This is a genomic window from Clostridium sp. AM29-11AC (genome assembly GCF_003480545.1).
Classification (GTDB): domain Bacteria; phylum Bacillota; class Clostridia; order Lachnospirales; family Lachnospiraceae; genus Otoolea; species Otoolea saccharolyticum_A.
Genome location: NZ_QUJI01000005.1, coordinates 1 through 57,671 on the forward strand (window position 1 = coordinate 1; position 57,671 = coordinate 57,671).

The 57,671-nt window shown below is 51.9% G+C and carries 50 protein-coding genes, 1 pseudogene, 1 riboswitch and 2 other annotated features (1 of these 54 running past the window's edge); of the genes and pseudogenes, 14 read left to right on the plus strand and 37 right to left on the minus strand.

The genetic code is table 11. The annotated features are described in order from the left end of the window. Positions 1-65: 65 nt before the first annotated feature. From DW757_RS05215 to DW757_RS05235, 5 genes and pseudogenes are all read left to right on the plus strand, one after another. A pseudogene (locus tag DW757_RS05215) lies at positions 66-356 on the plus strand (ISAs1 family transposase); the annotation flags it as partial. A 118-nt stretch (positions 357-474) separates the two neighbouring features. Next, positions 475-579, plus strand: a riboswitch (TPP riboswitch). Between the two features lie 81 nt (positions 580-660). Continuing rightward, the gene (locus DW757_RS05220) at positions 661-1,422 is read left to right on the plus strand and encodes an ABC transporter permease (RefSeq protein WP_008398826.1); all 762 of its coding nucleotides are present in this window, start codon (positions 661-663) and stop codon (positions 1,420-1,422) included. Positions 1,423-1,522: 100 nt separating this feature from the next. Next, positions 1,523-2,617, plus strand: a complete 1,095-nt coding sequence (locus DW757_RS05225; RefSeq protein ID WP_118751175.1) for an ABC transporter substrate-binding protein — start codon at positions 1,523-1,525, stop codon at positions 2,615-2,617. Between the two features lie 86 nt (positions 2,618-2,703). Further along, positions 2,704-3,456, plus strand: a complete 753-nt coding sequence (locus DW757_RS05230; protein ID WP_118751176.1) for an ABC transporter ATP-binding protein — start codon at positions 2,704-2,706, stop codon at positions 3,454-3,456. Then, the gene (locus DW757_RS05235; RefSeq protein ID WP_118751177.1) at positions 3,443-4,297 is read left to right on the plus strand and encodes a TatD family hydrolase; all 855 of its coding nucleotides are present in this window, start codon (positions 3,443-3,445) and stop codon (positions 4,295-4,297) included. The genes DW757_RS05230 and DW757_RS05235 overlap by 14 nt, the downstream gene beginning before the upstream one ends. On the opposite strand, the gene DW757_RS05240 is transcribed toward DW757_RS05235, so the two are convergent. The 9 genes from DW757_RS05240 to DW757_RS05290 all read right to left on the minus strand — a co-directional run bounded on the left by DW757_RS05240 (position 4,294) and on the right by DW757_RS05290 (position 18,068). Further along, entirely contained in the window at positions 4,294-5,637 is a 1,344-nt protein-coding gene (locus DW757_RS05240; protein ID WP_008398818.1) for a triacylglycerol lipase, read from the minus strand. The genes DW757_RS05235 and DW757_RS05240 overlap by 4 nt on opposite strands. Before the next feature lie 83 nt (positions 5,638-5,720). Further along, the gene (locus DW757_RS05245) at positions 5,721-6,545 is read right to left on the minus strand and encodes a L,D-transpeptidase family protein (RefSeq protein ID WP_118751278.1); all 825 of its coding nucleotides are present in this window, start codon (positions 6,543-6,545) and stop codon (positions 5,721-5,723) included. Positions 6,546-6,673: 128 nt separating this feature from the next. Further along, positions 6,674-7,393: a hypothetical protein gene (locus tag DW757_RS05250; RefSeq protein ID WP_118751178.1), complete on the minus strand. Its 720-nt coding sequence runs from the start codon at positions 7,391-7,393 to the stop codon at positions 6,674-6,676. Between the two features lie 186 nt (positions 7,394-7,579). Beyond that, positions 7,580-8,743, minus strand: coding sequence for a DUF2812 domain-containing protein (locus DW757_RS05255; protein WP_118751179.1), 1,164 nt, complete (start codon positions 8,741-8,743; stop codon positions 7,580-7,582). 712 nt (positions 8,744-9,455) lie between these two features. Continuing rightward, the gene (gene leuS / locus DW757_RS05265; RefSeq protein ID WP_118751180.1) at positions 9,456-11,867 is read right to left on the minus strand and encodes a leucine--tRNA ligase; all 2,412 of its coding nucleotides are present in this window, start codon (positions 11,865-11,867) and stop codon (positions 9,456-9,458) included. A gap of 145 nt (positions 11,868-12,012) precedes the next feature. Next, positions 12,013-12,315: a binding site (T-box leader), on the minus strand. Positions 12,316-12,371: 56 nt separating this feature from the next. Further along, positions 12,372-13,319, minus strand: coding sequence for a DUF4037 domain-containing protein (locus tag DW757_RS05275; protein ID WP_118751182.1), 948 nt, complete (start codon positions 13,317-13,319; stop codon positions 12,372-12,374). 119 nt (positions 13,320-13,438) lie between these two features. Further along, positions 13,439-14,326 (minus strand): hypothetical protein, encoded by an 888-nt coding sequence (locus DW757_RS05280; RefSeq protein ID WP_118751183.1) that lies wholly within the window; start codon positions 14,324-14,326, stop codon positions 13,439-13,441. 120 nt (positions 14,327-14,446) lie between these two features. Further along, positions 14,447-15,856, minus strand: coding sequence for an RNA polymerase factor sigma-54 (rpoN, locus tag DW757_RS05285; protein ID WP_227910197.1), 1,410 nt, complete (start codon positions 15,854-15,856; stop codon positions 14,447-14,449). Between the two features lie 115 nt (positions 15,857-15,971). Then, a complete protein-coding gene (locus tag DW757_RS05290) occupies positions 15,972-18,068 on the minus strand; it encodes an elongation factor G (protein WP_008398807.1) in 2,097 nt (698 codons plus the stop codon). Positions 18,069-18,499: 431 nt separating this feature from the next. Here DW757_RS05290 and DW757_RS05295 point away from each other — a divergent pair, with 431 nt between their 5' ends. From DW757_RS05295 to DW757_RS05320, 6 genes are all read left to right on the plus strand, one after another. Continuing rightward, the gene (locus DW757_RS05295; RefSeq protein WP_118751184.1) at positions 18,500-19,597 is read left to right on the plus strand and encodes a prephenate dehydrogenase; all 1,098 of its coding nucleotides are present in this window, start codon (positions 18,500-18,502) and stop codon (positions 19,595-19,597) included. A gap of 35 nt (positions 19,598-19,632) precedes the next feature. Continuing rightward, the gene (gene aroA / locus DW757_RS05300; RefSeq protein ID WP_118751185.1) at positions 19,633-20,916 is read left to right on the plus strand and encodes a 3-phosphoshikimate 1-carboxyvinyltransferase; all 1,284 of its coding nucleotides are present in this window, start codon (positions 19,633-19,635) and stop codon (positions 20,914-20,916) included. 92 nt (positions 20,917-21,008) lie between these two features. Further along, the gene (locus DW757_RS05305) at positions 21,009-21,752 is read left to right on the plus strand and encodes a hypothetical protein (protein WP_118751186.1); all 744 of its coding nucleotides are present in this window, start codon (positions 21,009-21,011) and stop codon (positions 21,750-21,752) included. 37 nt (positions 21,753-21,789) lie between these two features. After that, positions 21,790-22,035, plus strand: a binding site (T-box leader). Positions 22,036-22,277: 242 nt separating this feature from the next. Continuing rightward, positions 22,278-23,384, plus strand: a complete 1,107-nt coding sequence (locus DW757_RS05310; RefSeq protein WP_118751187.1) for an ABC transporter substrate-binding protein — start codon at positions 22,278-22,280, stop codon at positions 23,382-23,384. 19 nt (positions 23,385-23,403) lie between these two features. Beyond that, positions 23,404-24,294 (plus strand): ABC transporter, encoded by an 891-nt coding sequence (locus DW757_RS05315; protein ID WP_008398797.1) that lies wholly within the window; start codon positions 23,404-23,406, stop codon positions 24,292-24,294. Beyond that, entirely contained in the window at positions 24,295-25,068 is a 774-nt protein-coding gene (locus DW757_RS05320) for an ATP-binding cassette domain-containing protein (RefSeq protein WP_118751188.1), read from the plus strand. Between the two features lie 214 nt (positions 25,069-25,282). Here DW757_RS05320 and DW757_RS05325 read toward each other — a convergent pair whose 3' ends face one another. From DW757_RS05325 to DW757_RS05330, 3 genes are all read right to left on the minus strand, one after another. Continuing rightward, the gene (locus DW757_RS05325; protein WP_118751189.1) at positions 25,283-26,239 is read right to left on the minus strand and encodes a 4Fe-4S binding protein; all 957 of its coding nucleotides are present in this window, start codon (positions 26,237-26,239) and stop codon (positions 25,283-25,285) included. 118 nt (positions 26,240-26,357) lie between these two features. Next, on the minus strand, positions 26,358-26,504 hold the full coding sequence (locus DW757_RS17325) for a CD1871A family CXXC motif-containing protein (RefSeq protein ID WP_008398792.1): 147 nt from the start codon (positions 26,502-26,504) through the stop codon (positions 26,358-26,360). After that, positions 26,504-27,136: a TlpA disulfide reductase family protein gene (locus DW757_RS05330; RefSeq protein WP_015574827.1), complete on the minus strand. Its 633-nt coding sequence runs from the start codon at positions 27,134-27,136 to the stop codon at positions 26,504-26,506. Before DW757_RS05330 ends, DW757_RS17325 begins: the two co-directional genes overlap by 1 nt. Positions 27,137-27,314: 178 nt before the next feature. On the opposite strand from DW757_RS05330, the gene DW757_RS05335 reads away from it, so the two are divergent. After that, complete coding sequence (locus tag DW757_RS05335; RefSeq protein WP_118751191.1) at positions 27,315-27,524, plus strand: hypothetical protein; 210 nt, start codon at positions 27,315-27,317, stop codon at positions 27,522-27,524. Then, a complete protein-coding gene (locus tag DW757_RS05340) occupies positions 27,521-27,952 on the plus strand; it encodes a hypothetical protein (RefSeq protein WP_118751192.1) in 432 nt (143 codons plus the stop codon). The genes DW757_RS05335 and DW757_RS05340 overlap by 4 nt, the downstream gene beginning before the upstream one ends. 145 nt (positions 27,953-28,097) lie before the next feature. On the opposite strand, the gene DW757_RS05345 is transcribed toward DW757_RS05340, so the two are convergent. The 23 genes from DW757_RS05345 to DW757_RS05455 form a co-directional block, all read right to left on the minus strand. After that, positions 28,098-28,829 carry a Sir2 family NAD-dependent protein deacetylase gene (locus DW757_RS05345; RefSeq protein ID WP_118751193.1) on the minus strand — a complete coding sequence of 244 codons (732 nt, stop codon included), beginning with the start codon at positions 28,827-28,829 and terminating at the stop codon, positions 28,098-28,100. A 209-nt stretch (positions 28,830-29,038) separates the two neighbouring features. Next, positions 29,039-29,842 carry an SDR family oxidoreductase gene (locus tag DW757_RS05350; protein ID WP_015574824.1) on the minus strand — a complete coding sequence of 268 codons (804 nt, stop codon included), beginning with the start codon at positions 29,840-29,842 and terminating at the stop codon, positions 29,039-29,041. A 58-nt stretch (positions 29,843-29,900) separates the two neighbouring features. Beyond that, positions 29,901-31,733, minus strand: coding sequence for an ABC transporter ATP-binding protein (locus DW757_RS05355; RefSeq protein ID WP_243033401.1), 1,833 nt, complete (start codon positions 31,731-31,733; stop codon positions 29,901-29,903). A 108-nt stretch (positions 31,734-31,841) separates the two neighbouring features. Continuing rightward, entirely contained in the window at positions 31,842-32,642 is an 801-nt protein-coding gene (locus DW757_RS05360) for an ABC transporter permease (protein WP_118751195.1), read from the minus strand. 38 nt (positions 32,643-32,680) lie between these two features. Next, a complete protein-coding gene (locus tag DW757_RS05365) occupies positions 32,681-33,625 on the minus strand; it encodes an ABC transporter permease (protein WP_008398781.1) in 945 nt (314 codons plus the stop codon). Between the two features lie 123 nt (positions 33,626-33,748). After that, entirely contained in the window at positions 33,749-35,323 is a 1,575-nt protein-coding gene (locus DW757_RS05370; RefSeq protein ID WP_008398779.1) for an ABC transporter substrate-binding protein, read from the minus strand. A 75-nt stretch (positions 35,324-35,398) separates the two neighbouring features. Continuing rightward, a complete protein-coding gene (locus tag DW757_RS05375; RefSeq protein ID WP_347559965.1) occupies positions 35,399-36,271 on the minus strand; it encodes a radical SAM protein in 873 nt (290 codons plus the stop codon). Between the two features lie 51 nt (positions 36,272-36,322). Continuing rightward, positions 36,323-37,189, minus strand: coding sequence for a glycerophosphodiester phosphodiesterase family protein (locus DW757_RS05380; RefSeq protein ID WP_015574820.1), 867 nt, complete (start codon positions 37,187-37,189; stop codon positions 36,323-36,325). A gap of 59 nt (positions 37,190-37,248) precedes the next feature. Continuing rightward, on the minus strand, positions 37,249-37,704 hold the full coding sequence (locus DW757_RS05385; protein ID WP_087382907.1) for a MarR family winged helix-turn-helix transcriptional regulator: 456 nt from the start codon (positions 37,702-37,704) through the stop codon (positions 37,249-37,251). Between the two features lie 111 nt (positions 37,705-37,815). Further along, the gene (gene rd, locus DW757_RS05390; RefSeq protein ID WP_015543983.1) at positions 37,816-37,977 is read right to left on the minus strand and encodes a rubredoxin; all 162 of its coding nucleotides are present in this window, start codon (positions 37,975-37,977) and stop codon (positions 37,816-37,818) included. Between the two features lie 293 nt (positions 37,978-38,270). Further along, the gene (locus DW757_RS05395) at positions 38,271-41,405 is read right to left on the minus strand and encodes an SNF2 helicase associated domain-containing protein (protein ID WP_118751196.1); all 3,135 of its coding nucleotides are present in this window, start codon (positions 41,403-41,405) and stop codon (positions 38,271-38,273) included. A gap of 60 nt (positions 41,406-41,465) precedes the next feature. Continuing rightward, positions 41,466-43,235 carry an arginine--tRNA ligase gene (gene argS / locus DW757_RS05400; RefSeq protein WP_044931682.1) on the minus strand — a complete coding sequence of 590 codons (1,770 nt, stop codon included), beginning with the start codon at positions 43,233-43,235 and terminating at the stop codon, positions 41,466-41,468. Between the two features lie 212 nt (positions 43,236-43,447). Next, positions 43,448-44,194: a peptidoglycan recognition family protein gene (locus DW757_RS05405; protein WP_182433256.1), complete on the minus strand. Its 747-nt coding sequence runs from the start codon at positions 44,192-44,194 to the stop codon at positions 43,448-43,450. A gap of 349 nt (positions 44,195-44,543) precedes the next feature. Next, on the minus strand, positions 44,544-45,101 hold the full coding sequence (efp, locus tag DW757_RS05410; RefSeq protein WP_008398767.1) for an elongation factor P: 558 nt from the start codon (positions 45,099-45,101) through the stop codon (positions 44,544-44,546). 167 nt (positions 45,102-45,268) lie between these two features. Beyond that, positions 45,269-46,777 carry a shikimate dehydrogenase gene (aroE, locus tag DW757_RS05415; RefSeq protein WP_118751197.1) on the minus strand — a complete coding sequence of 503 codons (1,509 nt, stop codon included), beginning with the start codon at positions 46,775-46,777 and terminating at the stop codon, positions 45,269-45,271. A gap of 76 nt (positions 46,778-46,853) precedes the next feature. Beyond that, positions 46,854-47,369, minus strand: a complete 516-nt coding sequence (locus DW757_RS05420; RefSeq protein ID WP_044931678.1) for a YqeG family HAD IIIA-type phosphatase — start codon at positions 47,367-47,369, stop codon at positions 46,854-46,856. A 45-nt stretch (positions 47,370-47,414) separates the two neighbouring features. Then, positions 47,415-47,870: a transcriptional regulator NrdR gene (nrdR, locus tag DW757_RS05425; protein WP_021965822.1), complete on the minus strand. Its 456-nt coding sequence runs from the start codon at positions 47,868-47,870 to the stop codon at positions 47,415-47,417. Between the two features lie 68 nt (positions 47,871-47,938). Further along, positions 47,939-48,187, minus strand: a complete 249-nt coding sequence (locus tag DW757_RS05430) for a YlmC/YmxH family sporulation protein (protein WP_021965823.1) — start codon at positions 48,185-48,187, stop codon at positions 47,939-47,941. 64 nt (positions 48,188-48,251) lie between these two features. Further along, positions 48,252-49,280 carry an FAD-binding protein gene (locus tag DW757_RS05435; RefSeq protein ID WP_118751198.1) on the minus strand — a complete coding sequence of 343 codons (1,029 nt, stop codon included), beginning with the start codon at positions 49,278-49,280 and terminating at the stop codon, positions 48,252-48,254. A 311-nt stretch (positions 49,281-49,591) separates the two neighbouring features. Further along, positions 49,592-50,995 (minus strand): dipeptidase PepV, encoded by a 1,404-nt coding sequence (gene pepV, locus DW757_RS05440; RefSeq protein ID WP_118751199.1) that lies wholly within the window; start codon positions 50,993-50,995, stop codon positions 49,592-49,594. Between the two features lie 94 nt (positions 50,996-51,089). Further along, positions 51,090-51,536: a GatB/YqeY domain-containing protein gene (locus tag DW757_RS05445; RefSeq protein WP_008398759.1), complete on the minus strand. Its 447-nt coding sequence runs from the start codon at positions 51,534-51,536 to the stop codon at positions 51,090-51,092. 122 nt (positions 51,537-51,658) lie between these two features. Continuing rightward, positions 51,659-53,260 carry a peptide chain release factor 3 gene (locus tag DW757_RS05450; protein WP_118751200.1) on the minus strand — a complete coding sequence of 534 codons (1,602 nt, stop codon included), beginning with the start codon at positions 53,258-53,260 and terminating at the stop codon, positions 51,659-51,661. A 245-nt stretch (positions 53,261-53,505) separates the two neighbouring features. Then, complete coding sequence (locus tag DW757_RS05455) at positions 53,506-54,438, minus strand: alpha/beta hydrolase (protein WP_118751201.1); 933 nt, start codon at positions 54,436-54,438, stop codon at positions 53,506-53,508. Between the two features lie 548 nt (positions 54,439-54,986). Between DW757_RS05455 and sigG the strand changes: the two genes are divergently transcribed. After that, positions 54,987-55,763 (plus strand): RNA polymerase sporulation sigma factor SigG, encoded by a 777-nt coding sequence (sigG, locus tag DW757_RS05460; RefSeq protein WP_015574814.1) that lies wholly within the window; start codon positions 54,987-54,989, stop codon positions 55,761-55,763. 98 nt (positions 55,764-55,861) lie between these two features. On the opposite strand, the gene sigE is transcribed toward sigG, so the two are convergent. Together sigE and DW757_RS05470 are read right to left on the minus strand one after the other, a co-directional pair. Further along, on the minus strand, positions 55,862-56,602 hold the full coding sequence (gene sigE / locus DW757_RS05465) for an RNA polymerase sporulation sigma factor SigE (protein ID WP_008398753.1): 741 nt from the start codon (positions 56,600-56,602) through the stop codon (positions 55,862-55,864). Continuing rightward, positions 56,592-57,671: the 3' portion of a sigma-E processing peptidase SpoIIGA gene (locus DW757_RS05470; RefSeq protein ID WP_118751202.1), read on the minus strand. It continues 99 nt past the right edge of the window; 1,080 of the gene's 1,179 nt are visible here — the last part of the coding sequence; its start codon lies off the right edge, out of view; the stop codon is at positions 56,592-56,594. Before DW757_RS05470 ends, sigE begins: the two co-directional genes overlap by 11 nt.

Below are 57,671 nucleotides of genomic sequence, written 5' to 3' on the forward strand. Positions count from 1 at the left end.
TAGCATACAGACCTTGGAGAGGGTCTATAAACACTACTACTATATAATACGAGGAAAAAAAGGAGTATCGCTATTACATCAGCAGCCTGAAAGAAGATGAGGAGTTATTCAGCCGGGCGGTGAGAGGACACTGGAGCGTGGAAAGTATGCATTGGCATTTGGATGTGACCTTTAAAGAGGATGCGAATACAACGTTGGATAAGCAGGCGGCAGAAAATCTGAATATCATACGGAAATGGTGTATAAGCATCCTGAAAATGGTAGAGATCTTTCGCCCCAATCTGTCCATGAAAAAGAAACGATTTGTGATCAGCATGAATCCGGAAGAGTTTTTGGAACAGGTTTTGAGTTTTTAAAAAGCTGATTTTTGAAAATGAGGAAGGAAAAAGATTCATGCGTACGTCGTGGCACTTTTCCCCTTCATTCTTTACAAACCTGCCAGGTTATGCTAAAATCAGAATGTTTTGAATGAATGCCATAAAAACAGGGAGCTTGTAGACAGGCTGAGAGGAAATTGTGAATTTCGACCTATAACCTGATGTGGATAATGCCAACGTAGGGAAATACGAACGATTCTGAAGCCCTGCCGTTATCCGGCCGGGCTTTTTTCTTTCCCTCCTTGTCTCCCTTTCCCTGCTTTGCTGAAAGGAGCTCTTTCATATGAAATATGCAAAACGCGCCGCGCCTGTTCTCGCGCTGGCCGCAGTTCTCATCCTCTGGGAGCTTGCCGTGGATCTTTTTAAAATCCCTCTCTATGTGCTCCCCTCCCCTGCAAAGGTGGTTCTGGCGCTGGCAGCGGATCGCTCGGTCCTTTTTAGCCACGGTCTTGTAACCGTCTCTGAGGCCCTGCTCGGAATGGGAATCTCTCTGGTACTTGCTGTGCTGCTGGGCATTCTCATGGACGCTTTCGCTCCGGTGCGCCGGTGTGTCTACCCAATCTTGGTGGTGACGCAGACGGTTCCCATGATTGTGCTTTCGCCCATCCTCATTATCTATCTCGGTTTCGGCCTGGCGCCAAAAATCCTGACCGTTGTGCTGATGTGCTTCTTTCCTGTGGCTGTCAGCTTCACCGACGGGATGGCTCAGCTGGATCCGGAGTACATGTACCTTGTCCGCTCCTTCGGAGCAGGAAAGTGGGAGGCCTACCGTCTGGTAAAAATCCCTGCCGCCATTCCTTCTCTCCTGTCCGGCCTGAAGGTAGCCGCCACGTACAGCATCAGCGGAGCTGTGGTCGGCGAGTGGATCGGAGCGCAGAAGGGTCTTGGCTACTATCTGCTGCGTGTTAAAAACGGCTACATGCTGGACAAGGTCTTTGCCTGCGTCCTGGTCATCGTTTTTCTCAGCCTGTGTATGAATCTGGCTATCTGGCTTATCCAGAAAACGGCTGCCCCTTACATGGGACAGAAGGGAACTGAAAAATAGGGAAAATAAAAAGTATCCGGCTGCCGGACTTTTTTGACAGTCTAAGCGCCCTGTCCCATATTTTTAATAAATACTTACTGAATGAAGGAGAATGAACATTATGAAAAAGAAACAGCTGACAGCTCTCACTCTGGCGGCCCTCATGGCCGCATCTCTCACTGCCTGCTCCGGCGCAGGCTCCGCTTCTGAAGGCGAATCCAAAGGTGACGGCACGGAATCCTCCCTGCAGGCTCCATCATCAGAGCAGACAGGCGCCCCCTCAGAAAGCGGCAGCACCTCAGAAGCTCTCGAGGATGTCACCGTCATCCTCGACTATGTGGCCAATACCAACCATACCGGAATGTACGTAGCTCTGGATCAGGGCTATTATGCAGAGGAAGGTCTGAATGTAACCATCGCAGAGCCCACAGAGGGCGCCACAGCCACTCTTGTGGCAGTGGGCAAGGGAGATTTCGGCATCAGCTACCAGGAGGATGTGACCATCGCCCTGACCTCAGAGGAGCCTCTGCCCATAAAGGCGATTGCCGCCATTATCCAGCACAATACCTCCGGCTTTGTCACCTCAGCCGACAAGAATATCACCTCACCAAAGGACTTTGAGGGAAAGACCTACGCAGGCTGGGGCGGCCCCGGAGAGTCTGCTGTGCTGGAGGCTGTGATGACACAGGCCGGTGCAGATTTCTCCAAGCTCAATATGGTTATCTCCGACGGCTCCGGCTTTGCCGCCTTAAAGGATCAGGTGGATATTATGTGGTTCTTTGAGGGATGGGATAATATCACCTGCAAGCTCAACGACTTCCCAATCAACTACATGCCTGTAAGAGAACTGGACGACCGGCTCGACTACTATACTCCGGTTATCATCGCCAACACAGACACCCTCTCCAAGCGTCCGGAGATGGTCCGCAAATTCCTGCGCGCCACAGAGAGAGGATACCTCTACGCTATCGAGCATCCTCAGGAGAGCGCCGAGATCCTTCACAAGTATGCCCCCGATTACTCTCTGGAAATGCTGACCATGTCCCAGGAATTCCTCTCCGGAAAATACATGGAGGACACAGAGGTGTGGGGAAGCATGTCCGATGAAACCTGGGACAACTACACAGACTTTATGATGGAATACGGCGTCATCGACGAGGCAATCCCTGCCGCCGACTGCTATACCAACGAATTTCTCCCCGGTGAGGCAGAATAAACTCTGACCCTGCCTGCTTTCCGGCAGGGCAGGCCGGTTCACCGGTCACCGATGCAGTCAGCTCTGCGCTGAGAAAGGATAAATAGATGAAGTTAGAAATCTCTGACCTGGCTTTTTCCTATGAGGACAGACCTCTGTTTTCCTCCCTCTCCCTCTCCGTGAAGGAGGGAGAGTTTGTGAGCATCCTGGGCCCCTCCGGCTGCGGAAAGTCCACGATTTTAAAGCTCCTCACCGGAGTTCTTAAGAAGGAGTCCGGCTCTGTCCTGGTAGACGGAAAGGAATTGTCAGGAGCCGGCGGACATTTCGCCTACATGCCGCAGAATGATCTCCTCTTTCCCTGGAAAAATATTCTCGACAACGTATGTCTCTACGGCAGAATTCACGGCTCGATGGACAAGGCGAGAAAGGAGGCTCTGGACAATTTCCCGGCCTTCGGCCTTTCCGGTTATGAATATAAATATCCCGGTTCTCTCTCCGGCGGAATGCGGCAGAGGGCGGCTTTTTTGAGAACCGCTCTCTGTGAAGCGGACATCCTCCTGCTGGACGAGCCCTTCGGCGCCCTGGACGTCATCACCAGAGGAGAAATGCAGGACTGGCTTCTGACTATGAGAGAACGGCTGAACCGAACCGTCCTCCTGGTCACCCACGACATGGACGAGGCCATCTACCTGTCCGACAGAATTCTCATACTGAACGGCTCTCCCGCCCGCATTACCTGCGAGATCTCCGTTGAAGAGAAAAACAGGAGCCGTTCCTGGCTCTATGAGCAGGGCAGCCTTCGCCAGACCATCTACCGGGAAATCATAAAGACAGGAGGGAAAGAAAATGAGACTGTTTGACGCCCATGCCCATTTGGGAGATGAGGAGGAGCTTCTCTCCAGAAAGCGGGAGAATATTTCCTCCCTCGTCTGCGCAGGAACACCTGAGGAAGCTGAGCGCCTCATGCTTCTGTGCGAACATTCTCCATTCTCCCCAATTCTTCTGCCCGCCCTGGGCCTTCATCCATGGCAGGCAGGAAATGTCTCCTTCAGGGACATGGAGCCCTGGCTTCTCAAGGCCCCCGTCATCGGTGAAATCGGCATGGACAGCGTCTGGTGCGACGTTCCTCTTTCCAAGCAGGAGAAGGTTTTCTGCGCCCAGCTGGAGCTGGCCAGCGCTCTGAAAAAACCTGTGGTTCTCCACACCAAGGGTCAGGAAAAAAAGATCGCGGGTCTTATCAGAAACTATGAAAATACCTATCTCGTCCACTGGTATTCCGGGGAGGAGGGGCTCTCAGAATTTCTGGAGCTTGACTGCTACTTTACCGTCGGCCCCGATGTCTTTTATAATCCTTCTGTGCAGAGGGCTGCCAGGCTCGCACCTGAAAACCGCCTTCTTGTGGAGACAGACGGATGTTCGGCAGTCAAATGGGCCTACGAAAACTTCTGCCGGAGCCGTTCCGTCTCAGAGCGCTCCCGGGGGGAGGTGCACTCAGAGATCCTCCCTCTTCCTGACTGGCGGGATATACGCGGGGTTCTGGAGCACAGTATCCGCAAGACGGCTCTCCTGAGAGCAGAGACTGAGGGAGGATGCATGAAGGAGCCGGGCCCGGGCAGGGACTTTCCTGAGCCCCCGGCAGAACGGCTGGCCGGCATCATGGAGCAGAACTTTCTGCGGTTCTTATCAAAAGAGAGAGGCTAACAGCCTCTCTCTTTCAGATCATGGACCAGCTCCACATAGAATTCTCTCACGTCGAAATCAGGGATATTCTCCCGGTTCAGATCGATCATGTCTCCGTGGGAGATCCCTCTCTTTCCTCTGGCTGTCAGAAAGCGGAAGCGTTCTCCCCACGGAAAGGAGCTCTCCGCCACCAGCCCGTCATTGGGCCCGTCAAAATACCGGACCAGGGCATGGGAGAAATTGAGGGGAAATCTTCCTCCAGAGGCACGGTTCAGCTTCGAGCCCACGCTCTGGTAAAAGACTCCGGGACAGTCGGGTACCTTCTGATTGAAGTCTCTTAAGGCGGAGGCTGTCAGATCAGTGACTGCTGCCAGAAAGTCCGGCTTATCGTCTCCCAGCTTTCTGAGGGCTCTGTTGTACCCGGCCGCGACCTTATCCTTCACCGGCTTTGGAATTTCATTCAGGAGATAATCTGCAAACACACAGCCTCTGTGAGGCGTATTGATCGTGGTGAGGGATGCCGCATACTGATCCATACCGAGAACGCTCAGGGCATAGCGGCAGTCCAGGCCGCCCTTCGAGTGGGCAATGAGATTGAACTTTTCACATCCTGTCTCCCGGGAAAGCTCCCGGATTCTTTCTAAAAGCTCCCTGCCGCTGTCAGCCACCGATGCAGCTGACTGGTGATTTCCGTAATAGATGACAGCCCCGTTTTCTTCCAGCTCTTTCGGAATCCTGCCCCAGTAGTTAAAGTATTTGTAATCCCGGAAAAATACGCCGTGCACCATGAGAATCGGATATCTGGTGGCGCAGAGCCTCTCCTCCTTCCTCTCCCTGTTTCTGAGTATCCTCATACTCTCAAAATCCGTTTCCTCCCTCACGATCCGAATCAGGCGAATCAGAACCAGCAGGTTTACAACGGGAATCCATCCGCACAGGGCGCCTATGACCCTCCATTTGGCTCCAAGCTGAAAGGAAGAAAGATAGATTCTCACCATTCCATTCCAGAATACGGCTGCCTCTGCCAGAAATGCGGTAAGTATCTGCCAGAAAAACAGCCAGAAGGACTCGTCAAACATCCGCTTTGCCCCGTACAGAGTAAAGAGGACGCTGGCTGTGGCGGATATTAAAAACAATGTCAGCAGCTCACAGCCGTTCCCGCAGCGTCTGAGCCTGGACGTTGGCAGACTCCTGTTGGCAAAAGAGGGAAGAAGATTGGCCAGAAGAAAGACTGCTGCCGCCGTTGTTCTCCACAGCCCTCCCATCTCCGGCCAGAGTACTCCTGCCAGAACGGTGTTGGCTGTCAGGAAGATGCCTGCTGAGTAGAAAGCGCGGACTCCGTACTTTGTAAGCTGTTTCATGTCCCCTCCTTTTTATCTGCCTTTTCCTTATCCGTCTTTTCCTTATCTGCCTTTTCCTGTTCCCCCCGGCCAGACAGCTTCCTTTACTTCTGTCCCTCTGCCATGTACGGACCAAGAGCTTCCCTGTCCTGTACAATCAGGATCTTTGCATCCTTACCGGCAGTTGTGAGGATCGTTTTTACAAGCTCCTCCGGGATACCGATACAGCCCGCTGTGTAGGTGTCATCCTTCACTTTCGGGCAGTGGAGGAAGATGGCAGAGCCCCGTCCGGGAACACAGTCTGCATTGTAGTTTAAAACCAGCGCGTAGTTATAGCACGGCCCCTGATTTTTTAAGACCTCCGCCGAGCGCCAGTCTGCCTGAACCGCACCGGCATTTACATACTGATTGTAATATCTGCTTCCCACATCATCCACAAAGCAGTCCCCGTCCTGTACCTGCCGGTAGGGAATCCGGCTTCCCGGATCCTCCTTCAGTCCAAAAGCCATGGTAAAAGAGTAGAGGCCTGACGGTGTTTTCTTGTCTCCTTCCACCTTGTCTGCCGTGATTCCGGCCCGCCCGCAGGTTCCGCGCGTTCCGAACACCTCTGAAAGCCGGCCGTCTTCTCCCCTCTCATAGTACCAGAGCGTGAGGCTGCTCTGATCTGCTCCGTCTCCCACTGCCAGAATCAGATGATCTGTCTGCTCTGCCGCAGTCAGCTGATTTACGTCAAACCCTTCCGGCAGATACTCAGCCAGAGCCGTCTCTCCTGTTTTGGTCTGTTTTTCCTCTCCCCGCCCCTCTGCCCTGCTCTCAAGAGCCGGGCCTGAAGCAGCTGCCTGTCCTGCAAAGGCCGTCATATGCCCTGTTCCCGCCGCTGCGAGAACAGCTGCGGCAAGCACAAGACCTGCACATCCTCTTCTTCTCATGTTCTGTCTGCTCCTCTCCTGTTTTATCTGTTCCTCCCACATCGGTATGGCGCATTTGCATCTCTCCCGGCCTGCCCCGCCTGCCGTCCCAGGCCTTTCCCTGTCAGAGGCTGTTTTCTCCTTCGCCGTCACAGGGGACAGGTTCTGCCGTCTTTTCCTTTTTCAGCCCTGTTTCCCTGCCCCGGGCCCGCTTCTCTCAGCTCTTCCTTCTGCAGCTCTTCTCTCTCCAGCTCTTCCCTGGCGCTTCTCCTGACCATCCAGTCTGCGATGGCAAACATCAGGGCAATGCACTTGCAGGAAACATACTCATTTCCATAGTTGATGTCCCGCCCGTGAAGAATTCCGTTTCTGTAGGGAATATAGATCGGCTCCGTATTCGTCTTCAGACGGTTCTGGTTAAACTGGAACTTTAGTTTGGAAAGCCCCTCGGTGCAGCCCACCAGACAGTCCCAGGGATCCACCGTGGTAGCCGCTGTGAAGAACCCTTTTTTTCTTGTGTAGTCATTGACCGCCCCATCAATAATGATTAAAGACAGGGGAACGCTGGCATAGTATCTCCCCTCCGCATGATCCTCAAAGCACTGCCTGATCATGCCCTCGCGCATGGCAAAGGAGGGAGAGGCATTCAAAATATGCTCCACCTGCTTCGGAGCTTCTGTCTTATAGTACTCTATCAGGACGCGCTGGGCAGCCTCGATTCCCTCTTCCTCAAAGGTCTGGTTTACCCTGTGAACCAGCTCTTCGCTGATAGTGTCATAGGCACACCAGCCATAGTCGGCGAACCGCTGATTAAAAACAGGCCCCTCTTTAATCAGGCTCCCGCAGCAGCCGCAAGTTTCTTCCGTCATCACATCTCTCCTCCTCATATCCCGGGCAGGGAGAAGGCGGTGCCAAAGGCACCGTCTCCTGCGCCGTCTGGTTCTATGATAACACAGCAGGGTGGGTTTGTGAACTCCCCGGTGCAGAAGTATCTCTCCGCATCCTGATAGCCTGCATCAGCCCTTTTATCCCTTTTTTTCTCAATTCGTTTCCCCTCATGGCTTTTCTTTATTCATGAGATGCAGTAAGGCCTCCGCCTTTTCGGGGAGTCTGAGCCTTCCCTGATATTCCATAAACAGCACCTTCGTACCTTCTCTGGCAATCAGAAGCTGCATTTCTTCCTGTGCTCCCCATAAAAATGTATTAAATCCCTCCACCTGAAGTCTGGAAAATCCCTGTTCCATCTGCCTCTTCGCCTGCTCCTCAAGCTCTCTCTCCATCCCTTCTGCAAAATCTTCCATTCTGGAATTATAAAAATGCACCCTCAGCTTCGCTGTATAGGCTTTTCCCCCTTTCGGTTCAATTTCTGCAGTCTGCCTTACCTCGTACTGCTCTCGCATGAAGGGATTGTGGTAGTAAATAACATCCCCATCACAGTACTTTGCCTCTTCAGGTATCCCAGCTTCTTCCAGAAGCTCCAAAGCCACAAACGTATCTCCATAGCCTAATTCCTGGGCCACGGGGCCTCCCTGTCCGCAGGAACTAAACAGGCACACAGCAGCCAGAAGCACAAGCAATGTGAATATATATTTAGACCACCGAGGGAATTTTTTCGTTCTCACCTGCTCCTCGTCAGGACCCAGGCACACCCCTTTTTCCAGTAACCTCCTCATATTTTTTGTATAGCGCCAGTTCTCCACGACCCTCACGATCAGAAAAACTGCCAAAGGCATGATCCCTATAAGAGCGATCATCTCCGGCTCTGCCAAAGTCAGAAACGGACTTTTCACAATACCTGCAAGAAAATCTCTTATATTAAACAAAAAGGCCCCAATGCACAGCACTGTTGCCACCGCCGCCGTCATCAACCGCTTTTCCTGCCATTTCAGAGCCATCTCCTGCAGCTTAGAGTTCGTGTAAAACTCTGCAGTATCAGGATCATCTGCCCGCAAAATGTGATACAGCGTCCGGTGAGTCGTTACATACCGCCAACCGTTTTTCAGGTACTCCTTCTGCCGTGCTTCATCGCATTCTCCCCTCTTTCCATCCATAGGCGCCAGACGGTATAGGACCCTAGCAGGCTCCCTCTTTTCAAAATACCACCAGCTTCCCACCGTCTCCGTAAGAAAAAAACCTTTAAGAGCCATTTGTTCCAGCCATAATTCCACATCAAAAATCTTGTGTTCATTGACTGGAAGCTTTGCCAGCTTTTCCTTCATTGTTCCCGTCCCTCCCTCATCCCCCGGACTTCCAGAGCAGAAGCGTATAAAACATTGGTTCTGCAGGAATGAATCTATGTTTCTATTTGATCATTTCTTTCATTGTTTTTATTGCATCATAGTTCAATTTATTAAATGATTTCTTAAACTGTTGTGGGAAACAGCTTCATTAAGTATAGTTTACATTAATAACTTTCATATGGCAACAATTTGCAGAAGCATTATAAACTTACAGCTGTTATATGGCAGCCGGGTGATACAGGCAGGTGATATTAACATTTGAAAAAATATTTCAGCCCCCTGAAAACCAATGAACATTGCTTGTTTCAGAACTGAGATTGTGATAGGAATACATTTTTTAATTATCCTGCAAGCAAATTACACATATCTGATAAATCCATTGCAAAGGCAGACTTGCTTTTTCTGCCAGCAGGCCCCTTTATGTTCAATGCTCTTTTCAAAATAAGCATAATCAAATACATTTGTTATATTCTAAAAAATGGCGCAGACAATGTCTCCATTATCTACGCCATTTCTCATTTTACCTCGAAATAGTTACTCCTTTTTCTTTTGCAGTATTCCAGGATATCTTACCTTCGAAAAAAGTCTGTAAACCTTGGTTTTAAGCAAACTTTTCAATATTTCAAAGCTCTCTTTTATGGAACACCAGCAATCCCATAAGCAAGTATTCTGTTGTAAAAATTTTACTCAATTACTTTACTACAATGTTGATAATCTTGCCCGGCACATAGATCTCTTTTACGATGGTGCCTGTCAGTTTATCCTTCACTGCCTCTTTTCCTGCTGCGAGAGCGGACTCCTTGTCGGCGTCAGCCGGAAGTGTCACAAGACCTCTTGTCTTTCCGTTAATCTGAACGGCGATCTGGATCTCGTCATCCTTCATGGCCTCCTCATCGCACTCCGGCCATGTACTGTGGAATACGCTGTCTGTTCCGCCGAGCTCTCTCCACAGCTCCTCGCCCAGGTGAGGAGCAAACGGTGCAAGGAGAACTACGAAGGTCTTTAAGGTCTCTTTGTCAATTCCTCCCTCTTTCTTGGAAAGCTCGATCAGCTTGTTATTGTACTCCATGAAGCCGGAAATAACTGTATTTAAGCTGAACTGCTCAAAGCGCTGCTCAATATCGTAAACCAGCTTATGGCGCAGCTTCACCATTTCCTTTGTCTCCTTGATGTCCTTGTCCTTGCTGCTCATAACCAGGTTGTAGAAACGGTTTAAGAAGCGGGAAACGCCCTCAATTCCGCGATCGTCCCACTCTGCATCTAACTCCGGCGGTCCTACGAACAGCTCGTAGAGGCGCAGGGAGTCACAGCCGTAGTCGCGCACCAGATCGTCCGGGGAAACCACGTTGCCCTTGGACTTGCTCATCTTAATTCCGTTCTTTCCTGTGATCATTCCCTGGTTGAACAGCTTCTTGAACGGCTCGTCAAAGTCGATCACGCCGATATCGTACAGGAACTTGGTGTAGAAACGGGAATACAGCAGGTGAAGCACAGCGTGCTCCACGCCTCCGATGTACATATCTACCGGAAGATATTTGTCGGCCTTCTCTCTGGAAACCAGCTCCTTGTCATTTTTGCTGTCCACATAGCGCAGGAAGTACCAGGAGGAGCCTGCCCACTGAGGCATGGTGTTTGTCTCTCTCTTGGCCGGCGCGCCGCAGCACGGACAGCTGGTGTTGACCCACTCGTCAATGGCTGCAAGAGGTGACTCTCCCGTTCCTGTCGGCTGGTAGCTGTCCACCTCCGGCAGCGTCAGCGGAAGCTGATCCTCCGGAACAGGCACGTTTCCGCAGTTCGGGCAGTGGATAATCGGGATCGGCTCTCCCCAGTATCTCTGGCGGGAGAATACCCAGTCGCGCAGCTTGTAGTTGACGGTCTTTCTTCCGATACCCATTTTTTCAATCATCAGAGGAGCTTCCTTCTTTAATACGGAGGACTCCATTCCGTTCCACTCGCCGGAGTTGATCATGGTTCCGCTTGCCTCGGTGTAGGCCTCGGTCATGTTCTCAATCTCTTTTCCGTCCTTTGCGATAACCTGGATAACCGGAATATTGAATTTCCTTGCAAACTCAAAGTCTCTGTCATCGTGGGCCGGCACGCACATAATGGCTCCCGTTCCGTAGTCTGCCAGTACATAGTCAGACAGCCAGATCGGAACCTTTGCCCCGTTTAACGGGTTGATGGCGTAGGAACCGGTGAACACGCCTGTCTTTTCCTTATCCTGGAGACGGTCCACATTGGACTTCATGGAAGAATCGAAAATGTACTTCTCGACAGCCTCCCTGGTTTCATCTGTAACCAGGCTCTTTGCCAGCGCATGCTCCGGTGCCAGCACCATGAAGGTGGCTCCGTGGAGCGTATCAGGTCTTGTGGTATAGACGGTGATCTTTTCCTCTCTGCCCTCAACCGGGAAGTCCACCTCAGCGCCGTAGGATTTTCCAATCCACTCGCTCTGCATCTTTTTAACCTTCTCCGGCCAGTCTAACTTGTCCAGATCATTTAACAGTCTCTCTGCATAATCTGTGATCTTTAACATCCACTGGCGCAGGTTCTTCTTGGTGACAGGAGTTCCGCAGCGCTCGCAGCAGCCGTTTACAACCTCCTCATTGGCAAGGCCTGTCTTACAGGAAGGACACCAGTTGATGGGGAACTCCTTCTCATAGGCGAGGCCCTTCTTAAACATCTGCACAAAAATCCACTGAGTCCACTTGTAAAAGCTCGGATCCGTGGTGTTGACCTCCATATCCCAGTCATAGATTGCGGCAATCTCATTGATCTGGCGCTTAATATTCTTTACATTCTCTGCCGTGGATTTTGCCGGGTGAACGCCCATCTTAATGGCATAGTTCTCTGCCGGAAGGCCGAATGCGTCCCATCCCATGGGATGAATCACATACTTGCCCCGCAGAAGCTGGTAACGGCTCCACACATCAGAGATTACATATCCTCTCCAGTGTCCTACGTGCAGTCCGCTGCCTGACGGATATGGGAACATATCCAGGCAGTAATATTTCTCTTTCTTCCCGTCATTTACATTAATCGGGTTCTTTGCCCAGTTTTCCCGCCATTTTTTCTCAATGGCGGTATGGTTGTACTGTGCCATCTGAATTTTCCTCCTTTTGTTTTATGTGCAGAACCTGACCGGTCAGAGCCTCGGCAGCCATTCCTGCCATCTTTTTCTTTCATGGAAATACAAATATCCATTTCCTGTGAAATACAAAAAGCCCTGCCTCTCTCTGCTGGTTCTGCATAGAGACGCAAGGCTTGATCCTCTCGCGCGGTACCACTCTATTTCATGCTGTCTGCATGCTCTTACGGGGGAATCTGCCTGTCTGCTGTCCTGAGCCATCCGGTCAAGGGGCAAACTGAAACGGCATTTTCTCCTCACCGCGTAACGGGCGGCTCCCGGCTCTGCCTACACAGGGAACAGACAAACTCCCCTTCAACAGGCTACTCCAAGGCGAGTTCAGCTCCCTTTGCCAACTGCCTCGCACCCTCCGGCAGCTCTCTGATGATTCCAGAAGCCTACTACTCCTCTTCACGGTATTTTTGCTGTTTCTAAATGTAGCACACTTGCCCCGTCCTGTCAAGGCTTTGGACGCCCCGTCTATCCCTCCATCACATGCATATTTCTGAGCTGTCCGTCCCGTATCCGCTCCATCACACAGAAGGCATGGGGCTCCAGATAGTCCCAGTCTCCGTCCGTCAGCCCCTGGCGCTTCAGCTCTCCGATTATCTGCCCGCACACCGCCTCTATGCCATTTCGCACCTTTTTTTCCTCTGTCCCCTCCCCGGTCTGGGACAAAAGCAGTGCCGAAAGCTCCTCCCCAAGCTCAGGAAGGAGCGGCAGCTCCCGAAGCTTTCTGAAGGCCCATTTATAATAGGGCATGTAGCTGTTGTTCAGAAGAAACACCATGGAAACCGCCTGCCTGACAAATTCATCGAGGGCCAGACTCGCTGCAGCCGGTTCCCCGTGCTTCAGGCAGCGGCTGTAATTATACTGCCCTGACTGAGCCATCAGAGCAGCCCTCGCCGCAATCTTTTTCAGCCTGACATCCTCCGGATACCCCTTTAAAAGCTGATTTCTCACCTCCGTAAATGCTCCTAACGGATCGCTGAATACCTCCCCGTTTACCGCGCAGGCCAGGGAATACTCCGGTACAGTCATCCAGTGGGAAAGCTCTCCAGGCGCTCCCGGCGCTCCTGTAAATGTCTCATAGAACTGGCCAATGGTCATAACGCCTGTCCGGCCGTCCCCGAACAGACTCGTTTGGATTCTTCTCACTCCCAGAAATTCCTCCGGCAGACGTCTGTAGGCCCTCATCAGCCTAAATCCCGTCCTCTCAGCGTCTTCCTCTGTTAGCCACAGACAAAATCCAGGTCCAAAGTCGTGATCCCTTGACACCTCATCGTCATATCCGAAGCATTCCGATCCCTGCCCGACCAGACCGGCCGCTATTCTCTCTTCATATTCCGGGAATTCCTTTCTAACCATCTCCCGTCCGAATTCTTCGTAAAACCGCCTGGACAGCTCCAGTCCCCGCATTTTCTCCATCCTTAAGCCCTCTCTCCTCTGTCCTTAGTCCCTTTACCGGTTCTTTCAGTCCGTTTTTTCGCCTGCCTCTCCGTTCTCCTGCGTCCGGCTGCATAGTCTCCTGCGTCCGGCCGGCCTCTTTATTCTTCCTCTTTACCAGTCGTGCCCTCTGTCTGTCCTGCCCTTCGGTTTGCCCTGTAAATCTGCTCTGCCCGCTTTTCAAGCTCCCTCTGGATTCTGAAATACCCGAATTCCCCGAACGTCCCTGCACACTTCCTGCAGTTAAATGCATAATAGCCGTCCCATTTCACGCTTCTTTTCTCAAACTGCTCCCACGCCCGTTCCAGACACTGGCTTTTCTTTTTCTCCCACAGCTCCATCTCCTCCTGGCTGCAGCTTCCCGTTTCACTCTCAGCTGCCTCCCAGTCCCGGTACAGGCACGCCAGATTTACCCAGGTGACCGCAAGCTCCATCTCCGAGTGCTGTAACAGACCGGCCAGCTCTCCGGCCCTCATAAACAGTCTCTCTGCCCGGTCAAATTCTTTCAGCTGTGTATAAGCAAGGGCCATATTGTTGCAGAGGCCTGCAAACCGGTAGTCATCCTCCCTCAGATGCTTCTGGTACACCTGCTTTGCCGCCTCGTAGAGAGGCAGGGAGACGGCGCACCGCCCAAAGGCCTTGAAGGTCGTAGCCGCATTGAGCCAGGTCGTTCCTGCGGTCACGGTATCTTCCATCTTGTGGATCTTAATAAGCTCGATTCCCCTCTCTGCCGCCTCAAGCCCTGTCCTCTCCTCCCCGGTACTCCTTGTAAGTCCCATCAGCTCATTGGCTACTGTAAGCTGTCCGCCCCAGTCTCCTGCCTTCTCAGCCTCTGACATCCAGTATTTCAAATGCTCCATCGCCCGTTCCGGCTCGTCCTGTTCCAGCATCCGATCCAGCTTCTCAATAACCTCCTGCACCGGAATCCGCCGGCATGTATCCTGATTTTTCATCTCTGTACTCTCCATCTGATTTTCCTGGTCAGCCATCTGCCAGACTCCCCCCGTTTCACCCCTTACCAGTCTTGTTTCCAAAGCCTGACAAAAAGAAGAGGAACCTTTGGTTTAGAAGCCGCAAAAGGTTCCTCTTTTTCATAGAGACAGGGTTTTCTACAGAAACACCTTTCTTCCCCCGGCGTCCGGTATCCCAAGCTCCTCTCTGTACTTGGCTACCGTCCGCCTGGATATGGTAAACCCTCTCTCCTCCAGCTTTTCCGCCAGAATTCTGTCGCTGAAAGGCTTCTTTTTATTTTCCTCCCGGATGATCTCAGTCAGGGCATTTTTCACCTCCTGGACAGATACGGCTCTTCCTCCTCTTCCCTTCTCCTCCGAAATTCCTCTGGAGAAGAAGTAATTCATCGGATAGATGCCCCAGGAGCACTGGAGATACTTCTGGCGCACAGCGCGGCTGACCGTGGATTCATGGATTCCGATCATCTCAGCCACCTCGCTCTGCTTCAGCGGCTTCAGATGGGAGGGACCTTTCTCAAAAAACTCACTCTGAAGCATCAGGATGGTTTTCGTCACATTCATAATCGTCCGGCCCCTCTGCTCCATACAGGTGCGTATCCACTCCGCCTGCCTGAGCTTTTCCCTCAGGTAATCATGAACCTGAGAGGAATCTGACTGAACTGCCATTTTCCTGTAGTAGTCGTTGATCTCTATAGTCGGGTAGGTGCTCTCATTGAGCAGGATCTCGAAGCGATCGGCAAATTTCACTACTGTCACATCGGGAATCAGATAGGAAAGCTGTTCCCGGGACGCAAAGTGGCTTCCGGGCCTCGGATTCAGATTCCTGATTGCCTGGCAGATCTCCGCTGTCTCCTCCACGGAAAGATGCACCTTCTTTGCAATCACCGGAATCTTGTTTGCAGCCAGAAGCTCCAGGTGCTCTCTCACAATCTCCTCAGCTGCCGGAGAGTCCATCCGGTTTCTTTTCAGCTGCAAGAGAAGACACTCGCTCAGATCTTTTGCGAAAACCCCTGCCGGTTCCAGTGTCTGAAGCTGTGAGAGAATCTCCTCCACCCGCTCCTTCGGCTCATGAAACCGCTCTGCCACTGAGTCCAGCGGTTCATCCAGGTATCCCCTGTCGTCCAGACTCTCCATCAGATAGGTGATGATCTCCTCATCTTTCCCAGACAGCTCCTTCAGACTGATCTGCGACCAGAGGTAGTCCTGCAGGGATTCCCCGTCCTCCTGCCGGAACTTCCAGTCATCATTTCCCTCCTCGTCATCTCTGGACTCGTGCATATATGTATCGCGGTTCCTGTCGTTCAATGATTCCAGCCACTGATACTTTGCCATCCGCTCATCCTCCGGAGACGGCTGGCTCAGATCCACGACGGGATTTTCCAGAAAAATTTCCCCCAGCTTTTCGCATAACTCCTGCACTCCCATCTGAAGGATTTCATTTGACAGGATCATTTTCTGTGATAATGCCTGCGTCTGCTCTGCCTTGATAAATAGTTCTGTCCTCACGTTTTTCTTCCCTTCTTCTGCACTGATTCCTGTAAATGGCACCAAAAATCTCCACTGTCCGAACAGCCGCAAAGAGGGACTGTCTTTCCAAATATAAAAGACAGTCCCTGACAGCTATTTCATTGTATTCAATTTTACCATAACTTTATAGAAAAGATCAATCTTTTTCAGCTTCTGCTGCTCTCGCCTCAACCTCTCTCTTCTGTACATCTCCCGGAGCCTGCTCATAGCGGCTGAACTCATAAGAGTAAACTCCGATGCCGCCTGTCATGGAGCGCAGATCTGTGTTGTATCCGTAAAGCTCAGACATCGGAACATCTGCCTCGATAATCTGTTTGCCGTGGTGATCCGAATTCATGCCCAGCACGCGTCCCCTTCTGCGGTTCAGATCTCCCATTACATCGCCGGTAAACTTATCCGGCACTGTCACCTTAAGGGAGGCAATCGGCTCAAGAAGCACTGGATTTGCATCCATAAAGCCCTTCTTAAAGGCCATAGTAGCCGCCATCTTGAAGGCAAGCTCAGAAGAGTCTACGGGATGGTAAGAGCCGTCTACCAGAGTTGCCTTTAAGCCCACAACCGGATATCCGGCCAGAGGTCCCTTGAGAACGCATTCCTGAATTCCCTTCTCGACAGCCGGGAAGTAATTCTTCGGAACAGCGCCGCCGAACACTCTCTCCTCAAATACATATGGTTTTTCCAGATCGCCGGACGGCTCAAATTCCATCTTTACATCACCGTACTGGCCGTGACCGCCTGACTGCTTCTTATATTTGCCCTGAACCTCCACCTTCTTTCTCAGAGTTTCGCGGAAGGCAAATTTCGGTTTGCTGAGCACCACGTCAACCTTATAGCGGTTTAACAGCTTGCTCACAACCACCTCCAGCTGCTGATCGCCGATTCCATAGAGGAGGGACTGGCGGTTCTCCACATCATTAACCGTGCGAAGGGTCAGATCCTCTTCCATTAACTTGGAGAGGGCACTGGAAATCTTGTCCTCGTCTCCTTTCGTCTTGGCAGCATATGCCATGTAGGTATACGGTGTGGAAATCTTCGGTTTGTGGTATACAATGGGGGCGGTGCGGACTGCCATGGTATCTCCCGTCTGGGTTACAGTGAGCTTTGCCACAGCCCCGATATCTCCGGCCTTCAGCTCGGGAACCTCGATGGCATCCTTTCCTCTCAGCACATACACCTTCTGAACTTTCTCCTCCGCGTCCTTATTGACATTGTAGATTACGGAATCGGGTTTTAAGGTTCCTGTACAGATTTTCATCAGAGAATACTTTCCGATGAACGGATCCACCACTGTCTTGAACACCTTGGCTGACAGGGAAACATCGTCGTTATACTTTGCTGTAAAGCGCTCGCCGTTGGAGACATCCACGCCGACGCACTCAAATTTATCCGGTGACGGGAAGTATTTGTCTATAGCCTGCAGCAGATGGGAAAAGCCCTGAGCATTTACGCCTGAGCCCATCAGTACCGGGACAATGTTACCCTCGATGACATGCTCCCTGAGGGCGGTGGAAATCTCATCCTGGGTAAACTCCTCACCGGAGAAGTAGCGTTCCATATACTCCTCGCTGGTTTCCGCAACTGCCTCGATCAGGGCGTCTCTTACGATTCCCAGGTTTTTCTTCGTATACTCCGGAATCTCGCACTCCTCATAATCGCTCAGGTTGGTGAATCGGCGGCCGCCCATCTTCACTACGTTTACGAAGCCCACAAATTTCTCATTCTCACGGATCGGAACCTGGAACGGTGCAATCTTTCTTCCGAACCGTTTTTCCAGCTTCAGGATAAGCTCTCGGAAGCTGGCCTGATCATCATCCATATTTGTCACAAAGATCAGTCTCGGAAGCCTGTACTCCTCGCACAGCTCCCACGCCTTCTCCGTGCCGACCTCAATGCCTGCCTTGCAGTTTACCACAATAATCGCGGCGTCGGCCACGCTCATGGCCTCCTCTACTTCTCCCACAAAGTCGAAATATCCGGGAGTGTCAAGAAGGTTGATCTTAATCGGACCGTTTTCTCCGCTGTACTCGATCGGAATCAGGCTTGTGGAGATCGAAAACTGACGCTTTATCTCTTCTTTATCATAATCGCTGATGGTTGTTCCGTCCGGAACCTTTCCCATTCTCTTTGTCACGCCTGTCACAAGCGCCATGGCCTCAGCTGCCGTCGTCTTTCCTGCCCCGCCATGTCCAAGAAGAACCACATTGCGAATCTGTTTTGTCCCGTACACGTTCATATTAAAATCCCTCCCGTAGATAAATTTTAGTCCATGAGTATATTTTACAAGAAAATAGAGAAAATTTCAAGTTAAATGTGCATTTTATACAATATTTCTTTTGATATTTTGTGAAAGTCCCGTTCATCAAAGTTTTTTTCTGTTCATTATCCCAAAATTATTTGTTATTTCACCAATCAAAACGATTTAATTGATTGACACCCGGCTTAATACTGACAAATTCCGCGCTTTTTTACAAAACTCAGACCCATGTTTCCGCCTGTTTCGGCGTTACCTTCCTGATTTTTAGCTCCTTTCCCCCTGACAAAATATTGACATGTCTGCCTGGTGTGGTAAACTTGTTTTACCATATTTCTGGACAGAATAGAAAATGGAGCCTGAAACAGGCTGCACAACACACCATTTAAAAGTTTTACAGGAGGACACAAGACATGCAGAATATAACAGCAGGCTTTATCGGTCTCGGGCTGATTGGAGGCTCCATTGCCAGAGCGCTCAAAAAACGTGCGCCCTCTACGGTCATCATGGCCTATATGCGCACACGGGAAACGCTGCTTACTGCCAGCCGGGACGGCGCTGTGGATATCGTTCTGGACGGAATCGGAGAACCTCTGCGGCAATGCGACATTATCTTTCTGTGCACACCGGTAGAGTATAACGAAGAATACCTGAGGCAGCTGCAGCCTTACCTGAAGCCCGGCGCCATTGTGACGGATGTGGGGAGCACCAAGACGCAGATCCACGAGGCGGCCAGAGCTCTCTCCATGGAAGAATCCTTTATCGGCGGACATCCCATGGCCGGATCTGAGAAAACCGGCTATGAGAATTCGACGGATCACCTGCTGGAAAATGCCTATTACATCCTTACTCCTACTGAGCAGACCCCTGCCTCCTCCACCGCCCTTATGACAGAGCTTGCCTCTCTGATCGGAGCCATTCCCATTGTCCTGGATTTCAGGGAACACGACAGGATCGTGGCCGCCGTCAGCCATCTGCCCCACCTCATTGCTTCCAGCCTGGTAAACCTGGTCCGGGAGGACGATAAGGAGAGCGGCATGATGAAGCAGCTGGCCGCAGGCGGCTTCAAGGATATTACCAGAATCGCCTCTGCTTCCCCTGTCATGTGGGAGCAGATCTGCATGACCAACAGCAGCAATATCGCATCCATGCTTGAAGAGTATATCGGATCTCTCCAGCAGATCCTTGTTCAGCTTAAGGGGCACGACAGCCCTGCTGTGAGAAATCTGTTTGAGACAGCAAGAACATACCGGGACTCCTTCGAGAAGAGAACATCCGGCCCTATTTCTCCGGATTACTCCTTCTCTGTGGACGTCTGTGATGAACCGGGAGCCATCTCCATCATCTCCGCCATTCTGGCCGGAAAGGGGATCAGCATCAAAAACATCGGAATCAACCACAACCGGGAGGGAGGAGAGGGGGCGCTCTCCATTACCTTTTACGATGAGGCGGCCAGGCAGGCTGCATGGGACATGCTGAAAAAATATAACTACACCCTGTTTAACTTTTAATCTGGCTTTTCACTTATATTATCAGGAGGTTACACATGATATTTTCCACTCAGAATCACGGTCTGCGGGGCGAAGTCACCGTTCCCGGCGACAAATCCATCTCCCACCGCAGCGTCATGTTCGGCGCCATTGCCAAGGGTCTTACCGAGATTGACGGATTTCTCCAGGGGGCAGACTGCCTTTCCACCATCTCTTGCTTTGAGCGCATGGGAGTTTCCATCGAAAACAGAGGGGAGCGGGTGCTGGTTTTCGGAAACGGAATGCACGGGCTTAAAGAGCCGGACGGGGTGCTGGACTGCGGCAACAGCGGGACAACGACCCGTCTTCTCTCCGGCCTTCTCTCTGCCCAGCCCTTCTGCGTCACCCTGACCGGGGACGAATCGATCAGAAAGCGCCCCATGAAGCGCATTATCACCCCCCTCAGCCAGATGGGTGCTTCCATCAAAAGTGTAAATGACAACGGCTGCGCCCCCCTTTTCATCGAGGGTCAGCACCTTCATGGAATTTCCTACCAGTCCCCGGTGGCCTCCGCCCAGGTCAAATCCGCCGTCCTGCTGGCCGGCCTCTACGCAGAGGGGGAGACGCGGGTGACGGAGCCTTATCTGTCCAGAAACCACAGCGAGCTGATGCTTGCCCACTTCGGCGCAGACGTAAGGACAGAGGGGACCACTGCCGTTCTGAGGCCTGCCAGAGAGCTGTTCGGCCAGAAAATTTCCGTTCCCGGGGACATTTCCTCCGCGGCCTTTTTCATCGCCGCAGCTTTGATGGTTCCCGGCTCGGAGCTTCTGATCCGGAATGTGGGAATCAATCCCACCCGTGACGGAATTCTCACCGTCTGCCGCAGCATGGGGGCTGATATTGAGATTCTCAACCCGTCTGCCGGAAGCGGCGAGCCTGTGGCAGATCTGCTGGTGCGCCACTCTTCCCTCCACGGAACGGAGATTGGCGGGGCGGTCATCCCAACCCTCATCGACGAGCTTCCCGTCATCGCCGCCATGGCCTGTCTGGCTGACGGAAAAACAGTCATCCGCGATGCCGCTGAGCTGAAGGTGAAGGAATCCAACCGAATTGCCGTCATGACGGAAGGTCTCTCGGCCATGGGGGCAAGGGTGGAGGAGACGGCAGACGGAATGATTATCCATGGAGGCTCACCTCTCCACGGGGCTGTCATCGACAGCCGAAAGGATCACCGCATCGCCATGACCTTCGCCGTCACGGCTCTCGCCGCTTCCGGCCAGACAGAGATTCTCGATGCGGACTGCGTATCCATCTCCTATCCTGGCTTCTATGGGGATCTGAAACGGCTCTGCTGCCGGTAGAGCAGAGAGGCAGCAGCTGATACAGAAACACCGCCGGCCAGATTGGCCGGCAGCAAAGAAACTGTTCACATCAGTTTTCGCGAGGAGTCTTTATGCTGTCACATAAAAATGAAATGATTCTCCTTATCTTGGCAGTTATTTTTTTATTTTTTTGCAGCCTGTCTGCGCTGTATCGTCACCTCGCTCCTGTTTCCTTTTCCAGCGAGAAGATTTGTTCTGACTTAAGCGCACAGGATTCTTTTTCTTTTTTGAAAACATACTGTCACGTACATCTGAATGGTGAAGTAGAAAAAAATACGATTAAAAATACATATATTTCTACGCCTTCGGATGCAATAGAAACTTGTCTTTTTGATCCTGAAACAGACATAACCTTTCGCCCCCAATACTATGCAAAAGACAGGACAGGCTGGTTTTTCTACAGAAATGAAGAAAATAATACATGGAAAAAAGAAAAACTGGAAAATTTTTCCTTGAAAGATTATTTGAAAACCGTTTCATTTTCTATCAGGGGAACCGATTTAAAGGTCGTTGACAACTGGAAATATGCCGGAAAATCCACGCTATGCAATCGCCAGGCTCTCCGTTTCGACGGAACCTGCCCGATAGAGGTGTTCGCCAGAGACCAGGCAAACTTGAGCGGGCTTTCTGATGGGGATACCTCTTACCTTTCCGATTTCTCGGGTGATATAGCTGTCAGCATCTGGACAGATAAAACAGCAGAAAAAGTTTTACAGCTCCAGTACGACCTTTCACAGCTGAAACCAGAAAATGGGACGGATATTGTAACCGTAACCCTCTTGGATGAAATCGTCCCGTTTGAAATTCCCTATTGACAAACAGCTCGAAAAGTATTAGGATAGGGTTCAATAAAACAAACCGTTGAGAAAGAGAAGTAAGTCAGATTGTTGCATCACAGAGAGCCGCGGACAGGTGGAAGCGCGGTATGACACAGCCGGCCGAATGGACTTTTGAGGGCATTCCAGATACAGCTTTCGCTGAGGTAGGGAATGACGGAAACCGCAACCGTTATCTTCGCGGCATATATGTTGGTATATGAAAGAGTGGACTCTATGTCAATTTTGGGTGGTACCGCGGATTTGTTAATTCGTCCCAGATACAGGAAACTGTGTCTGGGACTTTTTATTTAACAGAAAATTCCGTTGAATTTCCTGTTAAATAAAAAGCCCTCCGGGCGGGAACGCACTGCGGCGGAAAGGAAAACATCTCTTCTGAGACCCGCCGCAGGCGGAGAATCCTGCAAATCAGGATTCTTTGTTCTATTTAACATATGCCGCTTTCCCCTTACACTCCTTCCAGTACAGCATAATCACAATTCTATTATTTTGGAGGTATGTACTATGAGAAAGAGAACCATCGCAGCCTTATTAATCAGCGCCATGACCGCAGCCGTCCTCTCCGGATGCTCCGGTTCAGACAGTGGAACAGCAAACCCAGGGGAAAGCAAAACGGCAGAAACCGCAGCGGCAGGGACAGAAACCGCAGGCACTAAAGCTGCAGAAGAGGCAGAAAATACAGCTCCCCTTGCCGACGGAGAATATACCATCGGCATCGCCCAGTATGCCGTTCACGGTTCACTGGACAACTGCCGGGAAGGCTTCCTGAAGGGTCTCGCTGATGAGGGCTTTGTGGAGAATGAAAACCTGAAAATCATCTACGAAAACGCCAACGGTGACGGATCCCTCTCCGGCCAGATTATCACAAACTTTGTCTCCAATGACGTGGATCTGGTCTGTGCCATCGCAACTCCCATCGCCCAGAGCGCATACGGAGTGACAAAGAGAACCGACATTCCCGTTGTTTACACCGCCGTCACGGATCCGGTGCTTGCAGAGCTTGCCACGGAGGATCAGATGCCGGTAGGTGAGATCACCGGAACCAGCGACAAGCTCCCCGTTTCCGAACAGCTCTCCATGATCCGTAAGCTTCTTCCGGAGGCAAAGACCGTGGGGATCCTCTACAGCACCAATGAGGTCAACTCCCAGGCCGCCATCGAGGAATACAAACAGGCTGCTCCGGAATACGGCCTTGAGATTGTGGAAAGCGGCATTTCCACAGTGGCAGACATCCCGCTGGCTGCAGAACAGCTGGCTGCAAAGGTGGACTGCATCAGCAATCTGACTGACAACAATGTGGTAAGCTCCCTTCCGGTTGTCCTGGACGCTGCCAATAAAAATGGCATCCCCGTATTCGGAAGCGAGATTGAGCAGGTTAAAAAGGGCTGTCTGGCTGCCATGGGACTTGACTATGTGGCTCTGGGAGAGCAGACCGGACGCATGGCTGCAAAGGTTTTAAAGGGCGAGACCAAAGCAAGCGAAATGCCTTACGAGCTTATAGAGGGCGCATCCTTCTACGGTAACACTGCAGTCGCTGAGAATCTGGGCATCACCCTTCCAGAAGAGCTGACAGACAGTGCGGCAGAAATGTTTGACGAGATTGCACAGTAGCAGAAATGAGGTAACACACATGACCATTTTTCTTTCCATCCTCATCCAGGGTCTCATCTACTCGCTGATGGCTCTTGGCGTATATATCACCTACAGCATCCTGGACTTTCCGGATCTGTCCGTTGACAGCACCTTTCCCTTCGGCGCAGCTGTGACAGCTGCCGCCATCATAGCGGGAGTTCCCGCCTGGCTCACTCTTCCTTTGGCTTTTCTCGCGGGAGCTCTGGCCGGGACAGTGACAGGCCTGATCCATGTGAAGCTCAAAGTCAGGGATCTGCTGTCCGGAATCATTGTCATGACCGGTCTGTACTCCATCAACCTGATCGTGGCGGGGAACAAGGCAAACCTCCCTATCTACAGTCAGGAAACCATCTTTGAGAACGAGATGACCTCCGCCCTGTCCAACCGCACCTTTGACATTACGGTAGCGGCCATCCTGCTTGTGATTGTACTGATCGTAAAGCTCCTTTTAGATCTGTATCTGAAGACGCGCTCCGGCCTGCTTCTGCGGGCCGCCGGCGACAATGAAACCCTTGTGACGGCTCTGGCCAAAGATAAAGGCACCGTAAAAATTATCGGACTGGCCCTGGCCAACGGGCTGGCTGCTCTGGCAGGCTGCGTATTCTGCCAGCAGCAGGGCTTTTTCGAGATCAGCGTCGGGACAGGAACCATTGTCACAGGCCTTGCAAGCGTGATTATCGGAACAAAGCTCTTTGCAAAGCTGGGATTCCTGAGAACTACCACCGCAGTCATCCTCGGCTCCATTCTCTACAAGGCCTGTACCTCCCTGGCCATGAATGTGGCACAGAACTTCGGCATCAACACTTCAAACAACAAGTTCGTCATCGCCGCCATGTTCCTGATCATCCTTGTGTTAAGTGATCGCTCCGCGAGAAAGAAGGTGAGATAAATGCTGGAAATCAAACATATCAGAAAATTTTACAATCAGGGAACTGTCAATGAGATGTGCCTGTTTGAGGATTTCAGTCTGACTGTCCGCCAGGGTGAGTTCGTCTCTGTAGTGGGCAGCAACGGCTCCGGCAAGACCTCTCTCCTGAACATCATCTGCGGAAGCATCCCCGTAGATGCGGGAAGCATCCTCATCAACGGAACCGACATTTCAAAAATGCCGGAATACAAACGGCAGAGGGTCATCGGCCGGGTCTTTCAGAACCCTTCTATGGGAACCTGCCCTAACATGACAATCCTTGAAAATATGTCTCTGGCAGACACAAAGGGAAAGCCCTTTAACCTGCGCTGGGGAACAAACCGGAAGCGGATTGACTTTTACCGGGAAAATCTGAAGCTCCTGGGGCTGGGACTTGAGGATAAGCTGGATGTGAAGGCCGGCGGCCTCTCCGGAGGCCAGAGGCAGGCTATGGCTCTTCTCATGTCGACGATGACTCCCATCGAATTTCTGATTCTCGACGAACACACAGCAGCTCTCGATCCGAAGACGGCAGAAATTATTATGGAGCTGACTGACAAGATTGTGAAGGAGAAAAAGCTGACTACAATCATGGTCACCCACAATCTCAGATATGCGGTCGAGTACGGCAGCCGCCTTCTCATGATGCACCAGGGTCAGGCAGTCATGGACAAAAATGCCGCGGAAAAATCCGCCGTGAAGGTAGAGGATATTCTCGGAAAGTTCAATGAAATCAGCATTGAGTGCGGAAATTAAAGGCTGAGAGAAAAAGGTTAAAAGAAACGATTGAGAAGAAAAGATTAAAAAGGAAACAGGAGGACGTTTTGTAGCTTTCACCGGCACAAAATGTCCTCCTGTTTCTGACTTTTTCTATTTCCGCATTCGCCTGCTGTCTTCCCACCCGGCTTTCTGACAGGCAGCGGAATATTTTCTCAGCAGCTTTTCAGCGCGCTCTGCTTCCATAAATCGATTAGACTGCTCCTCTCTCGTTTTTTTCCTGCCCTGCTGCCCGTCTCTCCTTCTCCTCCTGCCCGTGCAGGCGAAAGCCGGAAGTGATCGCCCCTGTGGGACATGCTGTCCTGCAGTCGCCGCAGCGGATGCATTCCGCGCTGTTGGGCTTTTCCCAGACCTTAATATCCATTTTGCAGGCCCTCTGGCAGGACTTGCAGCCGATGCACTTATTTTCGTCCACCTGAAGCCGGTACAGGGCCACCGGGTTAAACAGTCCGTAAATCGCCCCGAGAGGACATACGTATTTGCAGAACGGTCTGTAATATTTGACTGAGAGAACCACGGTCAGAATCAGCAGAAACATTTTCCACGAAAACAGAGTGCCTATGGCGGAGCGCAGCAGCGGATTTCCCAGCGCCAGCGGAATTCCTCCCATCAGTGTCCCGCTGGGACAGATGTATTTGCAGAACCACGGCTCCCCGTTGCCCGTTATTCCCGCCACAGCCGACGGCAGGAGGATGACAAACAGTACCAGAATCACATATTTGAGCTGTCTCAAAAATCTGTGTCCCGGAAGGTTTTTCCGCTTTCCGGGAAATGGAATTTTGTGCAGCAGATCCTGAACCAGTCCGAAGGGGCAGAGCCATCCGCACACCAGCCGCCCCAGCACGGTTCCAAAAAGCATCAAAAATCCCAGTACATAGCAGGAGAACGTAAACTCACTGCTGGAGAGCACAGCCTGCAGAGAGCCGATGGGGCAGCTTGCAAGCGCTCCCGGACAGGAATAGCAGTTAAGCCCCGGCACGCACAGGCGTTTCAGCTTGCCGGTATAAATCCTTTTTTCCAGAAACCCGGCTGCATATCCATTTGTGACGGCAAACCAGGCAGCCTGCACGAGCAGGCGAAACCGGCCGGCCGGCTTTGCCCGGCTCGTTTTTTCTGCTGTCTTTTCTGACAGATGTCGCTTTTCTTTCATCTCTCTTTGCTCTCTCTTCTATCTCTTTTTCTTTCTCTATCTCTTTTTCTTTCTCTTGTGCTGTCTTTTTTCTTTCTCTTTTTCACCGCGCCTGCACTCCGGTTCCGTCTGTCCTCTTCTATCCGAGGCCGATACATTCCATGCAGATGTTGGCAGCCTTCACAAAAACCACCGCCACCTCATCCCGGTACACTCCGGCAGCCAGAAAAACCACTGCTGCCAGCAGCAGACCTGTCTGAGTCAGGCGAAGCCTCTTCCTTCTCATCAGGCCTCCCCCTGTACAGAGGCCAGCATCTCCTCTATAATCTCCGTCCATCCGTCTTTATCCCTGGCTCCCATATAGGCGGACCCCACCTGCTTTCCCTCGCTGTCTACAAAGATTGTCATGGGCACAGCCATCACCTGCGGAAGCAGGGTGTCGACCAGATCGCCGGACATGGCAAGGTGAAGATAGTCTGCTCCCGTCTGCTCTGCCAGCTCTTTGGCCTTCTTAACCTGGGCCTCGTCAAGCTCCCTGTCTGCATTCACCGTGTCAGAGCAGATTCCGATTATCTGCATGCCCTTGTCTTTATATTCCTCACTCAGCTCTCCCAAATCCGGCATCTCGTCCAGGCATGGCGTGCAGAAGGTTCCCCACACGTTGATCATGGTCAGATCCGCATCCGCGAAAATACTCTGATCCACCTGGTTTCCATCCAGATCCTGGGCAGTAAACGCCTCGAATACTCCCCTGCTCTCCTCGCTTTCCCCAGTCTGGCTTTCCTCCTGATTATCCTGTTTGGAAGCTGCCTGAACCTCTGTCCCGACGGTTTCTGAGTTTTTCTGACTCTGACAGGCTGTGAGCAGGGATACTGCTGCCATGCAGAGTGCTGCTTTTATAAATAAATTTTTCTTCATTTCACTCATCCTTTCTGTTGTTCAGCCGTTCCCTGATAATACCATGAATGCCATAAAAAAACAATGAAATTTCCATTAATTCTTTTCCTCCATATGTCTAAACCGCTTTTTTTCTCCCCATACTAAGCAGAGAAACAAATTGCAGCGCTGCTGCGCCTGAAAGGAAAGGAGAATTTCAGTGAACATTTATGATTACAGAACCATTCCTCCTGAGGAATCTGCCTACCACGCCAGAGCTGCCGGGACTGACGCATCCCAGCCAGAGGCAGATGATAATCCCGGCGCCCGCCATATGGCCAAGGCAGAGGACACACATTCTGAACACAACAGCACAGCTTATGGAGCAGCCCATCTGAAAGGCTCCAGAAAAAGGAAAGGAGAAGGATGATGACACAGGATATTGAACTTTTAAACCAGATACACCAGAATGCAGATATGGGCCGGGACAGCATCCGCCATATCATTCAGCTGAGCAATGACTCTCAGTTTCTTCATGCCCTGAATTCCCAGCTTGACGAATATGAGGAGGCTTACGACGAGAGCGGAAGGCTTTTAAGGGCCCAGGGAGTTCAGGCGGAGGATGCAAGCCCGGTGGCCAAGGCCATGTCCCGGGTAACTTCCACCATGAAGAGCCTTGTAAATCCCTCCACCTCCAAACTGGCCGAGATGATGATACAGGGAAACATCATGGGAGTGACCGAACTGAAAAAGCAGCTCAACGCCTATCACGGCTCCAATCCGGCGATAGTCAGTCTGGCCAAACGACAGCTGAACATGGAAGAGAAAAATATCGAAGAGATGAAAAAGTACCTGTAGAAATTACAGGGCTGGCCTGGCAGTATTTTTCCTCCTCTCCATCCCGCCCACATCCGAAGAGGCCGGCCCCGTCTAAATCAGGGCCGGCCTCTTTTACTTTTTCATTTCCGCGCTGCTTTCTGCCGCCGCACTGAGCAGGCGGCTTTTAATACCCGAGCTGTTCCAAAACATGTCCCGGCTCGTCAATAATAACCATGTCTGCCTTTGCGTCTGAATAGTGGGGCGTTCTGTGGATTGCCACCAGGTATTTTCCGTGGAAATACCTGAAATAATTGGAGAATACGTCCGATCTGAGTGTTGTGCCGAGCAGCAGAAGAACCTCCGCCTTTTCAACCTCCTCCGTCGTCCTCGTCATGATCCGGCTGTCAACCATCTCCCCGAACAGAGAAACCTTCGGCCTGATTGTCGAGTTGCAGACACGACAGCTCGGAATTCCCTTTGCATTCAGCATATCATCTACCGTGTAAAGCTCTCCGCAGTGGGGACACTGATTCTCAAACACTGATCCGTGCAGATTAATTACATGCTCGCATCCGCCCCTGATTGCCTGATTATACACATTTGCGGTAATAATACACTGGAGCTTTCCGGCAGCCTCCATCCTTGCCATAACATAGCTGCCGGCAGTCGGCTCGGGGATATGCTTCAGAATCTCTTCTTTATAAAAATTGAAAAACTTTTCCGGCCGGGTGTTATAATAGGCGCTGGTAAAAATATATTCCGGCGACGCGCCATATTTCTTTTCGATCTCGTATGCCCGCTCCGGAGCCTTTATTCCCGTGACTCCCCCTTCTGTCATCATGCCTGAACCGCAGAGGGCTACCGTATAATTGCTCTCATCCAGAATCCTTCTGAGCGCTGCAATCCTTTCATCCATAAAATCGCTCCTCCTCCTTTTCACACTTGCTCATCCCCCGCACATCTGTCCATTGCGGTCTGCATCTGAAATATAAGAAACTGTCTTATGAATTTCTCTGATTGTAATTATACTATATTTCCGGCGTCTTTTCTATATATTACTGCAAAGTTTTTATTAAATTCCGACAAATATTGGTTAATCGCCCAATTAGTTCTTAATTATGCCCCCTAATGACGATTTTCTGCTGAAAGTCCCATCAGATCCCCGTATACAGGTGTTCCCATCCCGAAACCGCCGGAAACAGAAAGAACCTGTCCCGTGGTATAGGCGGCCTCCTCACTTGCAAAGTACAGAACAGCGGCGGCAATCTCCTCCGGCGTTCCCATCCTCCGGATCGGTGTGTGGCGCAGAAACAGTTCCTGGAAAGCCTCAGACATATTTCCCTTCACCGCATCCGTAGCCGTCTGCCCCGGGCAGACCACATTGACGCGGATTCCGTTCCTTCCCTCCTGGAGCGCAATATTCTTTGAAAGGTAGATGATGGCGTCCTTGCTCACCGCATATCCGATTCTGGCCACATCCGGAAGCTGGCCTCCGATGGAGCTGATGTTGATAATGCTGCCGCCTCCCTGCCTTTTCATAACCGGGAGCACTGCCTGGACAGAGAGGTAGACACTGGCCAGGTTTAAATCCAGGGTATTCATAAAGTCTTCATAGGCTGTCTTCTCAATGTCCAGATCCGTCTTCGGATTGGAGGTTCCAAAGTTGTTTACCAGAATATCGATTTTTCCCTCTGAGGCTTCCACCTCCCTTGCCATGGAAGCGTAGGATTCCTTCACCGATGCGTCGCAGTATACCCATTTTGCTGAAAGCCCCTGGCCTGCAAGCTCTTCTATCCTCTGTTCAGCCGCTTCCCTGTTTCTGGCAGCCATGTAGACGATGGCTCCTTCCTTCGCCAGCGCCTTAACACAGGCCCAGCCGATCCCCCTGGTAGATGCAGTGACAATGGCAGCTTTTCCTTTTACATTCATTTGCTTCTCCTTTCCGCTCTGTTTAAGCTATCTAGTCTCCTGTGTCTGTCCTGTTTTCCTAGGCCTCTCCTCTCTCCTGCTCCGGAGAAGTTTTCTCCTCCGCAAACAGAAAGCATTTCACCTCGTGGGCGTCTTCCAGCCTTATTACCTCCGGCCTTGCGCTCTCACACTGCTTCGTCCGCTTCGGGCATCTGGGGAAGAAAGGACAGCCTGCGCTCTCTCTTCCAAAGGTTTCCCCGATATCAGAAGATAGATGCATCTCTTTCCTGTCTTTCTCCTTCTCTCCACCCAGAGAGGATTCCAGCAGCAGCCTGGTATACGGATGGCAGGGATTTCTGTATATTTCCTCTACATCCCCAGATTCTACAACCTCTCCCAGATACAAGACAGCTACTCTGTGGCAGATCCGGCGCACAATGTTCAGATCATGGCTCACAAACAGAAGAGTATTTTTCCTCTCCTGGTGAATATTCAGCAGCAGTTTCAGAATCTGAGACTGAACTGTTACATCCAGGGCAGACACCGGCTCGTCGGCTACCAGCAGCCTGGAATCGGCAAGGAGAGCCGCTCCGATGCTGATTCTCTGTCTCTGACCTCCCGAAAGCTCTCTGGGGCGCCTGCTGTAGAACGACTCGTCAAGCCCTATTTTTACAAGCATTTCCTCAGCCAGCCTGCGCCTCTCGCTCCTGTCGCGGATTCCCCTGAGACGCAGAGGCTCCTCGAGAATCCACCCGATTTTCCTGGCAGGATTCAGGGAGCCGAACGGATCCTGAAATACCATCTGCGGGTGCAGTTCCCCCTCTGTATGAATCTCGCCGGAGTAATCCCTGTTGAGGCCGACTATCGTCTTTGAGAGAGTGGATTTTCCGCAGCCGCTCTCTCCGACAATTCCCAGTATCTCCCCCTCCTTCACCGTGAGATTGACATCGCAGAGGACATGCTTTTTGGAAGGCTTCTTAAAAATCCCTCCCCCTTCCCTGTAGAATACGTCCAGATGGGAGATATTCAGAATCTCCTTCCCGCTTTCTGTATCTCTGGCCGCCTGCGGGATAGAGGCCACCAGGCGTTTCGTGTATTCATGCTGAGGGTGGTTCAGCACCTGGCTGACCTCCCCCTCCTCCACTATCACTCCTTTGTAAATGACGAGAACACGGTCGCAGATCTCCCTGATTACATTCAAATCATGGGAAATAAAGAGAATGGATGTGTTCTGTTCCTCATGAATTCTGCGCAGCAGTTTCAGAATCTGCGCCTGCACAATAACATCCAGAGCAGTAGTAGGTTCATCTGCAATCAATAGTCTGGGAGCGGCAATCATCGCCTGGGCAATCATAACCCTCTGGCGCATTCCTCCCGACAGCTCATGGGGATACCGTTCCAAAAGCTCCTCTGGCTCTGAGAGGCCTACCTGCTCCAGAGCCTGGGCAGACCTCTCCCGGATCTCCTCTCTTGTAAGCTCTGTATGCAGCTCCAGGTTCTCCCCCACCTGCCTTCCGATTTTCATGACGGGATTTAAGGAGGTCATCGGCTCCTGAAACACCATAGAAATTTCACGGCCCTGTACCTTCTGCATCTCTTTTGGGGACAGCTTGAGCAGATCCACCGTCTCCCCGTCCTTTTGGGAAAATTCTATGCTTCCTCTCTCTGCCTTCGCGCGCTCCGGCAGAAGTCCCATCATGGCAAGCGCTGTCATGGATTTTCCGGATCCGCTCTCTCCCACCACTCCCAGTATCTCCCCCTCATAGATGGGGAAGCTGATTCCTTTCACAACCTCCGTTTCCGGCCCGTTGTCATTAAATTCCACTGACAGATCCCTCACCATAGCGAGAATCTGCTTTTCGCTTCCGTCCTTTCCTCCTGCTTTGGTCTGTGTCTTTCTGTACTCTGTCATGTTCATACCTGCTTTTTTAAACTGCATTTTTGCTGTTACCGGAGGCAGCCCTTCATTGCCTTTTTCCGAACTGCCCTTCCCGTCTGACTGCATCGCTTCCTGTATCTCCTACTGCTGAAGCTGCCTGAGTCCTTCCCCTGTCATGGAAAAGCCGAGGATGATAAGAATAATCACAACACCCGGGAAAATGGCATACCAGGGGGTTCCAAACAGATAGGACTGAGCCTCTGAGAGCATTCTGCCAAGGCTCGGCTCCGGCGGCTGTACACCCAGCCCCAGATAGCTCATGCCTGCTTCAGAGAGAACGGCATTATTAAAGGATATAGCTGCTGTGGTAAGGATGCTGACTGATGCATTGGGGAGAATGTGGACAAAGATAATTCTCAGATTTCCCACGCCCATCACCCTGGCGCTCTTTACAAAGTCAAGCTCCCTGCAGCGGATTACCTCGCTCCTGACAATCCTTGCAAACACGGGGATGAACAGGATCCCAAGAGCCAGAATGATATTGTATTTTCCAGGCCCCATCAGGCTGATAAAAAGAAGCGCCAGCAAAACGCTGGGAAAGCTCAGAATCATATCGCTGATCCGCATCAGCGCATTATCCAGAATACCTCCGTAGTAGCCGGTGAGGGCTCCTGCCGCCGTACCCAGCATCCCTCCTATGAGGACTGTACAGACTGCCACAAAAAAGGTATTGCCGCTGCCATACATAACTCGGCTTAAAATATCCCTTCCAAAGTTGTCCGTTCCCATAGGGTGAGCCAGGCAGGGCGCCATATTTACCTGCAGGGCATCCATCTGGGTAGGGGGATAGGGTGTCCAAAACTGCCCTAAAATAGCGGCTGCCAGAAAAAATAAGGTGAGCGACAGCCCCAGGATTAAATTCCAGTTTCGTTTCTTTTTCACGCTTTCTCTCCTCCGTGACGAAAATTAGATGGCTCTGCCTACGATGTCCTGACTCTGGGATCCAGAAGCTGGTACATCATATCCACCAGGAAATTCACAAGCACCACCACCAGCGTCACATACATCACAATCGCCTGCACAATCGGGTAGTCCCTGTTTGAGATGGAGCTGATCAGAAGCCTTCCTACTCCGGGAACGCTGAACACCTGCTCCACAATGATACTTCCTGCCAGAATCTCAGCCACCACCATAGCCACGAAGGTAATGACCGGAATCAGAGCATTCTTCAGCACGTGGACATACAGAATCCTCCTGCTGCTGTTTCCTCTGCTCCTCGCCGTGCGCACATAATCTCTGGAGAGCTCAGACAGCACGGAATTTCTCAGAAACTTTACCACCATGGCAATTTTGGGAAGAGCCACAGCCGCAGCCGGAAACACCAGATAGGAAACTGCCCCCCAAAAGCTCTCCGACGGTGCCACAAACTGTCCCGGCTGGAACCACTTGAGAATCAGACCGCACACATAAGTCAGGATAATTCCCAGAAAAAAGGAGGGAACGGCCATAACCACCTGAAGAGTTCCGTTTACCGCGTGATCGAGAGCCCCTCCCGCTCCTCTGGCGCACAGAAGCCCCAGAGGCACAGAACAGACCAAAATCATCACAAGGGAAACTGCTGCCAGCAGAACCGTAACCGGAAGCCTGACCGCTAAAAGCTCGCTCACTGTCATGTTATCGTAATAGTAGGAATCTCCAAAATTTCCTCTCACTGCACCTGACAGCCAGTTGACATATCTGACCGGCATCGGATCATTCAGTCCGTACTCTTCCCTGAATGCTTCAATCTGCTCTTCTGTCGCATCCTCTCCCAGACGCGTCAAAGCCGCATCCCCCGGAATAACAGAAAAAGCAGTGAATGTGAGAAGAGATATCAGCAACAATGTGATAATGAGAGTAACCAGTTTCTTAAAAAAGTATTTCATCGATATCCTCCGGCAATTCACTGCCTTATTTTTATGAGCCAGACAGAGAATTCTTACTCTCGCTCTTCTGCCCGGCCTGCTTGTTCATTTTTTCAGACGGTTTCAGCCACCGTCCGTCTTCTCTTACTCTCCGATTTCATATACCAGAGACATATCGTCACCTGCTGTAGGATAGAAGGTATATCCGCCAAGTCTTTTGTTCACTGCTACAAAGTTGGCCGGATCCTGGATATACACAGCAGCCGCATCCTCTGCCAGAATCATCTGAGCCTCCTTGTAGAGGGCTTCCTTTTCTGCCTCGTCTACTGTAGTGTAGGCTTTGTTAAATACCTGATCGTATTCTGGATTTGAGTAGTGCATAAAGTTTTTCTTATTGCCCGTTGTGTACTTCATCAGCCAGTCATTCGGGGCAAGAGTCCCGTCAAAGCCAATCACTGTGGCCTCAAACTTTCCGTCTGTGTACACATCGCTGAGCCAGGTACTCCACTCGACCTGATTGATGGTGGCATTCACTCCGATCTGACTTAACTCTTCTACGATGATCTGGGCCGTATCCACATGCTGGGAGTAAGAGCTCGGCACTGTAATCTCCAGATCAAAACCGTCCGGATATCCTGCCTCTGTTAAAAGCTCCTTGGCCTTCGCCGGATCATAGCTGTAGACTTTTTCCGCCTGAGGCTCGTAGTACACAGCCATATTGGGAATCATGTGGGAACCGATCAGATGGCTCTTTCCTCCGAACAGGAACTGGTTGATGGCGTCCCGGTCCACCCCATAGCACAGAGCCTGCCTTACCTCTTTCTTGGAAAGCGGCTCATAGGCGCTGTTTAAAAACATAGCCTGAACCAGGTTCATGCTTCCGCTTTCCACCTTAAAGCTGTCATTTAAAGTCTGCACCTGAGCGCTGGTCAGGTGTTTCAGAATGTCGATAGTGCCTGCCTGAAGCTCCATAAACGCAGTATCTACGTCAGCCGTAATCTTAAAGGTCACCTCATCCAGATAGGGAAGCCCTTCCTGCCAGTAGCCGTCATACTTCTCCAGTACAACTGACTGGTCAGGCGTGTAGGACACAAACTGAAACGGGCCTGTTCCAATGGGATTTCCTGCCGGGTTCTCATTGGCGGCAGGAATAATATAAGCCTGGGAGAGATCTGCCAGGAACTCAGAATAGCTCTCATTCAGTTTCACCTCAATGGTCTTTTCGTCCTTCACAGCTACTTCTGAGAGCATAGAAAAAGCGGAGCCCTGATTGGCCTCCGCACATCGATCAATGGAATATTTGACATCCTCGGCCGTCACAGGAGTTCCGTCGTGAAAAGTGATTCCTTCTCTGAGGGTAAAAGTATAAGTCTTTGCGTCCTCTGAGATCTTGTAATCACTGGCCACTGCCGGTATCAGACTGCCGTCCGGGGCGGGCTTCACAAGCCCTTCGTACAAATTGAAAACCACATCTCTAGTTCCTGCGTCCGTTGTAGCGTGGGGGTCAAGACTAGCCAGGTCGTGTGTCATGCCAACCACAACACTTCCGCCTGCTTTGGGTGTTCCTTCTGAAAGAGTATTACCTTCTTCTGCAGCAGATGCTTCATTCTGCTTTGCCGCTGAGGATCCTTCTCCATTCTTGCCGCCACCGCATGCGCAGAGTGCAGCAGATACGAAAAGTGTCGTCAAACCTAAAAGAATCTTCTTCTTTTTCATCATTTTTTCCTCTCGTTATCCGTAATATTCTCTCATTATTTAATTGTCCCCTACATTGTAACAGATTTCGCCAGAATTTCAATCCTTTTTCTTGTTTCTCTTTTCATACAAAAGGCGTTCTGCCGCCCTGTCCAGATGGATGAGCATCTTCTCCCTGTCCTCCGGAAGTTTTCCCCTGGTTCTGACTTCAATATTATCGTGAAAGCCGTCATAGAGAAGGGAAAAGTCCCCGATCTGTTCAATCAGACTCCTCTCCTCCAGCAGATTCTCATACTCGTCAGCCGGAACAAAGGTCCCCCTCTCGATCTCCCTCCAGAGTGGAGCCTCCCTGTGCAGGAAGATGGTAAAATTAATAATCCGATCTGGTTCTGTCCGGTTTATGAACCGGGCTGTTTCCTCCGCATTTTTCTGTCCGTTCCCCTTTCCGGCCAGACCCAGCATCAGATGGGCATTGTAGGAAAAGCCCTGCTCCCTGATCCTTCCTATCTCCCTGTATGCCTCCTCCGGTGTGTGGTCTTTTTTCATGAAGCGCAGCACCTTGGCCATTCCGCTCTCTATCCCCAGGTAGAGTCCTCTCGCTCCGGCCTGAAAGAGAGATCTCAGCTCCTCGTCGCTCTTTTCCCGGATATTGGTCACAGTGGCATCCATGTTGACCTCCCTGCATGCGGGAAAGGCCTCGTGAATCCTGTCAAGAATTTCAAGCAGCCTCTCCGTGGGAAGACCAAAGGCATTTCCATCTCCCAGAAATACACGTTCCGGATTTCCTCCAAGGGTCTTTACCCTCGAAAGCTCTGCCTGAATCTGCTCCATGGGAAGCAGACGGCTAGATACATGCTTAAACAGTGTACAGAATATACAGCGGTTGTAGGAGCATCCCACAGCCACCGGAAGCATAAACGATGCCCGCTCCATCGGCGGACGGCAAATCTGTCCCTCATATTCCATCGCCATTTTCCATACCTCCTGATTTTCCAAGTGTCTCCGTCTCAGCAAATAGTGCCTTTACTCCTCTTTTCTCTCCTTTTCCTCCTCCGGCCGAAAGCTGTCGAAAATAAACAGATCAAACCGTTTTCTCTGTTTCTCCAGATCCTTCTGGCTCTTAATGGTCCAGGCTGCCATCTTGCACTTGTGGATCCTGCGCATCAGACGCACAGCCAGAGATTCCGAGAAACGGCAGTTGTAAGCAATGAAATCCGGTCCGCTCCATGCGTTCAGCAGACAGTTGGTAAGCACCAGCTGTGCCGGCCACGGAGTCTTAAGCCCTTCCCGTCTGTGGTTGGTGGCAAGCTGTCCTCTCAGCACATGAGGCCTGTTTTTCTTAAACCATCTGACTGCCAGCGGGCTGAAAGACTCCATACAGTAAAGGCCGCTGTAGCGGTCAAGGCAGGCCGCCACAATCTCACAGAGCTCCCTGTATTTTCGTTCTGCCTTAATCTCCACAACCAGCGGAACCCGTCCTCCCACAGCGCTCAGCACCTCTTCCAGCAGCGGAATGCGCTCCTTCGTTCCGAACAGTCCGTAAGCCTTAAGCTCTTCGTAAGTACAGTCCTCCACCATCCTGTCCGCTCCTGCGGCCCGTTTTAAGTCATAGTCATGGAACACCACAGGGCGCTTATCTTTGGTGAGCTGCACATCCAGCTCAATCCCATACCCCATCTTTGCTGCTCTTCGGAAGGCGGGAAGGGAATTTTCCGGGCAGCCCTCCTCATTGTTGTGAAACCCTCTGTGAGCTATATAATATTTTTCAAAATCAGCCAGCCGCTCCTTTCTCCCTGATTCCGGCTTCATGCAGTAAAAAAGTGAGAGACAGGACACTGTCATCATACCCGGAATCACAACTGGCAGCATCATCGGAATTGTCAATACCATTTTTATCACCATCTTTTAGTATAGCACAGACGAAGGCGTAAATTTGGCTGTGCCTGTTTCTATCTGCTTTCCTCCTGGAGAAGAGACTCCCCGTTCTTAATAATCCGGTTCAGAAAATTCTCAAACTGCAGAATCTCTTCCTCCGAAAAACCGGAAAACATGGAAGCCTCTGTGTATTCAAACAGCCGTTTGCTCTCATCCGCCACCTTCTGTCCGCCGCAGGTCAGCCGCAGACAGCTGCGCCGGCTGTCCGTCCGGTCAGTATCCTTTATCAGGTATCCCTCTTTTTCCAGCTTTTTTACGGCTACCGCCACTGACGCTGTAGAAACATTTCGCCTGGCTGCAATCTCTCTCTGGGTTGCCCCCGGGTTCTTCTCAATATAGAGAAGGAGCTGGCGCTGGCTTTTAGAAATTCCAGTCTTCCCCATCTCCCTTCTCAGATAATTCTGGTGCAGCCTGGCAGTCACCGCGCACTTCTCCATTACCCTGCCAAGCAGCCCTTTTCTCTCTTCCACAGGTCTTCCTCCCTCCTTTCCGGAATGCGGACGATCTTATGCAAAAATCCCCTCCGGCCGTGTAAAACCAGAGGGGGTAACTTCTGTTCTTCCTATTCTGCTGCTCTGCGATTACTCCTCAACAGAAAACTGATCCTTGCCTACGCCGCACAGCGGACATACCCAGCTCTCAGGAATATCCTCAAAGGCTGTTCCTGCTGCCACTCCGTTATCCGGATCTCCCTCAGCCGGATCATAGATATAGCCGCATACGTCACATACATATTTCTTCATGATAAAATCCTCCTTATCCATCAAGGTTCTGAATTTCGATATTTCCCTGTCTCAAACACTCAGTTCCCGGATCCGGCCTGTACCTGTGTCGGATATCCTTCCGGCAGGTACTTAACCAGGCTGTCTCAGCCTTCTGCTCTGGCCGTCCCTGAACTCTGCTATTACTATAGCATAGGACTTCTCTTTTGTCCACTATTATTTTGATAAAAATTACTATTATTATTTTTTATGCTATCTCTGATCTGGCTCTGCAGACAATTCTGATCTTTGTATACAGAAAACTGTCCCCCTCATCACGGCTCCAGCAGCTTTAAGAGCTCCTCCCGCCCAAGGCCGGCCAGAGAGACACTGCCCTCTGTCACAATCCGGTCTGCCAGCTCCGATTTGGACTCCTGAAGGTGAAGAATACTCTCCTCCACTGTCCCCTTCATAATCAGCCGGAACACCGTCACCTGCTTTTTCTGGCCAATCCGGTGCGCCCTGTCTGTGGCCTGATCCTGAGCCGCGGCATTCCACCAGGGATCATAGTGGATCACCACATCCGCAGCCGTCAGATTCAGCCCCGTACCTCCTGCCTTTAAGGAAATCAGGAACACCGGAACGTCCCCTGCATAAAACCTGGCAGTCAGACGGCTTCTCTCCTCCTTAGAGGTGGCCCCAGTCAGCACAAAGCAGCCGATCCCGGCTCTGTCAAGCCTCTTCTTTATAATCGGGAACATGGAGGCAAACTGGGAGAAGAGCAGAACCCTGTGCCCGGCCGCAACCGCCCCTGAGAGCAGAGCCAGACAGGTTTCCAGCTTTGCCGACTCACCCTTGTAATTTTCATAACAGAGGGAAGGATCACAGCAGATCTGGCGAAGCCTTGTAAGTCCTGCCAGGATCTGTATTTTTCCCGGCAGCTCCCCGCCAGCTTCCAGCTCCTTCCGGAGCCGGAGCACATTGGCCCCGTAGAGCTTTTTCTGCTCTCCCTCGAAGGCAGAGTATACCACCCTCTCGATTTTTTCCGGCAGTTCTTTCAGCACATCGCACTTCAGGCGGCGCAGCAGGAAGGGGCCAATCAGGCGGCGCAGATTCGCAGCCGCTCTCTCATCCCTGTCCTTCACAATGGGAATCTCGTACATGGTCCGGAATTTCCCATAGGCAAACAGAAATCCCGGCATCAGGTAATCAAAAATACTCCAGAGCTCTCCCAGATGATTTTCCACAGGAGTGCCCGTCAGGGCAAACCGGGTGCGGGCCTTTACCTCTTTCACTGCCCGCGCGCTCTTGGTGGCCGCATTTTTGATGCACTGAGCCTCATCAAGGATCTCGAACCGGAAACTCTTCTCCCGGTATATTTCAATATCTCTCTTCAGCAGATCATAGGAAGTCACAATCACCTGGCAGGAATCCATCCCGGCGAGCAGCTCTCTGCGCTCCCCTAAGCTGCCTGCCGCCGTCAGAACCCGCAGAGACGGAGCGAACACAGACAGCTCGTGGGCCCAGTTATAGACCAGAGATGCAGGGCAGACAATCAGGGACATTCCCTCCTCCTTCGCGGAGAGCAGAAGGGCGATCACCTGTATGGTCTTCCCAAGCCCCATGTCGTCCGCCAGAATGCCGCCAAAGCCCCAGTGGTCCAGGGTACGCAGCCAGCGGTAGCCCGTTTTCTGATATTCCCTCAGCTCCCCCTGAAAGGATGCAGGAATCTCAAAATCGCTGTCCGCCACCGACTTCATCCCCCGCACCACCGCCTTGTAAAGGCTGTCCCTGTAAAAGGCAATCCCTCCCTCTTCTCTGACCATCTGATCCAGGTAGAGAGCCCGATAGCTCGGCAGGACAATCTGTTTTTCTTTCAGCTCCCCCTTTCCGATGCCAAGCCCCTCCTGAAGCCTTGCAATAGTCATGAAGCCGTCATCCGACAATTTTAAGAATTCCCCGTTTTTCAGCCGATAATACTTCTTTTTCTGTCTGTAGGCGTCGAGAACCTTTAAAAGCTCCGTACCGCTCATATCCCCTGTGTCGAGTGTCAGCTTCAGCCATCCGTCTGCCGCTGACACTCCCAGAGAAATCTCCGGGGCACGGCGGATATTGAGCCCCCTGAATCTGTCAGAGAACCAGATTTCTCCAAGCTCTCCAAACTGCTCCATCCCCTCGTCCAGAAGACGGTACAGGGCATCATCTCCCGCTGCCAGAAGAAGCCTTCCCGTTCCCTCCTCCCTGGCGGAAAAGTACCTGGTGATCAGGCAGCTTACCCGAAATTCTCCCGGCACATCCCGGCAGATTTCTTTTGGAACTTCCCCGTCGTCCATTGGGTGAAAATGGTAGTCCCCGTAAGACAGGCTGGGTGTCAGGGCAATTCTCCCGTCATCGAGGCAGTCAAACGCAAAGCGGACCGAGAGGGGTTCCGGTCTTGCGCTCTCCAGGTCTACTCCCTCCTGCGTGAGAATCCCGAAGGCCTCCATGCCCTTTAAAACCCGCTCATAGAACAGGGGGATATCCCTCTCTCCCACCAGAGCGCTCCCCGGCTCCTCCCGGTTCTTCAAAAGCTCTGACAAAAACACGGACATGGCCTCCGTGTACTCTCTGCTGCATCGGTACAGTTTTTTTGTATCTGCCACATAGAGGCTTTTCTCCCCTTCAAAGACAAGGAGATCCGGCGGCACGCTCACCTTTATTCCACCCTTCCCGGCCTTTTTCACTGTGACGCAGAAATCAGGATCCCCGCTGACTGCCTCCAGAATTCTCCTGTGTCCCCTCATGTCCTCGCACTGCAGATTTCTCCCCTCAATCAGTTCAAAAAAGCGGTCCGCGTCAGCCCTCCCCAGCTTCAGGCTGCGAAGCGCAGGCACTGCCGGCATCTGGCCTCTCCTGATCTGTCCATAGTGGTCCAGATATGTGAGAGCCAGCTGGGATGCCAAGGCGGCCATTCCCCTGCTCTCCTTCGTAAAGGCGTTCAGATCGTGATTAAAGGCCAGCCCTCTGCCGTATTCCACATATCGCCCCTCTCTCACCGCCTGGGCGAAAGCTGCCAGATCCCTCAGCAGATACTCCCGCCCCCTCTTTAAGCTGGCTTCGAGAAAGAGCCCTTCCCTGCGTATAAGAAGAAGGGGCAGAAATTCCACATCCTCCCCTTCGCTCTCTGCCACAATTTCCGCCACCTGGCGGTTTGTGTATTCCCGTATCATCATCCTCACAGACTGGGAAGTAGACACAGCCTTTTCCTCTCTCTCCCGTCCTTCTGCCTGATACGCCCTGTAGAGCTCCTGCCCATGACGGCACATGGTCCGGCCAGAATTTCCCCCACTACAGGAACAAGAGTAGTCAAAAATCTGACTACCCTTGATGTAAACCTTCGTATGATAGATGTGTCCCTCGTCCTCCACCTTTCCTGAAATGCAGATCTCTCCCTTCCAGAAGGCGTCAGCCGACAGCTCCTTCACCTCCATATGGCAACCTCCCTGAGCAGGCCCCTGCTTTCGACTTGTCTTTGGCCTGCTCCCACACACTTACATATGCTCCGGCGCTTCCATTCCAAGAAGATCCATGCAGGCATTCAAAACATCCTTTGTCAGACTGATCAGACTGATAAAGCCCGCCTGCTTCTCTCTGTCCTCCTCGCCGATGATTTTGTTCACCAGATAGAAATTGTTAAACGCATCAGACAGGTCATACATATACTGGCAGATACGGTGAGGCGCTGTCTCTGCAAAAGCTGACTCCACCACTTCTCCGAAGCGGCACAGCTCAAGCTGCAGCTTTTTCTCTGTCTCTGACGCCGCCGGGCGAATGGGGATCAGGCTGTAGGTTCCGCCCATCAGTTCCCCGTACTTTTCAAGGATGGACTTAATGCGCACAACCATGTACTGAATGTGAGGACCTGTATTTCCCTCAAAGGAGATAAAGCGATCCACGTCGAACACGTAGTCCTTCGTAGCCTGGTTAGAGAGATCTCCATATTTTAAGGCTGCAAGGCCGATCATCTCGGCAGTCCTTCTCATCTCCTCCTCCGGAACTCTCTGCTTCTCCTGAATCTTCCTGTAAACCTCCTCATCGATCTCGTCGATCAGGTGTTCCAGTCTCATGACGCCTCCGTCCCTGGTCTTGAACGGGCCGCCGTCCTTGCTGTTCATGGTGCCGAAGCCGAGGAAGATCATCTTTGTGTCATCCTTCACAATTCCGGCCTTCTTCGCCACGCGGAATACCTGGGTAAAGTGAAGCTCCTGGCGCTTGTCCACCACGTAAATATAGCGATCCGGGTGGAAATCCTGCTCCCTCTGCACGATAGTCGCAAGATCGGAGGTGGCATAGAGAGCCGCGCCGTCAGACTTTCTCACGATGCAGGGAGGAAGCTCCTTGGAGTCAGTCTCCTCGGCAATGTCCACGACAAGCGCTCCCTGGCTCTCGTAAGCCAGCCCCTTGTCAATGAGATCCTGAATCAGCGCCGGGATATAGGGCTGTGCATCGCTCTCGCCCTTCCATAAATCAAAGGACACATTCAGGTTTCCATAATTTCTCTTTAAGTCCTTCAGGGAAACATTCATAATATGCTTCCAGATAGCCCGGTAGGGTGCATAGCCGCTCTGCAGCTTGAAGGTAGCCTCCTGGGCTCTCTCCTTAAACGCTTCGTCCACCTTTGACTTGGCGCTGGCAGCCGGGTAGATCTCCTCCAGCTCGGAGATGGTAAACGGCGCCTCCTCCGGATATTCCCCAGTGAAGCTCTCGTCAAAATACGGGAGCTCCGGCTGTCTGTCGTGAAGCTCCTCAATAATCAGTCCCATCTGAAGTCCCCAGTCTCCCAGATGCACGTCGCTGATCACATGGTGGCCCATATAGCGGCTGATCCGCTTAATGCTCTCGCCGATGACAGCGGAGCGCAGATGACCTACGTGAAGAGGCTTTGCCACATTGGCTCCGCCATAGTCGATGATAATCGTTTCAGGGGCCTTTGTCTCCTCCAGCCCGTATTTCTCATCTGCCGCCATCTCGTTCATATATCCGGCCAGATACTCCGGAGAGATGCGCAGGTTGATAAATCCCGGCATCACGGCTCCGATCTCAGAGAACATCCGGCTTTCCTTTGCCTTCTCCACCACCTCGTTTGCGATGTCGATAGGCTTCTTTTTGTAAGCCTTGGCTGCTGCCATGGCTCCGTTACACTGATATTCGCACAGATCCGGGCGGTTGGAAACCGTCACCTTCACATATTTTTCATCATATCCGCATTCCGTAAAGGCAGGCGTCAGCTCTGCCACAATTAAGTCAATCATTTTCTTCATGATTTCTGCTTCTCCTTTTCTGGTATTCTGAGTCTGCGCTCCTGCCCAAAAACCGCCTGCATCAGCCCCTGCCGTCCCGGCCGGCCTCAGCCCGCTTCGGCAGCTTTTTTCTGTCACTGTGCGCAGCTGCTGAGCGATCTATAATTATAAGCCAATTTCCCGGCAAGATCAACCAGGCCTTCCTGTTTTTCCGGGAGATCTGCCTGCGCCTGTCAGCCTGCCCTCATTGCCTTCTTCACATCCTTCAGAAATGTCTCCCACTCCTGCGGATGATCGACAAAATATTTGGGACATGCCTTCTCCGTCACATCGTAGTGGCGGATCACATCCTTTGGCTTCAGCTTCAGCTCACTGCACAGCCAGGCAGTCAGTCTGACCAGTGAGTCGTAGGTTTCCTCAGTAAACCTGCCGTCTGCCTCAGGGTGGCAGCATTCAATGGAGATCGTGTCAGAGTTTCTGCTGTTGGACGCGTACGCCATCTCATCTATGGGAACACACTGGATTATCTCGCCGTCCATGCCGATGATAAAATTGCTGCTGACCGATACCTTATTTTCCCCTGTCTGAGCCTTCAGCCCCTCGAAGTAATTTCTGTTCTGCTCAGCCGTGGTGCCCGGATTTCCCACATAGTGAACCACGATCCCGTTTACGGAACAGAGCTTTGTCCCGGGCCTGGAGTACGGATTGACAGTCAGAAGCTCCTGCGTCACCCAGTCCGGCATCTCGATGGCCGCGAGATTGACCGGCTCTCTTATCAGGCTCCCCCTGAAAAACCATCCAATCAGGATTCCCGCCGCGAAAAAAATAACTGCCGTCGCCCCCAGCATACCAAACCGCCTTTTTCTCCGGCGCTTCATCCACTCTCTCTGCATCCTGGTATCTCTCTTCCGGCTGCTCTCCCGCGTCCGTCCCGGCTCATACGCGCCGTCACGGCTTCCCCTTTTAAACTCCTCTTCCAATCTATCGTCCCCTTCATCTGTATCTCAGGTGCTTTATCATCTGCTCTCAGATTTTCTGCCTTTTAGCCTTCTCTTTCTTCAGACGCGCTTTTCCCCGCATCTTTCTTACCTGCTGCCGACAGGACCAGCTGCAGCTTAAGACACCGGCTCCGCCCGGGCTCCTAAACAAAAGAACTGCTGTAAAATAGCTGTGTGAAGATATTTTACAACAGTTCCTTTTTTCCGTTTCCTTCTCTTTCTGCACCGGAAGCGCCCGCTGGCCCCTCTTCGCATATCCGCGGAGCGGAAAATAGCTGTCATGGCAGCCGCGCCCCGGCAGGACAGTCCGCTCTGGGCGAACTCGCTCTTCTTATACTCTGGACAGGTACTCGCCTGTACGTGTATCGATTTTTACCTTGTCGCCGATCTCTACGAATAACGGAACGTAGATGGTAGCGCCAGTCTCAACAATCGCCGGCTTGGTAGCGCCTGTAGCTGTATCTCCCTTGAAGCCTGGCTCTGTCTCTGTAATCTCAAGCTCTGCAAATAACGGAGCCTCCACAGAGAATACCTCTCCATTGTGGGAGCAGATCTTAACCATGTCGTTCTCTTTTACGAACTTCAGGGCATCACCGATCTGATCTGCTGTCAGAGCGATCTGCTCATAGTTCTCCACGTTCATGAAGTGGAATAAATCTCCGTCAGAGTACAGATACTGCATGTCTACTCTGTCAATTCTGGCTGCCGGGAACTTCTCAGTAGGTCTGAAGGTCTTCTCAACAACACCGCCGTTTTTGATATTTTTAAGTTTAGTTCTTACGAATGCAGCGCCCTTGCCTGGCTTTACGTGCTGGAACTCGACAATCTGGAATACATTTCCTTCGATTTCCACTGTAATGCCGTTTCTAAAATCGCCAGCTGATACCATAAATGATATTCCTCCTTGAATGATCTCTCTTAATCTTTTTCATTTTATACTATAATATGCCGTTTTTCAACTACTTTTTGCAAATCCTGCCGCTCCTTTGGGATGCCAAAGCCAGGTATTGTCAGCATTTTGCCGAATGTCCCTGGGCGGGCTGCCAAGCCCCAGGATCACAATTCCCTGATTTTGCTTTCGATTTCTTCGGCTATCTCCTCCGGTGTCTTCTGATCCGTGAGCACGATACAGTCTGACGCGGCCTCATAAAAGGGCTCCCTCTCTTTTAAAAGTCCCTCTGCCCTCTCTCTTACATTGTCCCCTCTCAAGAGAGGCCTGGTGGTATCGCCTTTCAGGCGGCAGAGCACCTCCCCGGCTGAGGTCTTCAGATAGACGCAGAAGCCCAGCTGCCTTAAAAGCTCCCGGTTTTCTTCCCTCATGGGGAGCCCTCCCCCTGTGGAGAATACAGCCGGGCTTCTTGACTCCTCAGACTCTTCAATGAGAGCTCTCAGCGTTTCTGTTTCCACAGCCCTGAACCCCTCCTCGCCCTTCGTCTCAAAGATCTCCGGTATGGTCATGCCGGCTCTTTTTTCAATCTCCTGATCCGTGTCCAGAAACGGAAGGCCTGTCCTCTCTGCAAGGATTTTTCCCACGCTTGTCTTTCCGGCCCCCATAAAACCGATCAGCAGAATCGGGGATGGGAGAGAATTTCTTTCATTCCCGCCCTTGCGGCTGTTCTGTACCGTCTCTTCACAGGCCGGCTCCCCGGCTCTCCCTCCGGCAAGCCGCTCCTCTATCAGCCTTCTGGCAAGTGCCAGGGTTTCCCTGTTCACTCTCTGGCCCGGATACCAGAGCTCGTAGGAGATCACTCCCTGGTAAATCAGCATGTTGAGACCGTTCACCGCACGGCCTCCCGCCTCCCTCACAAGGCGCATGAACTTCGTCTCCGCAGGTGTATAGATAATATCCACTGCCTCATCTATCAGGCGGTAAAATTCCCTGTCCTCGATTGGAGCGCTGTCCGTGTTCGGATACATGCCCACGCTGGTGGACTGGATGGCCAGATACCTGCCGTCAGGAATGCTCCTCCACTCAGAAACAGGCAGAGCTGTCACCAGTTCTCTTCCTCCCGACTGCCCGTTTATCCAGTCAGCTAAGGACGCAGCCCGGTCCATGCTCCGGTTCAGCAGGTAAATATGCTCTGCTCCCTCGCCGGCCAGCAGGTAGGCAGCCGCCTTTGCAGCCCCTCCTGCTCCGATCAGAATACAGTTTCTGCCCCTGATCTCGATTCCGGCTTCCCTCACGGCTCTTAAAAGTCCGGGAACATCTGTATTGTACCCCTTATAGCCGCCCTCTGTGCGCACCAGCGTATTCACGGCTCCCACAGCCTTTGCCGTCTCATCGATTCCATCCAGAAAACGCATCACACTCTGCTTGTGAGGAACGGTGACGTTCAGCCCTCTGATATTTAAGGCAAAGGCTCCTCTGACCGCCGCCTCAAGCTCCTCCTCTTTTACGCGAAAGGGCACGTAGACCATGTCCGTCCCGGTACTGTTCCCGTAAAGGTTCTGCAGCATAGGAGACATGGAATGCTCCACCGGATCTGCAAGAATCCCGCACACCTTGGTTGTCCCATTAACCAGAGCCGCCCACTCTGCACCTCTGTTTTTCTCATTATTTTTCATCTGTCCTGTCCGCCTGTCCTTTCCCGGCGATTTCTGCCGGCCGCCGTCTTATCTCCCGCTGTGCTCTTTTTCGATCTCAGCTGTGCTTTCTCTGTTTTTCGCACGCCCTCCTGTAGAAGAGGAGTACCACCGCCTCCAGCCTCCTCTTCAGCACGATCTGAATCTCCTCTTTGGGATGGATGGGCTTTGTCAGGACTGCGTAAATGCCTGCCCTGTTGGCCCCATACACATCCGTAAACAGCTGGTCTCCCACAAAAAGGCTCGTCCTGCAGTCTGTGCCCATAAGCTCCATGGCCCTCTGATAGCCCTTCGTTCCAGGCTTTCCGCCCTTAAAAATATAGGGAGATTTCACCTGACTGGCAAAGGATGCCACCCTGGGCTCCTTATTATTCGAGAGGAGGCAGGTTTTCATACCCATCCCGTGAAGGCGCAAAAAAAGCTCCTTCGCCCTCTGATCCGCCGGAGCACCGTGGGGAACGAGTGTATTGTCTATATCGAAAATGACTCCGCGAATCCCCTCCCTGTAAAACTTCTCGTAGGGGATATCATAAGCGGAGTCCCTGTATTCCTTTGGGTAGAATGCTTTAAACATATGTTTTACCTTTTCAGTCTTTCTCTCCATCCGGTCCATCAGACCTTACTCTTTTTTCAGGAGCTTAGAAAGCTCCTCCATAAAGGTTCCCACATCCTTAAACTCCCGGTAAACAGAGGCAAAGCGCACATAGGCAACCTCGTCGAGATCCTTCAGCTTATCCATCACCAGCTCGCCGATGGCGGAGGTTTCAATCTCCCTCTCCTCCTTGTTGAAAATCTGGTTTTCAATCTCATCTATGGTAGCGCTGATCTGCTGGGGAGATACCGGGCGCTTATGGCAGGAATGAAGAATGCCCGCCTCTATCTTGGAGCGGTCGTAAAGCTCTCTGGAATTATCCTTTTTTATCACCATGAGAGGCATGGTCTCCAGCTTCTCATAAGTCGTAAATCTCTTTCCGCATGTTTCACACTGACGGCGGCGGCGGATAGAGCTGTTGTCGTCTGCCGGTCTGGAATCGATTACCTTCGTGTCAGCTGCATTACAAAATGGACATTTCACGTTCTGTTCCTCCTGTGTGATATATTGTCTTTATTTTAACGTACTGCGGTCAGATATGCAAGCCGTTTTCAGCCTTTTCCCTTTTTTTCATGCAGCTCTACCAGAATAATGTCATCCCCAATCTGCTTTATATCGCACCATGGGATCACCCATTCGCTCTCCCGGCCCAGAAATCCCCACAGGCAGCCGGGTCCGGGCACAATGAGAGCCAGAATCCTGCCGGTGCAGGCGTCAAAGTCCACATCTCCCACATATCCCAGACGGCGGCAGTCACAGATATTGATAACCTCTTTCTGCTTCAGCTCGCAAAGACGCATGGACTCCTCCTGAAAATGGCTCCTCATTCCAGTATATGCCCGGTTCCCGTGACAGGTGCCTTATCTATGCCTCCGGTGCATTGTCCTGGGCGTAGATGGCCGTTTCCGTGCCTGCCGTCATGCCGAACGCAATGGTTCCTGTCAGCTCGTTTCCGGCCAGGGCCTTATCTCCGTGGAGGGCCGCATCGATCACAGCGCCAGCCCCGTAAAGTCCGGGAATTTCGCCTCCGTCTGCGGTTACTACATTGGCACAGCTGTCCACCAGGATTCCCTTATTTGCCCCGCTCTCATCTGTCACATAGGAAACTGCCAGATCCTCAAGCAGGTCAATGTAATCCACATCTGTCACCAAAAGGGCCCGGCAGGTAATCTCCTGCTCCCCTTTATCTCCCTTTACCTTCACTCCCGTCACTTCCCCGTCTGCTCCGTAAAGCACCTGGGCAAGCTCTGTGTTTTCCGCCACATTCACGTTCAGGGAATCAAACTTCTCCTGAAGCTTCGCCTCTATCTCTTCTCCCAGATTCCCTCCGTCCGCTGCCTGATAGCTTCTGGCTACGCTGGAGCCCTCGGCCTGTGTCACGCCTGACAGTTCCACTCCCTGATCTCTCAGCCAGACAAGGGCCTCCCGTCCGCTCTCCGCCATATGCTCCACCATCTCCTGGCTGTTCTTTCCGCCGCCTGCCGCCATAGTATCGGTGATAAAGGCATCCACAGAATCTTCGATGCCGGCCTCCGCCTGCTCATCGGTGTCAGCTGCGTTAAAGCTCTCTCCTGAAAGTGCAGACTTCTCTGCGCCTCCCTTTTCCAGAACCAGAATTTTAGACGGATCCGTGCCCTCGGCAACTGCCTGAATTGCTGCAGCCATTCCCGCTGCGTCTCCTCCGGCAATCACAATGTCCGCGTCCGAGATCTCGGCTCCCTCTGCCTGTCTCTCCTGTGCCTCAGAGGACGGGACGGCTGTCTCCCCAGTCTCCTCAGTGCCTTCGCTGGCCGCTGTCCCCTTTCCCTTCTCTGTATTTTGGCTGCTGCATCCGGCAAGCGCTCCTGCTGCAAGGACAGCAGCAGCAAGCGCCGCATATGTCTTTTTTCTCATTATTCATTCTCCTCTCCCGGAAAGGAAACCCTTCCGTTTCCACATAGACTTCTCTTCCTGCGCCCTCAGCTTCCATAGCCGGACAGGCAGGAAAATTTCAGAAAAAAAATGGCAGAAGCGGAAAAAAAGTCCAACTGACCTCCCGCCGCTTCTGAGGCAAAAGTTTATCACAAAGCAGCAGGCAAATCAATTGAACTTTCATTAAGTTTTATTCTCAAAACGGAAATTTTTATAAATATTTTATGAACTCACCGAAGTACCCGGACTGCACAGACCAGGTGCAAAACCGGCATTTTCTCCTGAATTCCCGCCTAAGCGCAGAGTTCTGCAATTACCTGGGCAAAAATCTTTGCACTCAGGAGAAGCTCATCGATCACGGCAAACTCGTCAGCTCCGTGCATCCGGTTGTCCGTTTCCGGAAGGGCGGCTCCAAAGGCCACTCCGTTTTTCAGATCATGGACGTACGTTCCGCCTCCCATGGAAACGCACTCGCCCTTTCTTCCCGTGTACTCCTCATAGACAGAAAGAAGGGTTTTAACGAAATCAGAATTTCCATCCACGTGGTGAGGCGGACGCATCTCGCGGGTGAGCATCGTGATGCCGAGTTCCTCCATCTTCGCAGCTATAGGCTTTAACACATTCTCCTCATTGCCGCACAGAGGAGTACGGCTGTCAATCATTCCGTGCATCTTCTCCTCTGTCACCTCGAGAATGTCAAAGGCCAGGGTGAGGGCGCCGGACAGTTCATCTTCCATAGCCACGCCGAGGGCGCGTCCCTCTGTGTCTCCGTGGGGGAAGAGCTGGCAGAGGGCCTTTATCACCTCTATCTGCCTGCAGGCTGCAAATGGAAGCTTTGTGATCAGAAGGAGCAGCGCTGTGATGGCATTCTTTCCCTCCTGAGGCGTGGACGCATGGGCCCCTGCTCCGCAGGCTGTGATCTCAAGACAGCTGTCCTTTCCCATGATCTCAAAGGAAACGCCTGTCTCCTTCTCCACCTCATCTGCCGCTGCTCTCACCACGTCATCGTCGAGCCCCTCAAAGACAGCGAATGCCTTTCCGGGGACCACATTGATCTTCGTGCCTGCTTTGATAGATTTCACGCGGGGGAGCTCCTGTGAAGCCTCAAACTCTGCCTCAAATTCTCCCTCCAGATGGCCCTTCTCAATATTCACAACAGGGAAGGCTCCGTCCGGCGAGAAGGTCATCGGCGCCTCCTTCTCCACAGCGTAATAATGCTGAATATCGCTGCTGCCGCACTCCTCATCTGTTCCCAGAATCAGCCTGACGCGCTTCTTTAACGGAATGCCTAACTCCTTTACTGCCCGCAACGCATAGAGGGCGGCAACGGCCGGCCCCTTGTCGTCGGCTGTACCGCGGCCATAGAGTCTTCCGTCCTTCTCCACCGGCTCAAAGGGTTCTGTCACAGTCCAGCCCTCTCCGGCCGGAACCACGTCGAGATGAGCCAGAATATCAAGCTGGCTTTCCTCTCCTCCCCAGTCGACCGTTCCCACATAGTTGTCGTAATTGCAGATGGAAAAACCGTATCCCTCAGCCATGGCAAGCGCTGTTCCAAGCGCCTGGCAGGCTCCCTCTCCGTAGGGCATTCCCTCCTGGTAAGGCATTTTTTCGCTGTTGATGCGGCACAGGGACTTGATATCCTCAAGCATCTCTCCTCTGTGGCTGTCAATATACTTCTCGATCTCTTCTCTGTACATCTTCTGTCATCCCCTTTCCGGGGCCTCCCAACCAGGCTGCCCCACTCTGCCCTGTCATTTCTGTCTCTTTCTCAGGCCTGACCTGCGCCTGTCTTTATTTCAGCATTCCTGCCAGCACCTCATTCACAACCCTGCCGTCAGCCTTTCCCTTTACTCTCGGCATTAAAACCTTCATGACTGCGCCCTTATCGGACTTCTTTGGCTCATCGATGGAAAGCTCCCTGAGCACTTCCCCGATCACCTCCCTGATCTGATCCGGTGTCAGATCGGCCGGAGCGAACTCCTCATAGACGGAAAGCCTTGCCGCAGCCTCGTTCCTGATATCCTCCCTGTCGGCCGGAGCCAGCTCCATGGTTTCCCTGGTCTGCTTGATCTCCTTTTTCACCACTGCATTCTCCTCATCCTCTGTCAGCGGCTCTCTCTTGTCAATCTCCGCATTCTTCAGAGCTGAAAGCAGCATGGACAGGGAATCCTTCCTTGCCTTGTCCTTGGCCTTCATGGCCTCCACCATCGCTTTTCTCACAACATCAATCTTGCTCATTTTTCTACCTCCCAGCTTACTGCTGCTTCTGTGACTGTGCTGTTTAAACTATACTGTCTCTGTGATCGTCCCTCTATGCCAAAAATAGAAGGGACGGTTTTTCTGCCGCCCTGCCGGCAGCCTTAATCGCGCCCGAACTCGCTGAGCACCAGTCCCGGATTTCTGTCCAGTACCATGCCGACGCTCCAGCTGTTGACAAATAAGAGCAGAGGATTGCCCTTTAAGTCCTTGATGCGCTTCATATCTGAGGTTCCCTGAATTTTGGCCGGATCCACCTCATTCTTATTCTCAATCCAGCGGATATATTCGTAGGGCAGCTTCTCCAGCTTGACCTCCACATTGTACTCATTTTCCAGACGGTAGGTAAGCACCTCAAACTGCAGCTCTCCCACCACGCCCACAATGATTTCTTCCATTCCCGTGTTGAACTCCTGGAAAATCTGAATTGCACCCTCCTGGGCGATCTGATTGACTCCCTTGATAAACTGCTTTCTCTTCATGGTGTCCATCTGACGTACCCTTGCAAAATGCTCCGGTGCGAAGGTAGGGATGCCCTCAAACTGAATTTTGTCATTGGACGCGCAGAGGGTGTCTCCGATGGAGAAGATGCCCGGATCGAACACACCGATAATATCGCCTGCGTAGGCCTCCTCCACAATCTTTCTGTCCTGGGCCATCAGCTGCTGAGGCTGGGACAGACGGATCTTTCTGCCTCCCTGCACGTGATTGACCTCCATGCCCGCCTCGAACTTTCCGGAACAGATACGCATAAATGCAATTCGGTCTCTGTGGGCCTTATTCATATTTGCCTGGATTTTAAACACAAAGGCCGTGAAATTGTCTTCAAAGGGGTTCACCTGGCCTGTGGTGGTCTTTCTCGGAAGGGGCGGTGTGGTCATATTCAGGAAATGCTCCAGAAAAGTCTCCACTCCGAAGTTTGTGAGGGCAGACCCGAAAAAGGCCGGAGAGAGTTTTCCTGTGCTGACCTTCTCCATGTCGAAGGGCTCGCTGGCCCCGTCGAGAAGCTCGATGTCATCAAGAAGCTGGCTGTGGTAATCCGCCCCGATCACCTGCTCTGCCTCTGTTCCCTCCAGATCAAATTCCCTGGACGCAACCTCCTTCTGGCCTCCCATGGCCGCCGTAAAGGTGGTGATCTTCTTTGTATTTCTGTCATAAACGCCCTTGAAGTTCTTTCCGCAGCCGATGGGCCAGTTGATCGGGCAGGTCTTGATTCCGAGAACGCTCTCAATCTCGTCCATCAGCTCGAAGGGATCTCTCGCCTCCCGGTCCATCTTATTGATGAATGTAAAGATAGGAATATTTCTCAGAAGGCATACCTTAAACAGCTTGATAGTCTGGGCCTCCACACCTTTGGAGGCGTCAATCACCATAACCGCCGAGTCGGCCGCCATCAGCGTCCTGTAGGTATCCTCTGAGAAATCCTGGTGTCCCGGAGTGTCCAGAATGTTGATGCAGTAGCCCTCATAGTTAAACTGCAGGACAGAGGAGGTGACGGAGATACCTCTCTCTTTCTCAATCTCCATCCAGTCTGAAACTGCGTGCTTGGTAGCCTTGCGCCCCTTAACCGTACCGGCCAGGTTAATGGCCCCTCCGTAGAGAAGAAACTTCTCCGTCAGCGTCGTCTTTCCCGCATCCGGGTGGGAAATGATAGCGAATGTCCTTCTCTTTTTAATCTGCTCTGTGGTGTTTTCTGTATTAGCCAAAATGGTTCCTCCATGTTCTGTCTTTTTCCTGCTGAGTTTCCGGATTCTGCCCGGCCCGTGATGTCCGTTCAGTTTGTTTCCGGTGCTTCTTTTCCGGCAGCTTCTGTCTCTGCACAGAAAAAATGGACACCAGCGCCTTCGGTGTCCATTTTATTCTAGTATGAAATATATGGAAAGTCAAGGGCAAGGGATTCTGACAGAGCGGCCCGGACCGCCCAGGCGGAAAGAAAAACTTCCCATCCCCTCTACTCTTTTCTCCACCTGTCCAGAAACCGCTCTGCAAGCTCCACCCACGGATGGCAGCACTCCACGTCGCAGCTTCCTCTTCCGTCATCTGTCTCCTTGTCGGTGCGCTCGTCGGCCAGGGCAATTCCATGGCGTCCCTCGGGAAAGATATGGATCTCCGCGCTTACTCCGGCCTTTCTCAGAGCTCCTGCAAAGAGAAGCGTATTTTCCACAGGAACCGTTCCGTCGGTGAAGGTGTGCCAGAGAAATACAGGAGGCACCTGGCTGCCCACCTGCTTTTCCAGAGACAGAAGATCGAGAAACTGCTCTCTCTCCTCCCCCTTCCTGCCTCCGAGAAGGACATCAAAGGAACCTCTGTGGGCATACTCTCCGAAGGTGATCACCGGATAGCTCAAAAGCAGGCGGTCCGGGCGCAGGAGCAGGGAAATTTCCTCCAGGCTGCTCTCGGAAAATACCGTTTTCCTTCTTCTGAAACCGTCGCCTCTGGGATACTGCACCTGGCCTTTCACAAGAGCTGCCAGAAATTCCTGATTCCAGAACACTGCCAGGCTGGCAGCCAGATGTCCGCCTGCTGAAAAGCCCATGACGGCCACTTTCTCGGGAATCACCTTCCATTCTCTGGCTTTCATCCTCACCATGGCCACTGCCCCGGCAAGCTCCAGGAGGGCCGTCGGAAAGCTGTCCGGAGCTACGCTGTAGTCCAGCACAAATACCTGGTATCCCTTGGACAGAAGCTCCAGAGCCACCGGCTCCCCTTCTCTGAAGGAGCAGAACTCATAGCCTCCGCCCGGGCAGATAATAACTGCAGGCCGTTCCTTTATCCTGCACTCCCTTCCCGAATCCTGAAGGTAGGCCGTGAGCACCGCCGTCTTGTCTGTGATTTTAAATGCTCCGTTTTTTTCTATCTGAATCTGTATCTGTTCGACTCTCATCTCTGATTTCCTTTCTCCTCGCCGCAGTGGTGTTTTGGCTCCCTTCGGGCGCCAGCGGCTCGGCGCAGGTATAATGCCTGCTTCGCAGCCATTATACCATATCCTCCGGATATGGCAGCCTCCGGCGGAACTTAGCGCCCGGTTTTCAGCAGTGAATGCTGAAACCGGTATGCGCAGGTATAATGCCTGCTTCGCAGCCATTATACCATATCCTCCGGATATGCTATTCTCTCCGAGGGATGCGCACTCGCCGCAGTGGTGTTTTGGCTCCCTTCGGGCGCCAGCGGCTCGGCGCAGGTATAATGCCTGCTTCGCAGCCATTATACCATACCTTGTCCGAAATGGAAACGGAGACTGAGGAGGAGCGTTTCCCTGTCAAGGGCTAAAAGTTTTTTTAATTTCCTCTTTTTCAGTATATTGCCGCCCAAAGAGGTAAATCATGATAGCAGATGAAAACTTGCTGCCGTTTGGACTTCCTTCTGCGCAGGCTCCTTTGTAAAAAGCCGGAGGGAAGAACGGCTGCGAATAATGTAAGGAGGATACTCTTTATGGCACTTAACAAAGTTGAAATCTGCGGCGTCAATACAGCGAAGCTGCCGCTTTTGACCAACGAGGAAAAGGAAGAGCTCTTTGCCCGTATTCTAAAGGGTGACAGGGAAGCCAGAGAACAGTACATCAAAGGAAATCTCCGGCTGGTTCTCAGTGTCATCCAGCGCTTTTCCGGCAGCAGCGAAAATGTGGATGATCTGTTTCAGATCGGCTGCATCGGCCTGATCAAAGCCATCGATAATTTTGATATAACACAGAATGTCCGTTTCTCCACCTACGCAGTTCCCATGATTTTAGGCGAGGTAAAACGCTATCTCAGGGACAATAATTCCATCCGGGTCAGCCGCTCTCTGCGGGACACGGCCTACAAGGCCATCTATGCCAGGGAAAGTCTGATGAAGAAGAATTTAAAGGAGCCGACACTCTGCGAAATTGCCGAGGAGGTGGGTGTCAGCAAGGAGGATATTACCTATGCCCTGGATGCCATCCAGAGTCCGGTAAGTCTCTATGAACCTGTGTACACCGACGGCGGGGATCCGCTCTATGTGATGGATCAGCTCAGCGATAAGAAAAACTCTGAGGAGAACTGGATCGAGGACATTTCCCTGAGCGAAGCCATGAGACGGCTACCCGAAAGGGAACGCCACATCATCGGCATGCGCTTTTTTGAGGGAAAAACACAGACCGAGGTGGCAGAGGAAATTCATATCAGCCAGGCCCAGGTCAGCCGCCTGGAAAAAAATGCCCTGAAAGCCATGAAAAACTACCTGAGTTAAAAAATACGGCAGCGGATGGAGAGAATTCCTGCTCCATCCGCTGCCCAGACTGCTCATAGTTTTTTGCTCATGTAGCCGCTTTCTGTTCATCGCTTCCTCTACTCATACTTCACAATCTCTTTTTTAAGCCGCTTCATAATCTTCTTTTCCAGCCTGGAAATATAGGACTGCGAGATTCCCAGCAGATCCGCCACTTCCTTCTGCGTCATCTCCTCCCCATTTTCACTGTTCAGCCCGAACCTCAGCTCCACGATTTTCTTTTCCCTGGGATTCAGCCTGCTGATAGCTGTGTTCAAAAGGTTCCTCTCTATCTCATCCTCCAGATCCCTGTAGATCACATCCTCATCTGTTCCCAGAATATCGGAGAGCAGAAGCTCATTTCCGTCCCAGTCCACATTGAGGGGCTCGTCGATGGAGACCTCCAGCTTCGTCTTATTGTTCCGCCTTAGATACATCAGAATCTCATTTTCGATACAGCGCGATGCGTAGGTGGCCAGCTTAATATTCTTTCCCGTGTTAAAGGTATTGATGGCTTTAATAAGCCCGATGGTTCCGATGGAAATCAGATCCTCCACACCCACGCTTGTGTTGTCAAACTTCTTTGCTATGTAGACCACCAGCCTGAGGTTGTGCTCAATCAGCCTGGATTTAGCCTCCCTGTCCTTTTCCGTGCCCAGCTCACCTAAAACCTCTGCCTCCTCCTTGCTGTCCAGGGGAGCCGGCAGAATGTCTGCCCCTCCTATGTAGTGGATTTCCCCTTCCTTCTGCATAAGCAGAGTTTTAAATGAAGGGACTGTCTTCAGCCGAAACCGGTTCGATATTGCAACCTTAATCACCATATTTCTCTCCTCCTGACTGATTCTCAGGCTCCTTGCGCCCGCTTTTGCCGCCGTCCTCATTCTGCGGGCTCCTGCTGTTTTCCAGTCCTGTCTTTCCCTCAGAGCCGCCTTTTTGTGTTCCATTTTTTCCCACTGCATCATTTTTTCTTTCTGTTTCCTTTCCCGTTTTTTCGTATGTCTCAGGCTCTGTGAGCCTTTCGCTGCCTGCCCAATTATTTTCCGATTTTTCTGTCTCCTGTCCGCCTTCCGTCTGCCTGCTTTTGTCTTTCTCTGTCTTCCCCGTCCTGGCGTCTCCCCCGTGGCAGGACTTCTCAGACCTGACTGCCTTCTCCCAGAATGCCTCATGCAGAAGCATTTCATAGCTTCCGTCTGACGACAGAGGAGCCTGCGAGACGGCGATGAGAGGATTTTTAAGCTCTCTGCACTTTCCCTCCAGTTCGATACAGATACAGTCAGCCTTCACTGCCGGCAGGAGTCCGCTTTCTTTTCCCACGCTCCTGTAGGGAATAAGAGTCACCCCCGGCGCTCCGTCAAAAAATCCCTCCAAAGCTCCGGCCCAGATAACGCTCACAGGCCGTCCTGATACGGGATCGGTCAGCTGGTTTCCTGTATCGAGAAATGCCTGCACCTGAAGACTTCTCCCCTGGAAAAAAATCGTGGCACCTGCCATATAGCTTCTTCTCCTCCGTTCCTCCCTAACCGCTTCAAGCAGGAAGCAGATAAAGAAGAATACTGCCGCTGCCGCAAAAAAAAGCACATAAAAAGGCAGTTTCTGCTGCCTGGGGTTTGCGGGATTTTCATAATTGTACACTCTGGCGGAAAGGCCCTTGACAAGCTCCAGCCCTCCTGCCATAAGAACGGCTGTCAGGTACAGTGCCGCCGTTCCTTTTAAAAGTCTGACCGGATGTCTCTCCCTGAAAGCCAGAAAGACCATGAGTAAGCTCACAGGCCCGCAGGTAAGGGCCGCCTTCATCGGAAAAGAAAGCGGCAGAAAAATTCCGCCGCAGGCCCACAGCGCCCCTGCTGCTCCTCCCGCCGCAATCCGTCCGGCCCTGCAGGTTTGCCTCAT

Bases quoted from the DNA above. Each gene is read 5' to 3' on its own strand.
- DW757_RS05375 (WP_347559965.1), bottom strand. From the start codon at position 36,271: ATGGCGATGGAATATGAGGGACAGATTTGCCGTCCGCCGATGGAGCGG.
- DW757_RS05305 (WP_118751186.1), top strand. From the start codon at position 21,009: ATGCTGTCACATAAAAATGAAATGATTCTCCTTATCTTGGCAGTTATT.
- DW757_RS05275 (WP_118751182.1), bottom strand. From the start codon at position 13,319: ATGGAGAAAATGCGGGGACTGGAGCTGTCCAGGCGGTTTTACGAAGAA.
- DW757_RS05280 (WP_118751183.1), bottom strand. From the start codon at position 14,326: ATGGCTGACCAGGAAAATCAGATGGAGAGTACAGAGATGAAAAATCAG.
- sigE (WP_008398753.1), bottom strand. From the start codon at position 56,602: ATGGTGATTAAGGTTGCAATATCGAACCGGTTTCGGCTGAAGACAGTC.
- DW757_RS05395 (WP_118751196.1), bottom strand. From the start codon at position 41,405: ATGGAGGTGAAGGAGCTGTCGGCTGACGCCTTCTGGAAGGGAGAGATC.
- DW757_RS05330 (WP_015574827.1), bottom strand. From the start codon at position 27,136: ATGAAGAAAAATTTATTTATAAAAGCAGCACTCTGCATGGCAGCAGTA.
- DW757_RS05380 (WP_015574820.1), bottom strand. From the start codon at position 37,189: ATGGTATTGACAATTCCGATGATGCTGCCAGTTGTGATTCCGGGTATG.
- DW757_RS05420 (WP_044931678.1), bottom strand. From the start codon at position 47,369: ATGTTTAAAGCATTCTACCCAAAGGAATACAGGGACTCCGCTTATGAT.
- DW757_RS05295 (WP_118751184.1), top strand. From the start codon at position 18,500: ATGCAGAATATAACAGCAGGCTTTATCGGTCTCGGGCTGATTGGAGGC.
- DW757_RS05345 (WP_118751193.1), bottom strand. From the start codon at position 28,829: ATGGATGAAAGGATTGCAGCGCTCAGAAGGATTCTGGATGAGAGCAAT.
- DW757_RS05320 (WP_118751188.1), top strand. From the start codon at position 24,295: ATGCTGGAAATCAAACATATCAGAAAATTTTACAATCAGGGAACTGTC.
- sigG (WP_015574814.1), top strand. From the start codon at position 54,987: ATGGCACTTAACAAAGTTGAAATCTGCGGCGTCAATACAGCGAAGCTG.
- rd (WP_015543983.1), bottom strand. From the start codon at position 37,977: ATGAAGAAATATGTATGTGACGTATGCGGCTATATCTATGATCCGGCT.
- DW757_RS05230 (WP_118751176.1), top strand. From the start codon at position 2,704: ATGAAGTTAGAAATCTCTGACCTGGCTTTTTCCTATGAGGACAGACCT.
- DW757_RS05445 (WP_008398759.1), bottom strand. From the start codon at position 51,536: ATGAGCAAGATTGATGTTGTGAGAAAAGCGATGGTGGAGGCCATGAAG.
- DW757_RS05290 (WP_008398807.1), bottom strand. From the start codon at position 18,068: ATGAACGTGTACGGGACAAAACAGATTCGCAATGTGGTTCTTCTTGGA.
- DW757_RS05225 (WP_118751175.1), top strand. From the start codon at position 1,523: ATGAAAAAGAAACAGCTGACAGCTCTCACTCTGGCGGCCCTCATGGCC.
- DW757_RS05435 (WP_118751198.1), bottom strand. From the start codon at position 49,280: ATGAGAAAAAAGACATATGCGGCGCTTGCTGCTGCTGTCCTTGCAGCA.
- DW757_RS05355 (WP_243033401.1), bottom strand. From the start codon at position 31,733: ATGACAGAGTACAGAAAGACACAGACCAAAGCAGGAGGAAAGGACGGA.
- DW757_RS05370 (WP_008398779.1), bottom strand. From the start codon at position 35,323: ATGATGAAAAAGAAGAAGATTCTTTTAGGTTTGACGACACTTTTCGTA.
- DW757_RS05245 (WP_118751278.1), bottom strand. From the start codon at position 6,545: ATGAGAAGAAGAGGATGTGCAGGTCTTGTGCTTGCCGCAGCTGTTCTC.
- DW757_RS05250 (WP_118751178.1), bottom strand. From the start codon at position 7,393: ATGACGGAAGAAACTTGCGGCTGCTGCGGGAGCCTGATTAAAGAGGGG.
- DW757_RS17325 (WP_008398792.1), bottom strand. From the start codon at position 26,504: ATGAGAAGGAAGAGGCTTCGCCTGACTCAGACAGGTCTGCTGCTGGCA.
- DW757_RS05220 (WP_008398826.1), top strand. From the start codon at position 661: ATGAAATATGCAAAACGCGCCGCGCCTGTTCTCGCGCTGGCCGCAGTT.
- efp (WP_008398767.1), bottom strand. From the start codon at position 45,101: ATGGTATCAGCTGGCGATTTTAGAAACGGCATTACAGTGGAAATCGAA.
- leuS (WP_118751180.1), bottom strand. From the start codon at position 11,867: ATGGCACAGTACAACCATACCGCCATTGAGAAAAAATGGCGGGAAAAC.
- DW757_RS05340 (WP_118751192.1), top strand. From the start codon at position 27,521: ATGATGACACAGGATATTGAACTTTTAAACCAGATACACCAGAATGCA.
- aroA (WP_118751185.1), top strand. From the start codon at position 19,633: ATGATATTTTCCACTCAGAATCACGGTCTGCGGGGCGAAGTCACCGTT.
- DW757_RS05455 (WP_118751201.1), bottom strand. From the start codon at position 54,438: ATGAGAGTCGAACAGATACAGATTCAGATAGAAAAAAACGGAGCATTT.
- DW757_RS05325 (WP_118751189.1), bottom strand. From the start codon at position 26,239: ATGAAAGAAAAGCGACATCTGTCAGAAAAGACAGCAGAAAAAACGAGC.
- aroE (WP_118751197.1), bottom strand. From the start codon at position 46,777: ATGAAAAATAATGAGAAAAACAGAGGTGCAGAGTGGGCGGCTCTGGTT.
- DW757_RS05430 (WP_021965823.1), bottom strand. From the start codon at position 48,187: ATGCGTCTTTGCGAGCTGAAGCAGAAAGAGGTTATCAATATCTGTGAC.
- argS (WP_044931682.1), bottom strand. From the start codon at position 43,235: ATGAAGAAAATGATTGACTTAATTGTGGCAGAGCTGACGCCTGCCTTT.
- DW757_RS05235 (WP_118751177.1), top strand. From the start codon at position 3,443: ATGAGACTGTTTGACGCCCATGCCCATTTGGGAGATGAGGAGGAGCTT.
- DW757_RS05365 (WP_008398781.1), bottom strand. From the start codon at position 33,625: ATGAAATACTTTTTTAAGAAACTGGTTACTCTCATTATCACATTGTTG.
- DW757_RS05350 (WP_015574824.1), bottom strand. From the start codon at position 29,842: ATGAATGTAAAAGGAAAAGCTGCCATTGTCACTGCATCTACCAGGGGG.
- pepV (WP_118751199.1), bottom strand. From the start codon at position 50,995: ATGTACAGAGAAGAGATCGAGAAGTATATTGACAGCCACAGAGGAGAG.
- DW757_RS05240 (WP_008398818.1), bottom strand. From the start codon at position 5,637: ATGAAACAGCTTACAAAGTACGGAGTCCGCGCTTTCTACTCAGCAGGC.
- DW757_RS05315 (WP_008398797.1), top strand. From the start codon at position 23,404: ATGACCATTTTTCTTTCCATCCTCATCCAGGGTCTCATCTACTCGCTG.
- DW757_RS05255 (WP_118751179.1), bottom strand. From the start codon at position 8,743: ATGAAGGAAAAGCTGGCAAAGCTTCCAGTCAATGAACACAAGATTTTT.
- DW757_RS05310 (WP_118751187.1), top strand. From the start codon at position 22,278: ATGAGAAAGAGAACCATCGCAGCCTTATTAATCAGCGCCATGACCGCA.